Consider the following 57,671-nt stretch of genomic DNA (forward strand, 5'->3'; position numbering starts at 1 on the left):
CTATATGGACATGGAAAATACCATAAACAAGCGCCCTGAAAATGATGCGGCTCGGGCTCTTGAAGAGTTATACAAGCCACCGGTGTTGCCTCAGTTACTGGAGACCAAACAATGGGAGACAGCAGCCGCAAAGTTGAATGCCGTTTTTGATGCGGCGGAGCAGGTTTGTTTGTCCAGAGAGCATGTGTATGAGATGTACCTGTCGGTTACCAATGCTTTTATGTATATTGCGCACAAACAGGGTCACTTGGTTCATGAGATCGATCATGCTGGGTTTGATCTTTTGCTGGCTCATCAGTTGATCCAATCTCCAGAAAAGCTACGTCACTGGGCAATGGACATGCTGGCGAAGCTACAAGAGGAACTGTCGGATCAGGAAGGCGCACAGAGCCGCAGACATGTCATCAAGCAGGTACAGGAATTAGTGACAAGAGACACCGGGCAAGACCTCTCTGTGAAGATGATCGCGGATAAAGTCTATCTACATCCGGTATACCTTTCGAAAATATATAAAGCAGAGACAGGCGAGGGCCTGGGAGATTATATGATTCGCATGCGTATGGAAAGGGCGTTGTATCTGCTCAAAAATACGAATAAAAAGATATATGAGATTACGAGTGAACTCGGATATCAAAATCCGCAATATTTCAGCAAAATGTTCAAAAAACATTATGGGTTGACACCGAATGAATTCCGGGATCAGACATAAATACAACATCATTCGAGCATATAGGTTGGCAAAGGTGCAGAAATCTTGATTTCGTATCATAGGCTGATGTACCTGACCCGTCCTATAATGAAAGGGTAACCAAAACGATTTAAGGGGGAACAACATGAGAGCGCAATCAACGAAAAAGAGATTCTTGTCGCTTCTCGCTACAACGCTGTGTCTGACTGTCGTGCTTGCAGGATGTTCAGGCGGCAATGAAAGCAAAGAGAGTGCAGCGCCAAGCTCCACGGGAGCTCAAAATGAATACAAGGAAAAGTATGATCCGGCAGTAACGATCACGACGGCATGGGGAATTGACCCGGAACTGAAATTTAAAAACGGCGAATCCATGGAAAATAACGTAGCTACCAAATGGGCAAAGGACAAATTTGGTATTGATATCAAATCCCTTTGGTCTGTGACGGATACGAACAGTGCATTCGCAACAAAGTTGCGTTTGGCGATGTCTTCCGGTCAGGAAATGCCTGATATCGTTACGATTGGACAACCGGACAATCTGGTTGCTCAAGATTTGATTGACTCGGGTATGTATCAGGAAGCTGGACCGTTGTTCGATAAATATGCTTCAGACACATGGAAAAAAGCAATGGAGCAAGATCCAAACGTATGGAATCAATACAGCCGTGACGGTAAAAGAATGGGTATTCCTGTACTGGATTACGCGTACAACAACGATTACCTGCTCTGGATTCGTCAAGACTGGCTGGACAAGCTGAATATGAAAGCGCCAAAAACCATTGACGAGCTGGAAGCCGTAATGGAAGCCTTCAAAAATAAAAATCCGGATGGACTGGCTCCCGACAAGGTGACACCGCTCAGCATTGGTTTCAAGAAATCCATGAACACATGGATGGGAGATCCATCTTGGATCTTCGGCGCATATGGTGCCTTACCTCAACAATGGAATGTAGGTGCAGATGGAAAACTGGAGTATGGTTCGGTTAATCCAGGCATGAAACAAGGGTTGACGAAGCTGAATGAATGGCTGACAAAAGGTTATATTCCTCAGGAAGCAGCGCTGTGGGATGAAAACAAAACGGCAGAACCGGCCGTTGCAGGTACAGCCGGCATTATTCCCGGTCCATACTGGATGAGCGGATGGCCACTGAATGATACGGTGAAAAACGTTCCAGGTGCAGTCTGGAAACCAATTGAGATCCCAAGTGGTCCTGATGGCAAAGCGATGCGCCATGGTACATCATTTGTCAATGGTGTTACTTTGATCAAGAAAGACATGGAACATCCAGAAGCATTCTTTACGTATCAAAACTATCTGTTTGATAATTATGCAGATCCGAAACCAGGAAGTGAATATGATAACGGTCTGTTTGAAGGTTATGACTACCAACTAGATGCAAACGGAAAACAAAAACGGTATGAAGACATCGATGGCGGGCATGTCAACGTAGTACGTTATTTGCTCGTGCGTGATGGGGCCCGTATTCCGGATGCACAAATGAAAGCTTTGATGAATTTGGCTGATGGCAAAGAGCCGGAAACCAAATTGGAAAAAGATGTAGCCGCGAACTATGGTAAAGAGACACCTAACGCAGCGAAAGTGTTGCTTGAACAGAAAGATATTTCTTTCAAAAACATGTTCACAGGGCCTACAACCAAAACAATGAAATCGAAGCTTGACTATCTGAACAAAATTGAGAACCAAACGTTTAATGAAATTATTTATGGTAAGAGTCCGGTAGATGCGTTTGATACCTTTGTTCAAACATGGAAATCCGGTGGCGGCGATCAGATCACTCAAGAAGTGAACGAGTGGTATGACGGTGTGAAAAAATAAGCGGTTATACGATATGAAAATGTAAAGCCTAAAATGACGCACAGACGATAGAAGTCTGTGCGTTTTTTCTTTTTTTAACGTTGCAGAATGTGTCAAAAACCCTGTGAATCCGTGGTCAAACTGCGTCAGGAGTCCCTCTTTCCGGTACATGTCCAAAGTAGTTGCTTTTGTGCCATTTATATTGCTTTTATGCGCTGTTTGGGGGTGCTGGAAGGTTGATATAATTTGCCTATAGAGCCACTCAGGAGTACTTGAGTAGGAAGAATTACAGGGGGAGCAATCATGAGAACTTTAAAACGAACTTGGCCATTCCACGTAATGCTGCTGCCAGCCATCATCTTTCTGATTATTTTCAGTTATGTGCCTATGGGCGGAATCGTTATGGCATTCCAAGACTACAAACCATGGATGGGCATCAGCGGCTCGGATTGGGTCGGGCTTGATAACTTTAGATATTTATTTGAACGTGATGATAGTTTGCAGGTTATCTGGAATACCCTGATCATCGCAGTACTCAAGCTGATTTTTAATTTGTTTGTCCCGTTTGTGTTCGCCATTCTGTTGAATGAAGTTCGCAAGATGGCCATTCAGCGTACGATCCAGACGTTGGTATATCTGCCTCACTTCTTGTCCTGGGTTATCCTGGGCGGGATTCTGCTTGATCTGTTGTCAACGGGAGGACTTGTGAACCGAGTGCTTGGCACATTTGGCCTTGGACCATACTTCTTCCTTGGAGATAACAGCTTGTTCCGACCAACGATCATTGTGACGGATGTGTGGAAGGAATTCGGGTATAACATGATTGTTTTCCTGGCTGCCCTCGCCGGCATTAACCCGGCGCTGTATGAAGCGGCAGAGATCGACGGAGCAAACCGCTGGAAGCAAACGCTTCACATTACGATTCCGTCGCTTGTACCGATGTTGATGGTCGTTGGAACGTTGGCTTTGGGTAACGTACTCAATGCTGGATTCGATCAGATTTTCAACTTGTACAATCCGCTTGTATATCAATCAGGAGACATCATCGATACATTCGTATATCGCTCGGCGTTGGAAAATGGAGAGATGGGCTTTGCAACCGCGATCGGATTGTTCAAGTCGGTCATTAGTATGGTTCTGATCCTCGTATCCTACAGCCTAGCTAAGAAATACGCCGGATACCGCATATTCTAATCGAATGAACAGAGAAGGAAGGGACTACGATGTATCATAAATCACCATCATATCGCATTTTCAATGTCATCAATATCAGTTTTCTTATTCTGATTGCTATCATGTGTATTGTGCCAATGATTCACGTACTGGCTGTATCGTTCAGTAACAAGGCTGCAGCAGATGCAAATCTGGTCAGTCTCTGGCCGGTAGGGTTCTCCCTCGAAGCCTATAAAAAAACAATGAATAATCCGATCTTCCTGAACTCACTCTGGATTTCACTACTCCGTACCGTCATTGGTACAGGCATTACACTCCTGATAACCTTCCTGGCGGCATATCCGCTGTCCAAGGAAAATAGTGAGTTCAAAGGCAGAACGGTATACTCCTGGATTTTTGTATTCAGCATGATTTTCAACGGCGGTTTGGTACCGTTCTACATGGTTATTCAAAAGATTGGTCTGATGGATTCCTTCTGGGTGCTGGTACTTCCGGGTGCAGTTAATACGTTCCTGGTCATCCTGATGCTTAACTTCTTCCGCGGCATTCCGAAAGAACTGGAAGAGGCGGCACTGATCGACGGAGCAAATCATTTCAGAACCTTGTTCAGCATCTTCCTGCCGATCTCCATGCCTTCCATTGCAACGATTGCACTGTTCAGCATGGTGTTTCACTGGAATTCCTGGTTTGACGGTCTCTTGTACATGAACAATGCGAAAGATTATCCTTTGGCAACCTTCATGCAGACGGTCATTATCAAACGTGATATGAGTACGATGGCGATGAATCCGCAGGAAATGGCAACGATCTCGCAAACAACGGTACGTGCAGCTCAAATTTTTATCGGAAGTGCGCCGATTCTTATTGTTTACCCGTTCCTTCAACGTTTCTTTGTAAAAGGTATGACACTGGGCTCAGTAAAAGGCTGAGCCCCAATCCCTAATCACTGGAGGCTGATATTTTGAATTCATCAACCAATCAACCATTTGTTCTCGGCATGGATGTGTCATTTATGGACGAGATCGAACAGCATGGGGGAACATATCGTGATGTGGATGGCAAAGAGGAAGATTTGCTGACCATTCTCAAACTGAATGATGTGAGTGCGATTCGTCTTCGCATCTGGAATGATCCTGTCGGCGGATACTGTAATCTGGAGCGCACGGTAGAAGTAGCGAAACGAATCAAGGCACAGGGATTACAATTTCTGCTCGATTTTCATTATTCTGACCGCTGGGCCGATCCCGCGAATCAGTGGAAACCGAAAGCATGGGAGAACTTGTCCTATGAACAGCTTAAACTGGCTGTATGCACATATACGGCGGATGTGCTCCGCACATTGAAAGAACACGACGCCTTGCCGGATATGGTTCAGGTTGGTAATGAAATTACGCCAGGCATGTTATGGGATGATGGACGTGTCGGTGGTGAAGAACATGATACAGACGAACAGTGGCAACGTTTTGCGGGGCTTGTGAAGTATGGCATTGCAGCGGTTAAATCCGTTGATCCTTCCATTCAAATCATGATTCATATTGACCGCGGTGGAGACAATGCCGAGAGCCGTAAATTCTATGATCGTTTTGAGGCGTTAGGTGTAGAATTTGACGTCATCGGTCTGTCTTATTACCCTTGGTGGCATGGAACACTGGACGCCTTGCGTGACAATTTGAATGATCTGGCCACACGCTACGGCAAACCAATCAACGTGGTTGAAACGGCATACCCATGGACGCTGGAACAGCCAGAAGGCATCGAATGGATCATGAATCAGGAAGACATGCTGCTTCCAGGTTATCCTGCAACGGTAGAAGGACAAACGCGATATCTGAAGGATATGTTACAGATTATTCGTGAAGTTCCCGGTGGTCTGGGTCATGGATTCTATTATTGGGAGCCTGCGTGGATTCCGAGCAAAGAGGAATGGTCTGTAGGGCACCCGAACAACTGGGGTAATCTGACGATGTTTGATTTTAAAGGTCGCAAGCTTGAATCATTTAAGGCGTTAACTGCGGCGCAAGAACTCAATGTTACGACATTTGTTTAAGAGGCATGCATAAAGTAAATTATCGTAATTCAACAGCAAGGGAGTTTTCATAAATGACGTACAAATTTCCACCCGTAAGTTCCAAAGCCCCGCACATGCTACATGGTGCTGACTATAATCCGGAGCAATGGCTTCGTTATCCAGAGGTACTTGAAGAGGACATTCGTTTGATGAAACTGGCGAAGTGTAATGTGATGTCCATCGGTATTTTCTCCTGGGTATCCCTAGAGCCGGAAGAAGGCGTTTATACATTTGAATGGCTGGATCAGGTGCTGGATCGTTTTGCTGCAAACGGGATTTATGCGTTCCTGGCAACACCAAGCGGTGCTAGACCCGCATGGATGTCGGCGAAATATCCTGAAGTGTTGCGTGTCTCGGAGAATCGAGTTCGTAACCTGCATGGTTTCCGTCATAATCACTGTTACACCTCTCCAGTGTACCGGGAAAAAGTAACGGCGATGAACAGTAAACTTGCGGAACGCTACTCGGATCACCCGGCTGTCATCGGCTGGCATATTTCGAATGAGTTCGGTGGGGATTGTCACTGTGACTACTGTCAGGAAGCCTTCCGCGCCTGGGTTCAAAACAAGTACAAAACGTTGGATGAGTTAAATCACTCATGGTGGACAACGTTCTGGAGTCATACGGTGACGGATTGGAGTCAAGTCGAATCTCCGGCACCACACGGCGAAACTCAGGTTCATGCGATGAATCTGGACTGGCGCCGCTTCGTGACGGATCAGACAGCGGATTTCATCGTTCATGAAACGAAGCCACTCAAGGCGAAAAATCCAAATCTGCCGGTAACGACGAACCTGATGGAATTTTACGGTGGCCTGAACTATTGGAAGTTCGCGGATATTCTAGATTTTCTCTCTTGGGACAGTTATCCAACATGGCATGATGCAGAGGACGATGCGAAACAGGCGTCGCGAATTGCGATGATGCATGATATTGTACGTTCCATTAAAGGTGGTCAGCCATTCCTGCTCATGGAGAGCACACCTAGTTCTACGAACTGGCAGGATGTAAGCAAGTTGAAACGTCCGGGCATGCATCTGTTGTCCTCCTTGCAGGCGGTAGCTCATGGATCAGATAGCGTTCAGTACTTCCAGTGGAGAAAAAGCCGTGGATCCAGCGAGAAGTTACACGGTGCGGTAGTAGACCATGTAGGTACAGAACATACCCGTGTGTTTCAGGATGTGACCGATGTAGGTATAGCACTGCAAAGCATGGAGGATATTGTAGGAACGACGGTTCCTGCTGAAGTCGCGATAATCTTTGATTGGGAAAACCGTTGGGCCGTGAATGATTCCCAAGGTCCACGCAACATCGGGGTGAAATACGAGCAGACAGTAGAAGCTCACTACGAAGCGTTCTGGAAAAAAGGTGTAGCGGTCGATGTCATCGATATGGAAGCGGATCTATCCAAGTACAAAGTGTTAGTAGCGCCAATGCTTTATCTCGTTCGTGAAGGAGTAGGCGAACGGATTGAAAAGTTTGTAGAACAGGGCGGTACATTTGTCGCAACATACTGGTCTGGCATTGTGAACGAGAATGATCTGTGTTTCCTTGGTGGATTCCCTGGTCCGCTTCGTAAAACGCTTGGCATCTGGTCAGAAGAGATCGATGGATTGCATGATCGTGAACTCAATGGAATTATTCCAGCGCAAGGCAATGAACTTGGCCTTACTACAGAGTATGATGCAATCGAGCTCTGTGACCTCATTCACCTGGAAGGTGCAAAATCTCTTGCGGTGTATCGTTCGGATTTCTACGCAGGACGTCCGGCTTTGACAGTGAACGAGCTTGGTTCAGGGAAAGCTTATTATATGGCGGCACGGATGAAAGCACCGTTCTATGATGATTTTTACGGCAAGCTGATTGCAGATCTGGATCTGGAGCGTGGACTGAAATTGGACTTGCCTGCAGGGACTACTGCACATGTACGTACCGACGGTGATTCCGATTATGTGTTCGTTCAGAACTACACCGAGCACGAGAAACAGGTTCAGTTGGACAGTCCGTCGTATACCGATGTACTTAGTGGAGAAGCGGTTGAAGCAAGTCTGGACTTACAGCCTTACGACATTCGGGTATTGCGCAGAGCGGCGAATCGCAAGTAAGTAAGTTTAACGGGAGATATGAATAGGGCATTGGAGTTTATCGGAAGCATGAGCCTTAGGTATGCATTGGGATAAACGAACGAATGTTACACATAGAGAGACATTAAAATGGATTGTCTTGGGCCTTCAAACAGGTGCCAAGACAATCCATTTTATTTTGTCTCTTGTGGGACTTGAGGGCTTTTTTTGGACAAGATAAAGGATAATCGTGTCCACGTAGCGAAGACAAACACGTAACTTGTCAACTTAAGACTTTCATTGTCTGGGAGGAATTGAAATGAATCAGAGAAATCTGGACGGCAACAGCATTATTATACGGCTGGAAATGACAACGAAAGATATCAAGTTTGGTGAGGTGGCCTCGGCCATCTCGGAAGCTGGAGGAGACATTATTGCCATCGACGTCATTTCGACCAATCAGGATGTCAGTGTGCGCGACTTGACCGTCGCGGTCACCGATTCACAGGATAACAGCAAAATTATAGAAGCAGTACGCCAGCTTAAAGGCGTGTCCATCGTTAACGTATCGGATCGTACATTCCTGCTGCATCTGGGCGGCAAAATTGAAGTTACACCAAAGACACCCATTCACAACCGGGAAGATCTTTCCCGTGTGTACACACCGGACGTGGCTCGGGTATGTTCCGCTATATCAGAGGAGCCAGGGAAAGCTTTTTCATTAACGATTAAACGTAATACTGTTGCAGTTGTTTCAGATGGCAGCGCAGTGCTTGGACTCGGCAATATTGGTCCTCGTGCAGCCATGCCGGTGATGGAAGGTAAGGCGATGCTGTTTAAACAATTTGCAGGTGTGGATGCGTTCCCGATCTGCCTGGATACACAGGATACCGAAGAGATCATTCGCACCGTGAAAGCGATATCACCTGCTTTTGGCGGCATTAATCTGGAGGATATTTCTTCCCCGCGTTGTTTTGAGATCGAACGCCGGTTGAATGAAGAGCTCGATATTCCGGTATTTCATGATGATCAGCATGGTACAGCGGTTGTACTGTATGCAGGTCTGATCAATGCGCTTAAACTGGTTGGCAAGTCGATCGAGAATGTGAAAATTGTCGTGTGCGGCATTGGGGCAGCGGGTGTAGCTTGCAGCAATATCCTATTATCTGCAGGTGCGAAGCGACTAATCGGTGTGGATCGTGATGGTGCAATCGTACGCACGAATTCGTATGAGAATGAGGTATGGACCGAATATGCGGCACGTACTAATCCTGATCTGGAGAAAGGTTCCCTGCGTGAAGTCATTCGAGATGCCGATGTATTCATTGGTTTATCGCGTGGCAATCTGTTAACGCGTGAGGATGTACAGACGATGGCAGACAATCCCATTGTATTTGCGATGGCGAACCCTGTACCTGAGATCATGCCTGCTCTGGTTGAAGATATTGTTGCGGTCATGGCAACTGGACGCTCGGATTATCCGAACCAGATTAATAACGTGCTTTGTTTCCCAGGCATGTTCAGAGCTGTTCTCGATTGCCGGGCAACGGAAATTAACGAAGAGATGAAGCTGGCTGCTGCTCAGGCGATTGCTTCTTCCATCTCGGATGAAGAGCGTACACGTTATTACATTATTCCGAGTGTATTTAACGATAAAGTGGTTAAATCGATGCGCAGTCGTGTCATTGAAGCGGCAATCAAAACGGGAGTGGCAAGACGTGTGCCACGGGAGCAGGCGCGTGAAGGTGGAGAATCCTGATGACTTCCGATTTACCTAATATGACTTCGGATTTACCTAATGCATCTGAGCAATCGCATCATCCGGTGAAGGAATCCATTTTGTGCGAGGCCCGTGCTTTTGTGCAGGAAGATGCTTCCCGGCATGCCGATGGACACGACTGGACTCATATTGAGCGCGTCACCAGACTTGCAGCCAGATTGGCTCATGACGAAGGCGCTGACCCGTTTATCTGTGAACTGGCTGCGCTACTGCATGATGTACCAGACGAGAAGCTTAATGATAGTCTGGAGGCAGGCATGGTGAAGCTGCACGCGTGGCTGGATTCGCAGCCGCTTGCTCCAGCAGCACGTGAAGCGGTGGTGAACATCATCAGCACGATCTCGTTTGCAGGCGGTCAAGGAGCTGCGCTCAGTTCTCTTGAAGCTCAGGTCGTGCAGGATGCAGACCGGCTTGATGCACTGGGTGCAATCGGCATTGCCCGTACCTTTGCATTTGCCGGCGCCCGCGGGCGAGAAATGTACGATCCTTCACTTCTGCCGAGGGAGCAGATGACCCGTGAGCAGTATCGCAATGAGCGCAGCACAACGATTAATCATTTTTACGAAAAGTTGTTCAAACTCAAAAATCTGATGAACACGTCCTATGGCAAGGAACTGGCGCAGCAACGTCATGAGTATATGGTGCAGTTTGTGGAACAGTTCAAGCAGGAATGGGAAGGTACAGATGATTAAAAGTGAGCAACAGCTGGTAGTCGGCTGGTCTGCTAATGTAAGGAATAATGTTATTTTGAAGCATGCCATCTCTAATCAGAGACGGTGTGCTTTTTATATTTTTCAAATTGCAGATGTGGGTTATATTACGTTTCGAGTGGTTTGTTCGTATGGACAATGAATGTAACCCTTTAATGGGAGAACAACAATATGGGCTACTGGAAGCGCACTATGAAAGCGGAAAATATAATGTTATTGTCACACTTCAGGACTTTAGAAAAGGAAACAGGATAAGTATATACGGACTAGTTGCAACTCCTTCAAATCCTGACGTCAGTAAACATTACTTATTAGAGGGTGGTAACCAATATAGAGTAGCTATCGCAACTTTGGCTAGTGGTTGGGGATACCTTTTTAATTACATACCTTAACAATCTTCATCATTATAAACACCAGAATATCGTTCTAGTAACAGCTCTTCTTCTATTTGCAACGAAAATAAGTTTCAGACAGAAACTGTTATGTTTTTTATGCAGAGAAAGAAACAAGCTGACCAATCATCAGGTCAGCTTGTTTGAATTCAGGAAATTTGTTCGTTTAATTGGGAAAAAAAATCTATTTTCTGAAGCAACACCTATGATTTTTTATCTTTCATAGCCTTGTATAAATCAATGCCTAAAATTAGTGCCAATATAAATGTGGAAAATAACAAGGGTTTTATATAGCCAGAACCAAAAATGAAAAAACTAGCGAAGTAGTTAACTATAAAAACCATAACGTATCTCCACACCATATAGTACACCTCTTCTGTTGAAATTAGAACCAAGGAACCAATGAAGTTCCACGTCTCGTGTCTACATCATATGCTCCACCAGTATTGTTCGAATTTTTGGTAATACGTGTTTGTTTCCGAATTTCATAATCACCGTATACTGTACCATTGGAATCAACAAATCCTGGTCCCATTGTACGATAATGGTAAGTAATAAAAGTATACAAGTCTTCCGTATTATTATTAATAAAATAGTAGGCCGCGTAGCCACCTGCAGCAACAGCCACAAGTTCTTTCCATGGTGTAGCTATGTTTTTGGCATAGGCTGTAAAAGCGGCTACAAAAGCTGTCTTTGTAGCTCCTGAAAACTTTTTACTGCCTGCAAAATTATAGTTTTTTAGAGACTGCCATGCACTGGGATAAGTGGCCATTGCACTTTGAAGATTTACATCAGTTCTAAATGATGCAATAAGAAGTTGATTTACTCTATTTCTATTGGTCTCAGATTTATCAGATATAATAATTGTACCATCTGAAACTGCGTAGTCAATGTTATTGGACTCCAATATACCTGTAATTCTCTCATCAATCATAGGGATAATGGGTTCTTTTGTTTCGGATTGTGCAGAAATAACAGGAGCAACGACAGATACTATTAAGATTAAAGACAAAAATATCAAAGTGATTTTTTTCATTCTTTACCTCCAGTAGATCAGTATTCTGTTTTCTTAATGATAAAATAATAATAAACCTCACAAAACTTCTAAGATATTCCTCCTCTCGATTTAATGAATTAACTATATTTGGATATTGCTATGATTACAATATAAGCTCATATTAAATAGAAAATTTGGTTCTTATGATCCATAAAATGATAAAGAATCCTAAATTTCTGTTTTGTTTTGTGGATCTTTTTGTTGAGAAATGTCGTTTGTAATCATCTTTTTAATGTAACTTGTCAGTACTGAACGAAAGTGAAAGAAGTATTCAGATAATAAGTGCTTTTGGGAATTCCCCTGATTCACTGTCCTTATTGGCCCCACGTATAGAGACCTACATATCCGAAGCTTTTTTGTGGAGGCAGGAAATTCAGGGGGAAATGGGTTAAAGCTTTACAATCGCAAATCAGTTAGTAGGTCCAAAAAGGGTAAGATGAAGGAAGAAACACAATGAACGCTAGTAAATCGGTAGAACTAATCGGGGGATCACCAAAGATTGGGACGATGGTGCGTAGCCTATTCGATCGCCTCAGTTCTGGTCCTAATGATGCGGCATCAGCTTCGTATGCTTCACAAGGGGGAACGTGAGATAAACTCGATGGATTGGCTTATCTGAACGAGATTCGAGCGTAGGTCCGTTAGAGCTGGATGAGAGATTGACGCAACCTTCGTAGGCGCAAGCGGTATTCATTAGAGCGACGCTCTAAGCTCGATCCGAATGTGATGGCTGGGATAGACTGGAGGAAGAAAAACAATGGCCGTGAAGCCGGGAACATTCGGGCAAATGCAATTGCGCCGGGCGGTGTTAACACAAATATCCAGACAACAATTACCGCGCTACATCCACTGGAAATTGCAGATATTTTCGATGTAGGACCAGGCAAGCTTGCCGAACCGGAGGAAATTGCACGAGTGGCCTTGTTCCTTGGTTCGAATGATTCCACCTTTGTTAACGGGGATGTTATTAAAGCGGACGGCGGCTGGACGGCTCGTTAAACAAGTGTCTGTTCGTCGGAAGTTAACATTGACTGAATAAACAAGAATAAGCTCCATCCTTTTGCATGTTTTGGGTTAAATTATGCTCAGAACACCTGCACAAGGATAAAGTTTTTTTGTGTTTCGAATACGTTCACTGAACTGGGAATAGCAAAGCCTAAGCTCCCATGGTACAATAAATCGTTCTCCTGAACTCATTCGGGCAAAATAAGAAATATGGGGTAATAATGAACATGATCATCATCAAATGTAAACGAGCAGGTCAAGGAAAAGGAGGGAGATGCCATGTCATTTGGAGCACGTGTACTTAAGACAGGTATAGCGGTCACGCTGGCTTTATATCTGAGCAGTCTGTTTCTGAATCCGCAATCTCCCGTGCCTGCCGCCATCGCAGCGATATTTGCCATGCAGCCTTCCATCTATCGTTCGTGGAAATATTTCCTCGATCAGTTGCAGACGACCACACTGGGTGCAATTGTAGCCTTACTGGGTGGTATGGTGCTGTCCAACGAGCCTATTGCCGTGGGCTTAATTATTGTGCTGGTTATTATGATCTGTCTTAAATTAAATATGGGTGAAACTGTGGGGCTGACACTTGTCACGGTGGTATCGATTATGGAAGCTTCAGGAGATTGGCACTTTGCGCTGAATCGCTTCTTGCTAACCCTTGTGGGCATTATATCAGCTTTCCTGATTAATATCTCGGTGTTTCCTCCTAAACCGAAGGTACAGTTTGTGAAGCAGATTCAGAGTGTGTTTAATGGCATGTCACTGCTGCTTCGTACATCAATCTCTGATGAGATTAAAGAGGTTGTTTTCCGGGAAGAAAAAAGCAATCTGGGCGGTTCGATCAAGTCTTTATCTGACAAGTATCATCTGTTTGAAGAAGAGCAGAAGAAGATGAAACGTGCCAAATTCAGCAAGACCCGTCAGATGGTCGTATATAAACAAATGCTGTTAAGTTTGCAAAAAGGATACGATGTACTGGACTCCGTAGAACGTCACTACTTTCAGGCACAGCGAACACCGGAAATGGATCTGTTTTTTGATACCCATCTTGAACGGGTGATTAAATTTCATGAGCATGCCTTGCTCAAATTTGAAGACAAACTCAAACCAAATGGTGAAGAGGCTGCACAGTTTGTAACCGAGAATGATCATTTTATGGAACAAGCCATTACGCAGTTTGATGTCGATCAAGACGGCATGTTAAGGTTATCGATTGTGGCCGCAGCGATATACGATTACGGATATCAGCTGGAACGGTTGAATCGGTTGGCAGACCATGTGCACACTTCAAGTGAAGATAAAGAGTCACATGACCACATGCTGAACTGGCTGAAATGGCCCTAGATGGCAAAATAAGATACAATATAGGTAATATAAAGCCCGGACAGTAACGTCCGGGTTGTTTGGTCTATCGGTGAATGCAAGTGACGTGAATCGATGAGAATCGATAGGAATGAATGGGAACGATGATAACCATTATGAATGAACTGAGGGGTAGAAATGGAGATCAAGCAGTTGGATGCAGAACTCATGGAATGGTTAAGCGGAAGCGATTTGGAGAACAAGCAGCATGAAGCGATGCAGTTGCTAACCGTAACTGACGGACAGTGGCCTCATCTGGCGATGATCAGCATGGGAGAAGTTATCGCAATAAGTCCTAGTTGCCTTCGGTTGGCGCTCTGGCAAGGGACACAAACGAGTATGAATATGATGGAAACGGGTAAGGCTACGTTAATTGCGGTGCATGGACAGCGGATATTGCATGTTCGGCTTGAAGTCCGTTTACTTCCTGAACTCGTGGACACGATTCACCCGCGAGATCGGTATGAGTGTAACATCCTTCATATACGGATCGATCAGGCGCCATATGCAGAAATCACGTCAGGCATTACGTTTCAATTAAAAGATCAAACGGGTGCATTGGCACGCTGGACTTCAACTATTGAGGACTTGAGAATGTAGAGGGAAATGCGCATGTTGTGGTTAATACTGTGTGACGAGGTATAAGTACCAGATCATTTAACCACACGACAAGAACACACAAGTGAAAATAACAAATAACGTCTCCGCTTGCATCGGGACGTTGTCGCTGGTACAATATAAAATGGTTTTCAGAAAATTAGAATTAATTAACATAAAATTAAAATGTTTACTTTCTAATAATTATACCATTGCCTTTTCGGGCTTGTCAAATGGATATTCGAAGACACAATCCGGGGAAAGAGAGGCGCATAACATATGAGTAATGAGCAACAGTGGAACCAGGAACAGGAGCGGGTGAACACCGTGACTGATCAGATTGAGCGCAAAATCGCTACACTGGAGGAAGAGGTCGGCTCCTTCCGGGACGAAGTGGTCGGGATGCGTAAGGACTTCTGGGATGAGGTGACGATGAACTTTAGTGAAGCCGATGATGTCGGGGAGACGTCAACGAGTATGCGGCAACAATCGCAGGTTTTGTCCGATCGTGAACGAAGTCATCTGAATACAGCTGCGGCTTTGGATAAAATGAAACGACTGCATCATTCACCTTATTTCGGACGAATTGATTTCAAGGAGGATGGATACCCGGACTCGGAACGTATCTATCTGGGCATTGCATCCCTACTGGATGAGAAGGAGGAGTCCTTCCTGATCTACGACTGGCGTGCACCGATCTCCAACCTGTACTACGATGGTGCACCTGGACCGATCTCTTACCGTACCCCAAGCGGTGAGATTAGTGGAGAGATCGAGATGAAACGTCAATTCGTCATTCGGGATGGGCGTATCCGGTTCATGTTTGATACAGGGGTAACGATCGGAGATCAGCTGCTTCAGGCTGTGCTCAGCCGAACATCTGATGCACAGATGAAGAGTATTGTGGCAACGATTCAGAAGGAACAAAACCGAATTATTCGTAATGATCGGACACGCATGTTGATTGTTCAGGGCGCAGCAGGAAGCGGCAAAACCTCTGCCGCTCTCCAGCGAGTCGCGTATCTTCTCTATAAATACCGCGAGCATCTTCAAGCGGATCAGATGGTTCTTTTTTCGCCAAACCCGATGTTTAACAGTTATGTATCTACGGTACTTCCAGAGCTTGGGGAAGAGAATATGTTGCAGACGACGTTTCAGGAGTATCTGGAACGCCGTTTAGGGCGGGAATATCAGCTTGAAGACCCATTTATTCAGCTGGAATATGTGCTCACAGGAACGGAGGAACCTGGTTACGATGCACGAATGTCCGGTATACGGTTCAAGTCCTCTGCATCATTCCTGAAGGTGATCACACGTTATAAGGAGAGCATGTTAACCGGAGGCATGAAATTCAAGCCGGTTCGTTTTCAGGGCAAGGCGATTGTGGATGCGGAAGCGATGTCAGCGAAATTTTACAGCTTCGGTTCATCTGTCAAGCTAGTTAGCCGGCTGGAACTGTTGCGGGATTGGTTGCTTAAGGAGCTCTCGACGTTTGGTAAAGGGGAACTGAACGCACCGTGGGTTGATCAGCAGCTTGATCTGATGGAACCGGAAGATTTGCAGCGAGCTTACCAACGCTTGAAACGCAAACAAAAGGGGAAATCCCATACGTTTGATGATTTTCAGCAGGAAAGAGAAATTCTGGCGAGAATGGTGGTCAGTGACAGGTTGAAGCCTTTGCGCAAATGGATCAAATCACTGCGTTTTGTGGATATCCGTCAGTTGTATGCAAACTTGTTCGAGGATCAGGCACAGATGGTTCGTCTGCTTGACAGAGAGCCTTTGCCTGCCCACTGGGAAGAAATCTCGACCATGACGCTGCGCAGATTAAAGGTACAGGAGCTGGCTTACGAGGACATTACGCCGTACCTGTATTTGCGCGAACTGCTGCTAGGATTCCATATTAATTCGAACATCCGCCATGTCATTATTGATGAAGCGCAGGATTACTCTGCCTTCCAGCTCTCTTTTATGAAGAGACTATTTCCACACGCGAAAATTACGGCTCTTGGTGACTTTAATCAGGCTATTTATGCCCATTCATCCGTACTCAGCGGCACTGGACCATTAAGTGACTTATACGGGCCAGAGAACACGGAGGTTATTGTGCTGACACGCAGTTACCGCTCTACGATGGAGATTGTGGAATTTACGCGGGGCATGGTTCCTGGTGGGGAGGAGATCATTCCGTTTAACCGAAATGGAGAGAAACCTAAAGTCATCGTGACCTCTGATCCAAAGCAGCATGTGGAGCAAATTACGGCAGATCTTCATCATCTGATACAGGAGGGTTATGAATCCGTAGCTGTCATCTGCAAGACGGCGGAAGAAAGCCAGGAAGTTCACGCCCTACTCAGTAAAAAGCTGGATAAGGCTCCCAAGCTGATCAAAAAAACAACACTGGCTTTTGAACAAGGCGTTCATGTAATCCCGGCTTATTTGGCGAAAGGTGTGGAGTTTGACGCGGTCTTAATCTATAATGGCTCCGCTGATGCCTATTCCCGTGAACAGGAACGCAAGCTGTTCTATACCGCCTGTACCCGGGCGATGCATTTGCTACATGTATATTCTTTAGGGAAACCAAGTCCATTTATCACCTCACAATCAGAAGAGTGGTACGAGATGAAAGATATCCCTGCTACTCGTGTAGAGTAAAAAGAGGACGAATCCGAGCAGTATGTTGCTGTGAATTCTTTTGTGTAAGGTGAGGTCAGCCAGACATGTTCTGGTTGACCCTTTTTTGTGTATGCTATGAAGAGAAACTTGCTAACAATAGTGACATGCGCAGACATATCTTAGTTGTTATTGATAAATAAGGTGAATCTCCTTGTGCATGTATTCAATAGATGTAATTTTTCTTTACACATGAAGCGCAGACTCATATAATCGTAACAATCTATTTTTTGGAGCGTTGCATGATGATGGGGGAAAAATTCATTGTATGAGTAATCCATACTCTAATTTTGGGAGCAGGCAACGGAACAGGGAATCTAATGAAGGAGGCAGGTAACATTGAAAAAAACAGGATTTGAGCGGCCGCTGATGGCCGATTGCGTACCGGATCTGGTCGCTACAGCCCGAGGAGATATGAAGGCAAGTTTGGTGATTCGAGGCGGCACTTTGGTGAATGTGATCTCGGGGGAAATTCTGCCGGACATGTCTGTCGCTGTGCAAGGTGCACGAATTGCGTATGTGGGCAGAGATGTAAGCCATACGATCGGAGAGCATACCCGCATTATTGAGGCAAATGGAAAGTATATTGCTCCGGGACTGTTAGACGGTCATTGTCATATTGAGAGCACACAGATGAAAGTATCCGAGTTCGCAAGAGCAGTACTGCCTTCGGGAACGACTGGCGGCTTCTTTGATCCACATGAAATTTCCAATGTGCTTGGGCTTAAAGGATTGCGGCTTATGCTCGATGAAGCACGTACCACACCAATGGCGGCTTATATGCAAGTAGCATCATGTGTACCTTCCACTCACCCAGGGCTGGAGACTACAGGAGCTTATATTGGGCCGGAAGAGGTAGCAGAGGCACTATCATGGGGACCGGACATGATCGGCCTGGGTGAAGTGATGAACTTCCCGGGAGTGGTGTATGGGGATGAAACGATGATCGGGGAGATTCAGGCGACTCTGCGCGCCGGCAAAGTGGCAGATGGACATTTCACTTGGGCCTCGGATGACTGGCGTCTGCCTGCTTATGCGGCGAGCGGTGTGACAGGAGATCATGAGTGTGTTACGAAAGAAGATGTGGTGGAGCGCTTGCGGCTTGGGATGTATGCGAAGATGCGCCAGGGTTCTGCATGGCATGATGTTGCCGAGACGATTAAAGCATGTACGGAGCTTGGACTCGATACCCGGCGAATGATGCTGGTGACCGATGATCGCAGCTCGGAATCATTGCTGAAAGAGGGCCACATGGACTTTGTCGTTCGACTGGCCATTTCCCAAGGGGTGAAGCCTGTAACAGCATTCCAGATGGCTACGATTAATACGGCAGAACGTTTTGGTGTGGCGCGTGATATCGGAGCGGTGATTCCGGGTAACATTGCCGATATTATTTTGTTAGACGGACGCCTTGCGGATGTACGTGTAGGCACAACGATTGCTGCCGGGCAAGTCGTAGCAGAGAACGGTAAAATGACCGCCGTGTGGGACACGTTCACTTATCCAGAGGAAGCGCTAAACACAGTGAAGCTGGAAGCGAATATTCAGCCACAGGATCTGGAACTGTCTGCACCCATTGTGGATGGGACGATAGGCGCACGCATTATCCATGTGACGGAGAATCATGTGGAAACGAAGGAGAAGCATGTACAAGTGAATGTGCAAGCTGGCAAGGTGGTTCTGCCTGCCGCAGGTGAGGTATGCAAAATCGCTGTGCTGGAACGCCATAAACAAACGGGAAATCGCGCAGTGGCACTGGTCGGCGGGATCGGATTCAATTCGCCAGCCGCCATAGCCATGACGGTAGCCCACGATAGTCATAATCTGCTGATCATCGGGAACGATGATACACTTATGGCAGAGGCCGGCAATCGTGTCATCCGTATGCAGGGCGGTGTAGCTGTTGTAACACATGCAGGTGTAACGGAATTTCCTCTTCGGATCGCCGGGCTGATGTCGGTAGAACCCTTCGAAGTGGTAGCGGAACAATCAGCAGCCGTCAGCGAAGCACTGCAATCGGCAGGATGTACGTTGAACAATGCGTTTATGACCTTATCGCTGCTGGCGCTGGTCGTTATTCCTGAACTGCGCTTGTCTGACATCGGGCTGGTGCGCATCTCTGCAGACGGAATTGAACGGGTCTCTCTGTTTGATGAACCAAATGCGGATTAAGCAGGTGAATTACAGAATGAAAGAATATAGATGAATGAATATCAAATGATCATTGCAAGCCACGCCGCCTTCGGGCGGTTTTTTGTTTTGGAAAAGAAAACGCTTCCTAGGTCTACAGAATCGAAGTGTTAAAAGAAAATATAGACTGAAGTCGTAACTTGGATTTTGATTTTTACATATAATATTAAATTTTGTGACTTTTGGACTATATATTCAGAACTATGAATTCCCGAAATAAGTTATATGATTCTTTCGTCGTGAGTCTTAAAGGTGATGTTGCGTATAAAAGCAGTTTGAATTCATCGTACTTCCATAATAGTGCAAAAATTGATTCATAAACGACATCCTTTCACCCGGATTTATACGTAAGAGCTGCCATAACTTCAAGGGAGTGTACAAATATGAAAACCAAAAAAGAACTTCGTTTTATTCTGCTGATGAGTTGTCTAGTACTGTGTTTAAGTACAGCCTGTTCTACACGAGTGGATGCGGTAGGTTCGGTAGAACCGGTGGACAGTTATGCCACAATACATGGGAAGCTGGATCGGCCCGTGCGGGGGACGTGGGTATGGGATACGACTCAAATCCGAAATAATGCGCAGGGTATTTTAAGTTTTGCTAAGGATAACAACATTAATACGATCTATCTGCAGATGAACCGGGATATTAAAATTCCTGAATATAAGAACTTTATCCGGCTTGCACGGGCTCAAAATATCGCTGTGGATATCATGGACGGACGTTCCGCTTGGGGACTATCCGAGAGTCGGGAAAAGATTGCTTCCTTTATGGACTGGATTGAAGCTTATCAAGCACAGGCACTGGCTAATGAGAAATTTGCAGGCATTCATCTGGACATTGAACCTCATGTGCATCCCCAGTGGAAGATCAATCAAGCCAGCGTCATTACGCAGTGGCAGGGGAATGTGAATTATATTGTAGACCGTGCATCACGTATGAAGATGCCTGTGGCCGCTGATCTGCCGTTTTGGCTGGACAATTACAAAATTCCGGGTTCAACGATGGCGGTAAGCAGCTGGATGATCCGCAAATTTGATTCCATTACGATTATGGCTTATCGGGATACAGCTGCCGCCATCTACAATGTGGCAAAAGACGAACTTATCGATGCGGCTTCTGTAGGTAAGAAAATATCGATTGCGGTGGAAACGAAGCAAAGCAAGGAAGGTGACTTTATTACCTTTTATGAAGAGGGAGACGCCTACATGGAGGAACAGTTGAAGCTGGTAGAGAAAATGGCGAGTGCTCACACTTCCTTTAATGGTTTTTCTGTACATGAGTATTCTTCCTGGAAGACGTTAAGAAAGTAGAGCAAGAAATGGCAAGCTTGTCTTGAGAGAATAGAAATTAGAAAGAAAGAATACTTAAAGAGAGCCATCAAAGAATAGGCTTAACGTAATAAAAAGGTGCTTGCAGCGTACTTTCTGTAGGTACCTTTTATTGATCTTTTTATGAAGCATCGGCATCATTCGATCCAAGAGATTTCTTGGTGTTAACGCTATCGTTCCGATTGTGATTTTCCTACATTAAACGATCTGAGTCTCTGTGAACGCAGCAGGCGCAAGTGTCACGTTTTTGGAAAACATTTTACGATACTGGGACGGGGTTGTGTTCTTATGCTTCTTAAAGGTGGTAATGAAATAACTCAGATGTTCGAATCCAACATCCATAGCGATATCCACAATCTTATGATCCGTATTCTCAAGCTGTGCGCAGGCCTGCTGCACCCGATAATAATTGATGTAATCGACAGGGCTCTTCTGCACCAACTGTTTGAAAAAACGACAGAAATGTCCCTCGCTCATATTGGCTTCACCCGCCAGGTCTCTCAGCTTCAGCGGTTCAGGATAACGCTTGTGAATGTAACTGAGCACTGATTTTAGACGCTCCATCTTATCCGCTGTTCCCCCGTTAACTGCACCTTTGGGCGGAAGTACCTTTCGCTGTTCAAACATGCGAGCAAGCATGAGATAAAGATAGGCTTTTGTAGATATCTCACAAGTCTCTGTTCCGCTCGCGTGATCTGAGAAGATGCGCTTGAGGTAGGCCAGAACCTCTGAACCCCAGGCTTCATCAGCCGTGATGTGATAGGGGAGCTGTATACTTTTTCGCAAAATAGGTCCAATAAACTTCTCCTGCACCGCATCAAACGTATGACTACCGAGCAGATCCGAATGAAACACAATGGAAGAAAATATACAAGGCTCATCGCCTATCAGATATCCTGCATGAATCTCACCTCGATGAATAAAAACAGCCTCGCCCGCCTTAACCTCAACTCGGTTCATGTCAATTTGAAACACAGCAGCTCCTTGCGTCACCATCGTAAACTCCATCTCATCGTGCCAATGGCAATCCAGAATGCTGTCCCCATTTAATTGTTGAATGTCTGGGTACACACTAACCGGGTACATAGCGTTGCCGTGAATCCGATCTTCCCGTAAATGTTCCCGTTCCATCATGGAACCTCCCTATGCATATAAATAGATGTAATCGTTTGCAATTTATTTTAGAAACTCACCCTAATCACGTTCAAAATATCAAAATAATGATATAAACGATCAAAATACAAGAAGAAATTCGTCATTGATATCAATATCATTATAGTATAACCGAAGGAGGTAATCCAAGATGAAATTTACCGATGGCTACTGGCAGATCCGTGACGGATATCATGTTCAAAATCCGGCGGATATTCGAGATATTGTACAAAAGGGTGATTCCTTTACTGTATATGCAGCAACCAAACGCATTGAGCGCAAAGGCGATACACTGAACGGAACGCTGCTCAAAGCAACCTACAGCTCCCCAATGCCTGATGTTATTCGTGTGCAATTGAACCACCATAAGGGCAAAGTTAATCCAGGTCCCGAGTTTGCACTGAACACGCTGAATACCGATGTGCAAATTACCCGGGATGAGAACGGTGCAGAGCTGAAAAGCGGAAATCTTCGTGTAACCGTGAACAAAACAAAAGGCTGGGATATCGGCTTCCATTATAATGAAAAACGCCTGACTGGCAGCGGCTGGAGAGGTCCGGCGTACATTGAGTCAGCATCAGAAGGTACGTTCTTCCGGGAACAACTGGAGCTGGGCGTGGGCGAGTATGTCTATGGCCTTGGTGAACGCTTCACTCCGTTTGTGAAAAATGGTCAGGTCGTGGATATCTGGAATGAGGATGGCGGTACAAGCAGTGAGCAGGCCTACAAGAACATACCGTTTTATCTGTCGAACAAAGGGTACGGCGTATTCGTCAACCATCCTGAGAAGGTATCCTACGAAATCGCTTCCGAGAATGTATCGAAAGTGCAGTTCAGTGTGCAGGGTGAGACGCTCGAGTACTTCATTATCGGCGGTGCTAATCCGAAGGAGGTGCTGGATAACTACACCAAGCTCACAGGTAAACCGGCTCTTCCACCAGCATGGACATTTGGTCTGTGGCTGACGACTTCGTTTACTACAGATTATGATGAAGCGACCGTTAATCATTTTGTTGATGGCATGGCTGAGCGTGATCTGCCGCTTTCCGTGTTCCACTTTGACTGCTTCTGGATGAAAGAATATCAATGGTGTGACTTTGAATGGGACAAAGATATGTTCCCTGATCCGGAAGGTATGTTGAGACGGTTGAAGGATAAGGGACTCAAAATCTGTGCCTGGATCAACCCGTATATTGCCGAGAAATCCATTTTGTTCGATGAAGGCATGGAAAAAGGATATCTTGTCAAGACAGCCGATGGAAATGTATGGCAGTGGGATAAATGGCAAGCGGGCATGGGCCTTGTAGATTTCACCAACCCTGAGGCGACTGCATGGTACAAAGGCAAGCTGAAAGGTTTGATCGACCAAGGCGTGGACTGCTTCAAGACGGATTTCGGCGAAAGAATACCGACCGATGTTGTGTATTATGACGGTTCCGATCCGGTGAAAATGCACAACTACTACACCTTCCTGTACAACAAAGCGGTATTTGATGTGCTTGAAGAAAACCTGGGTAAAAACGAAGCGGCTCTTTTTGCTCGTTCGGCAACCGTGGGTGGTCAACAATTCCCTGTACACTGGGGTGGCGATTGCTCGTCCAACTATTCGTCCATGGCAGAATCACTGCGCGGCGGATTGTCGCTCGGTCTTTCCGGGTTTGGCTTCTGGAGCCATGACATCAGCGGATTCGAAGCGACAGCCGAGCCGGATGTATATAAACGCTGGGTACAGTTCGGGTTACTTTCTTCACACAGCCGTCTGCATGGAAACGAATCGTATCGTGTGCCGTGGTTGTTCGATGAAGAGGCAGTCGATGTTGTGCGTGACTTTACGAAGCTGAAGCTCAGTCTGATGCCGTATCTGTTTAATTCTGCGGTAGAGTCCTCTGTACAGGGGTTGCCTATGATGCGGGCGATGGTGCTGGAGTATCCCGACGATCCGACATGTGCGACACTTGACTTACAGTACATGTTTGGGGATTCTATCCTGGTTGCGCCAATCTTCAATAAAGAAGGTGACGTTCGTTATTACCTGCCAGAAGGAACATGGACCAATTATCTGACAGGGGAAAAAGTTCAAGGTGAGCGCTGGATCAGTGAAAATCATGACTTCAAAACACTGCCAATGATGATCAAACCGAACAGTCTGATTGCGGTAGGTGCTGTGAATAACAAGCCGGATTATGATTTTGCGGACAACGTATCTTTGCATTTGTTTGAACTTGCCGACGGACAGACTACACAAGCGGTTGTTGTAAATCAAAGTGCTGAGCGTAAGTTGCAAGTGACCGTCACACGCAGCGGTTCGAAGCTGGAAGTTCGTGCCGAAGGTGCAGGCAAGCCATGGCAAATCGTGCTTCGGGGCATTGATTCCGTATCCAGCGTGGATGGCGGATCACAAGAAGCTGGCGAGCAAGGCATTATCGTAACGGCATCAGCAGGTGCAAGCAAGCTTACAATCGAGCTGTAACATGTTAGAATAGACCATAAAGGGACGGTGCCTGGAGGCGCCGTCTGTTTGTTTATATATAAGGGATTAGAATATTGGATAGTACTTTCGAGGAGAGAACGGAAAGAGGGGAACGATGTGGCACACCAACCAAATCAACACCCAGATAAACAACAGCATCCAAATCAACACCAAGATCAAAAACTAAATTCGGGCTTACATAGCCCAATATCAGCGAAAGTGTTGCATGCTCTGGTGCATCGACATTTTGGAGATCACGTTGTCGTAAAACAGTTTGGACTGCTGCAAGGTGGTCTGTTTAATACGACGTATCGCATCCAACTGGAACATACGGCGATTACGGACGTCATTTTGCGCCTTGCACCGGAGGGTGTACAACCACTGCAACTGACAAACGAAAATGGTGGGGTGACAACCGAGTGTGATCCGTTATTTTCGTTTGAACGCAAAATGATGGCCGCGGAACCAACGATCTATGAGTATTACCGCAAAGCAGGCATTCCCGCACCCGAAGTGTTGGCTTGTGATGACAGCGCTCAGGATGTTAGGCGAACTTATATGTTTATGGCATTTATCCCAAGCGTGCAACTCGATCATGCGTCTATCGAAGAGAAGGACAAAACTCATTTGTATACCCAATTAGGCATGTACACAGCCGCAATGCATCGGATCGAAGGGGCATCATTCGGTTGGCCTCAGGCGGATGGTGCGATTCGCGGATCGGAACACTGGTCTGAGGTGTTGTTGGCAATAGCTGATGAAACAAGTAAAAAGGCGGCTCAAATAGGGTTTATGCCTGGCGTAGGGGAAAAGATTATGGCAATTTTCAAGCAAAATAAAGCTCTTTTTGATCAAATCAAGCAACCTGTGCTTGTCCATAATGATTTATGGGCAGCGAATGTGCTTGTGCACGGTGAACAAGGGGAAATGAGTATTGCTGCAGTTATTGATGGAGACCGCTCTATGTTCGCTGATCGGGAATATGAGGCCATCCTCAACACGGATTCTGTTGCGTTTCACGCAGGTTACGGTCGTCCCCTAGAATCATCACCAGCAGGGCATGCGCGCCGGCTAGCGTATCGTATATTGTCGTCTTATTTTAACGCCTACGTTCATCAGCATCAGGTAGACCAACCGGAAGATGGACGGATATTTGAGGAGCGTACGCTGGATTTGTTGGAAAAGTGGAAGATCGGACAATCCTGCTAACGAAACCTATCCATTTTGACATATGCTGAATAATCACCCCCAGATAAACCAACAATAATGCCGTTGTGTGTAGAATCTGCGAAGGTGGTTAGGGTATGTCTGATAAAAAGTGGGACCTCGTCGCACTTGCTTCTATCCCTGTCATTATGACGTTGGGAAACTCCATGCTTATACCGATTTTGCCACAGATTGAACGGGAATTGAAGGTATCTTCATTCAAGGTCAGTATGCTGATTACGGTATATGCTGTAGTGGCCATTCTGCTGATTCCACTCGCAGGATATTTATCGGATCGATTCGGCAGGAAAGCCGTGATTATTCCCAGTCTTGTCATTGCAGCGGTTGGAGGGGCTGTTGCAGGGGTTGCTGCATGGTTCATGAGCGGAAATATAGCCTATTGGACGATTCTTGGGGGAAGGTTTTTGCAGGGAGTGGGTGCAGCAGGCGCATTTCCGATTGTCATACCTCTGGTGGGGGACATGTTCAAGAATGAAGATGAGGTAAGCAAAAGTCTGGGCATCATCGAAACCTCGAACACGTTTGGCAAAGTGCTTAGTCCGATTCTGGGTGCGGCGCTGGCAGTATGGTTATGGTATTCGCCGTTTCTGGCGATTCCGGTGCTTTGTCTAATTTCGCTAATCCTCGTTATATTCCTGGTTAAAACACCGAAGAGGAAGGAAAAACCGCCTACATTTTCGGAATTTGTTGCTTCCATTCGTGACGTTCTCAAAGAAAAGGGACGCTGGTTGTACGCTTTGTTCGCAATCGGTGGAATTTGTATGTTTCTTATTTTTGGCGTCTTATATTATCTTTCTGAAACGCTGGAGAGTGAGTTTGCGCTCAAAGGTGTAGTCAAAGGGCTCGTGTTGGCCATCCCTTTGGCATCGTTATGTCTAGCTTCGTTTTTGGCAGGCAAGTGGATTGGTAAAAATAAATCACGCATGAAATGGCTCGGTTTTGCCGGACTAGCCTTGGTAACGGTATCGCTGGGGATTATCGGCATATTCGATAATATTTACGTTGTGGTGGGATTGTTCACCCTAGGGAGTGCGGGTATCGGTGCTGCACTGCCATGTCTCGACACGTTGATTACAGAAGGTGTAGACAAAAAGCAACGTGGTACAATTACAGCTCTGTTCAGCAGCATGCGTTTTATCGGCGTATCGCTCGGCCCGCCCGTTGTTTCTTTGTTGATTGGTTCCCATCATTTTTTGCTTTTTGGCATTCTGGCTGCGTCAGGTGCTGTCGGAGGCTTGCTCACGTTGCTGGCGGTTAAACCTGAGAAGAGAGGGGGGCCAACTTCTGGCAGTGATTCAAAGCAGGATGATCAGGAGAAGCAGGATGAAGAAGACAAAAAGCATAGTAATAAAGACAAGCAGGACGGGCATGACAAGTTGCGCAAAAGGCGTGTGCAAGAAAGTGAAACCGATCAAGGATACAGACCCTCACCTCTGCGCCGTAAAAAAAGTCTCTACTGACGGGTGCATGGAATGATTCCTTACGCTAAGGGAAACCTAAAAACGCGTTTACGTCTCACAGAGCAGAGTAGCTGCTTGCCAGATGTAAACGCGTTTTTGTACTGACATCCCGACAGAAGATGATATCAATTTGGCTCTTTTGATGAACACCTGTGTTTCAGGTGAACTTCAGGAAATACATATTCTGAAATTCAACGTAATTATCTGTTAGTTTCTTTTATCAAGCTCTGCTTGTACATGATTTGTATCATGTGAAGCAAAGCTGTCCGTTGCCGTAATATGTGTATGGGATAACAGCGGATGTGTTTCAATCTGGAAGCTGCCACTTCGTTTTCCCTGAATCAGATAGATCAGGAGAAACAATGCCATAAATATGACGGAGTAACGATACATTTCCGTATAACTTGTTAAGGAAGCGATAGCGCCGAGCAGAAGTGCACCCGTAGCAATGCCAAAATCAAGTGTGTTCAAAAACATCCCGTTTGCCATCCCTCTCTGAGCAGGGGAGACCACCTGAATCATCCAGGTTTGTAATGACGATTGCATAGAGCCATAACCAATACCGTAGATAAAAGCAGCTACAAACAGGACAGGCATCGTCGTTGCCCAGGAAAGGGTAAGGAGTCCAAGGGCGATACATATTGCCCCAGGAATCAATAAAGCTTTAGGACCTTTACTGTCGTAAATTCGACCGGCAAACGGTCTAACGAGTAGAACAGCCAGTGCATTAAACAGGAAAAACAGCGCTGGGTTAGCAAGATGCGCTTCTTTACCAAACAAAACGATAAACCCGACTAATCCGCCGTAGGTAATAGACAGCAAACCGTTCAGTATACTTGGCAGGATCAGTTTCCGGTTAAAAGGCGCCTTTGCTTTAGAACCCGGTTTAGCTTCTGAAACAGTTGCAACATCGCGAGCTAATTGCTCTTGTTGTGAGGGTTGCGCCTTAGTAACCTGGGAAGCCTCTGTCTTGGCTGCTTTTTTACGTGTCAGGCTATAACTGAGTGGATAGATCACAGCAATCACTCCCGCAGTACTCAGCATAAGGGTGACAAACCCAGCTCCTTGTAGCAGGGTAACGCCGATAATCGGCCCCATGGACATCGCCAGGCTGGTGGACAATCCAAAGTAACCCATGCCTTCGCCCATTCGCTTGACAGGTACAATGTCAGATGCCATGGTTGGAAATGCAGTACTGCTTAGTCCGAATCCAACACCGAACACCATACGGAGCAAAAGCAGAACAGCGATACCCGCAGCAAAATAATAGCCAAGCGTGGCAAGCAGGGCTATAGACAAGCCAATATAGATCATCGCATTACGGAAACCCTTTTCCAGTGCTTTCGCAGAGTAGAGTCGTGCCGCAATGGCGCTTAATGCAAACAGGCAGGTGAATAGGCTGACTTGAAATGCATTGGCATGGAATCGATCCTGCACATAAGAGGGTAGTGGTGAAACGATCATGTGCAGTTGTAGGAATAATAGAAAATTACATAACATGAGTAAAATAAAATCGGTCGTCCATAATCGGACAGGTGCAGATTGTTCTTTCATGGTGAAACATTCCCCCTGAGTTGTGATAGTTACAGATTGCGATTAATGAGGGAAAGAGTATGTTTAAATGCTTCCATCTGGTCTTCGGGTATACCTTCAGCAAGTTTTTTATTCATTTCTCTTTCGATCGGAACAAGCACATCAATTAATGCTTTGCCATCTTTGGTAGGATACAGCAGGTACGCTCTACGGTCCTGATCACTCGTGCGGCGCTCGACCCAGCCTTTTTTCTCCAATAAATCGATGATCCGTGCGGTGGTAGGCTGGTCTTTGAACACATAACCTGCCATTTCTTTCTGGTTAACGCCTTCCTTACGCACCACATTAAAAAGCACAGAAAATTGCTCTGTGGTAATATCGTAGGGTTTAAATTGTGCCGCTAGAAGGGCAGCTGTTTTGCGGTGGGTGAGTCCGAGCATGAATCCAACAGATTGCTCCAAAGAATACTCCATGAATGGATGAACCTCGCTTCCGTAGAAAATATCTCTAAAATTCATATAGTTGTTATAACAACTATATGTGGAACAAGTAATTTTGTCAAAGACAATTGTTGTGCCACAGGGGCAGAGCATATCGATGCAAAGCGTAAAAATTCCTGCTAGAATAGGGATGAAACGGCTTCCAAAGTAATAAAAAATTTGTTATGTAAGGAGCGTTTAATGATGCTGAAAAATATTCCTGCGATCCTTCCGCCTGAACTCCTCAAACTTATGTCCGAAATGGGACATGGTGATGAACTTGTGCTAACGGATGCAAACTTCCCTGCGGCCAGCCATGCTGAACGTTTAGTACGCTGTGATGGCATTGGCACTGTGCAACTATTGGAAGCTGTATTACAGCTATTTCCGCTAGACACCTATGTAGAGCGACCAGCCGCCGTCATGCAGGTGGTTAAAGGTGATCCAGTCATTCCGATTATCTGGGAAGATTACCGGCGGTTAATTGAGCAATACGAGGATATGAGAGATGCACTCGAATACGAGGATCGTTTTGATTTTTATGAACGTGCCACCAAAGCGTATGTCATTGTTGCAACGGGTGAACGTGCTCAATACGCGAACCTCATTTTGAAAAAGGGAGTTGTTTTCCCTGAATCAGGACCCGCTCAAGAGCGGATGAATTCAGAAACCTACTAAAATCATATTCGTTTAGGGCGACGGAGCTGGTGAGGCTTTCGCCGCCTTTTTGCGTTTGCCTGATCGTTCCGCTTACGATCTGGCTGCCAAGTCTGATCCGATCTCGGTTCGTGCAGCCTCTTCAAGCAATGGCTACCGTATCTGTGAGTGAACAATGATCACTATAGTGTGCAACACTTGAGTAGAAATATACTTTAGGTATGGCATGATTCGGCAAAGGATACATAAATGCAAACTTTACTCCTGATGATGAATGGGGCAAAGGCATGATTTCTTTTACAATGGACTTCAGGAAGATCTAATTCGAGGGATGTATTGTAAGGAAAAGAATGAAGAGAAAGTAGGGGAAAAGGGACGTGAAAAACACGAAGGAAATGAAAATCAAAATTAGACAAGCGAATCCAAATGATATTTCGGAAGTATCGAGGCTTTTTAATGAGTATCGCATGTTTTATGGTCAGCATTCAGATCTGGAGGCAGCGACATCTTTTATTAAAGAACGGATGAGTAAGCAAGAATCAATGATTTTTATTGCTGCGTGTAACGAAGGATCAAAGATGCCTGACACCGCTATGGGTTTGGTACAAATTTATCCCAGTTATAGTTCCGTTTCGATGGGACCGATCTGGATTCTGAACGACCTGTTCGTGGATTCAAAATATCGGAAGCAGGGGATAGCCCGAAAGCTGATGCAGGCGGTGATGAAGCAAGCCAAGAAACAGCAGATTCTTCGAATTGTACTTTCTACAGCGATTAGCAATCAGCAGGCTCAAGCATTATATGAATCCGAAGGATATACACAGGATCAAAGCTTCATGTATTATGAATGTAACGTTGAGCGTGAAAATGGGTCCTGATTAAGTTGTTACAATACATCATCTGGTGTTGACGAGATAAGGAGGGATAACCAGATATGATGCAGTGGATTGCCATGATTACGATGTTGATTGATCATATAGGAGCTGTGTTTTTTCCGCATGTGGTTGAACTGAGAATCATCGGCCGTATCGCTTTTCCTATCTATGCCTTTGCTGTATATATCGGCTACAAGCATACACGTAATGTACAGAAATACATATGGCGATTGTTTTGGATCGCAGTGATTTCCCAAGTGCCGTTTATGGCTGCGTTTAATCATTTTTCGCTAAATGTAGTCTGGACCCTGTGGTCGGCACTGCTGGTGCTGCTGGCTCTGGATCGGCTGTCTTCTAAGCTGATCAGTATCCCGATTGCGATCGGGGCGGGATGGGTAATGGAATGGTCACATATGGATTATGGTATGTATGGTCTGCTGCTCGTGCTGTTATTCCGTTACTTCAAAGGGCCAGTGTTGGTCATGGCACATGTTGTATTGAATGCACTTTATTTGTTGCTCCATCACAGCTCTCTCCAGATGTACAGCATGCTAGCAACGATGGGGATTGCAATTGCACAGTACTACCAGGCAGGTTTCCGTTTGAAAGGGCCTCGGTGGATCTGGCGTTATTTCTATCCGGCTCATCTTGCTATCATTGCTGTAATCCGTTGGATATAGTTTTATGTGGTGAAAAGACAGCGTATTAAAGAGGTTACGTCGTTATTACGATCACTCCCCATTTTTCACTCATCTTTATGCAAAAAAAGCCACTTATCGCCGTAACGCGATAAAGTGGCTTTTGCTTTATTTATTTCTATTGATATCGTTATCCGACATATCGTTTAATCTGCAACTGTTGTTGTACCATAATTCGGACGAATTGCTGCAGGAAAATAACCGATCTGAACTGCATAGTCCAGCATGGTATGAATGAAACGCTCATCGGTTTTGGCGCAGAAGATTCCTGCTGGTTCGACATAAGCCGTTGTTACCGGCGATGCATAGGCATATGCTGAATCCTTCGCTCCGTCACCTTCCAACTGAGCAATCGCAAGTTGCAGAGCTTCCGGTTCTTTGGCAATTGTTGTATCAAACAGCCAGTGGTTATAGTCTTCAAACGGCATTGTTTCGACATTATAACCTGCATGCTTCACCGCTTCTACCAAGGCATCATACCGGATCGGCTCTGGATTACAGATATGGAATACACGGCCAGCTGTATCCTGACGTAAGGCCAGATGTACGATTGCTTCGCTGGCATAATTGATCGGGGTAAAGTCCATCAGCCAGTCCGCGGCAGGGGCTTTGCCCAGCAATAACATGGCCTTGATCATGCGGTAGATCGCATTGCTATCAATATTTGTCTGAAAACGACCTGTACGAGAATCACATGTCAGGTTGCCTGCACGGTAAATGCTGACTGGCACTCCTTCTGCTGCGGCATTCATGAGTACTTTCTCGGCTTCGAGCTTACTGTCGGAGTAGACATTGTCCACATGTAACTCTTCCGGGAAACGGTCATATTGCAATGTAGATTCCCATTGTCCGCTGAGGGCCAGATCTTCGGGTATGCCCATCGTGGATATGTGATGGAACGAAGCTCCTTTTTTGTTACGTATCAGGTCTAACAAAGCAACTGTGCCTTCGACATTGGTTTTAGCGAACTGTGCCGCTTCCCCGAAATGACGAACATCAGCGGCGCAGTGAATGATACGGTCAATCCTTGACTCAAGCAACGTTTGTTGCTCTGCGGCAAGACCCAGATTCTTTTCCTCCAAATTCCCTTCAACAATCACAACACGACCTTCGAGCTGGTCAGCAAGTTGTTTGCCGAAATAACCCAACATTACTTTGCTTAAACGTGCCATTGCTGTCGTGCCATCGCTTGGACGACGAACAAGAGCGTAGATCCGTGCCGAAGACTTCACAATTAACTGCTGCAGTACATGTGAGCCCAGATAACCGGTTGCACCCGTCAGCAGCACATGTTCAGGCTGTAGAATGTTCGGATATCCAAGCTGGGGAGACAGTTCCACCGGATGTTCGGAAAGTTGCGTGATGATGCCAGTTGCAGTGGATGTCTGTTTCGCCGGTTCACGTTGCTCTGATAAAAGTGCGACTCGGCGAGCAAGTGCGCGAATTGTTTTCTCCGCAAAGAAATCGGCGATTTTCAGCTGCGGATAATGTGGCTTCAGAAGAACCAGAACATGGATGACACGCAGGGAGTCGCCACCAATACTGAAGAAACTGTCTTCGACACCAAACTCCTCATGTTGCAAAATCTCTTTCCAAGCATGGAAGAGTATAGATTCCGTTTCTGTCTCCGGCATCACGCGGTCTGGCTGATCGGTATGACGTTCAGCATGTGGCATGGATACCATGGCCTTGCGGTTGATTTTCCCTGTTGGGGCAATAGGCATCTCATCCAGCTGGCAGATCCATTTTGGTACAAAGTAGGATGGAAGTTTCTCTGAAAGTGTTGCTTTGATATCCGTTACGGAAAGGGTGCTTCCATCTTTGGATGTAAAGTAACCCACGAGCATGTTTTGCCCATCCGCTTCCTTTTTTGCAATAACGGCAACATCCTGGATCTGCTCCAGTCTGGCCAGATGATCTTCGATTTCACCGATCTCGATTCGGTGACCCCGAATTTTAAGCTGAGAGTCACTGCGTCCCACATATTCCAGTAATCCGGTATCCAGCATTTTGGCAATATCCCCGGACTTGTATATTTTCTCGCCAATCGCAAACGGGTTATCAATAAAGGATTGCTCTGTGCGCTCGGGCTGGTTCAAGTAGCCTTTGGCAAGCGCAGGAGTTGCGATATACACTTCGCCAGGTACGCCTACAGGACAGAGCTGATGTTCTTCGTTGACAATATAAACTTTGTAATTATGAATAGGTCTGCCAATCGGAATATTAACGACGTGTCCCGGGACCTGTTCACTAATCCGGTGTGTCGTGGTAGCCACGGTGCATTCTGTTGGTCCGTATACATTAACGATGTCAATCTGATTGCCAAATTTGCGTTGGAAAGCCCGAACCTGTTCTCCATAGAGGGCCTCCCCGGCTACGGTGATGATGCGTACTTTTGCCAGTTTATGAAAGCCTTCATCAGACAGATAAGAAGCCAGTTGATTGAAGAAAATGGTGGGCAATATCGTAATAATGGTCGTTCCTGTTCTTTCGATTGCACTTGCAAACTCTTCAATAGATACTCGTTCTTCTGCAGATAACAGATAAAGCTCGGCTCCATAGAACAGAGCACCAATCGTATCCCATACTGATGCATCGAAGCTATATGTGGCAAACTGCGTTAATACATCGCCGGGTTGAATGTCACAGTCACGCTGTACAACACTGCCCAGATTGGTGACACCCCGGTGAGCGATCAGTGCGCCCTTTGGTTTGCCAGTAGAGCCTGAAGTATAAATGACGTAAGCGAGATCATCTGGTTTGATATCCAGGTTCGGATTGCTGGCAGCAAATCCTGCAAGTCGTCCGTCTACGGAAAGAATGTGACGTACCGTAGAAATACCGGAAAACAATGCTTTGGCTTGATCAAACGAGGCTTCTGTTGTCAGTACAAACGGAGAAGCTGTATCTTCGACAATGTAACTGTTCCGTTCTTGCGGATGTTCAGGATCAATCGGTACGTAGGCACCGCCTGCTTTAAGAACACCGAGCAACGAGATGATTGTATCCAGGCTGCGATCCATAAAAATACTGACAAATTCACCTTGCTTTAATCCGTTGGATATTAATACGCGAGCAACCTGATTCGCGCGTTCATTTAATTCCCGGTACGTATAACTCGCTGAAAGTGAGGTGATCGCCGGAGAATTCGGGTATGCCGCAGCGACGGCTTCAAACCAGCTATGGATGGTCGGATATGCTGGCTCAAGTACCGCCGTGTCATTCATTTCCCGATAGAGCAAACGGTCTGAAGTAGACAGAATGTCTACTGCACCGATTGCTTTGTGACCATCACGCAAGAGAGCGAGAAGCAATGTTTGAAAATACTCCGCATATCGCAATATCGTTGATTCTTGTAGCAGCGAACGGTCATAAAACAGATCGAGAATCATCTCGTTCTGATCATAACGAACGTTCCAGTTCATCACCTGAGGAGCCTGAGGCAATTGAACACTGTTTAACATAAACATTGTCTCAGGATATCCTCCGGTTTGTTGTGTATAAGGAATCTGAAGTTGCTTCGTAATCTGTTCGAATAATTCAGTGAAAGTTGTCTTGCCCTGAAGCTCTAATGAAAGATAAGAAGCTGCCTGATCCGGAGCGAGTACTCCAATCGCAAGCTCCTCTTCAGCAGACAATCGGAATAACAAGGCTGCATAAGCTGAAAGGAATGCAGGGTACACCATCTGTTCCCCAAACTTCTGTTTAAGTTCACGACTCAATGAAGCTTTCAATGTAATATGAGTAGACTCATAAGAGAATGTTTGCTGGCGACGTCCATAATCCAATGGAATCTGAAGAACAGGTAAGCCAGATTCCACGGAGTGGGAGAAAGATTGGTTTTCAATCACTTCAGGTATCCTCCTTGGTTGAAACCGAGTGTTAGTTATTTTTTTATTGTTGCTTGCTTACATTGAAATGAGAAATCAATTCCTGCAGCTCTTCAGACATATCATTGAGTCGAGTGGAGGAGTCTACCAGCGTAATCAGAGAAGCCTTTTGCTCGTCTACAGATACAGAGATCTTTTCACTGCTATCAGCTGTCTTGCTTACGCTTGCAGACAAATCATCCGCTGTTGCAGTCATCTCTTCTGTGCCTGCTGAAATTTCCTGGGTTGCACTCGAAACTTCCTGAATCTGATGGGATACCTTTTTCGCTGCTTCCAAGATTTCATCAAACAATTGACCGGTTTGATCGGCTACGGAGAGACCTGTATCTACTTCAGATGTACCTTGTTCCATGGCTTGAACAGCTTGTTTAATACCAGCCTGGATCTCTTGAATCAATACGCCAACCTGACTGGTTGCCTGTTCAGACTGTTCGGCAAGCTTACGGACTTCGCCAGCTACGACCGCAAAACCTCTTCCTTCTTCACCTACACGAGCTGCTTCAATGGATGCATTAAGAGCAAGCAGATTAGTTTGGCTTGATATCCCTGAGATTATGTTCAGAATGTCACCGATTTCCTGTGAACGGCTCTCAAGGACTTCGATTGCAGAAGCCGTATTTTTCACAGACTGCGTAATCAGGTTCATTTGCTCGGATACCTGACGAACTACAGTATTACCTTGTTGTGAACGGCGCTCCATCTCATAGGCTTCGTCCGCAACACTTGCGGAACTACTTGCAATGGTCTGGATTACGGTAGCCATCTCGGACATTGCGCGTGCGCTGTCACGGGTAGCCTGTTCTTGTGAACGGATGTTTGTACTAATATGCACAACGTTACTGTTAATAGAGTCTGCATTTTCACTGTTACGCTCAGAGACTTCATAAAGTTCCTTCGCAGACTGGTTTACTTCCTGAGAGGTCATTTGTACTTTAACGATCGTGTCATTGATACGGCGTACCATGACGTTGAATTTTTCGTTTACAAGTCCCAGATCGTCTTTTCCTGTCGGGATGTTGACATCCAAATTACCTCTGCTGACTTCATCAATGCCTTTGATCAGATGACGAATCGGAGAGAGGGTGTTTTTAACGACAAGATATTGAATAATGAGGAACAGGAGCAAGAACGCTACAAGAATAATAACTCCATTTAATAACAAGGAATTCAGACCTTTTGGAACTGCACTGGCGTCCGCATCCACAGCGAAATAAGCAAAAATTTTGCCGTTGCTGTCTTTGATCGGATAAGCAATGGTTGTCCAGGTTCCGAAGTCATCGGAATAAAAGGTGGTGAACGTTGGACGATCGGTATTTAGCATCTCTTTCAGAGCATTGGCTACAACGACCGGTTGTTCGTACATATCGCCAATATTTACGTTGTCGCTCTGAAAAGCCTCTCTCAGGTTCGTTGGCATTGCAACAAGGGAAGTTAACCGTTTGTTGTCGCCGCCAAGCTCCACACCGAAGATATAGGCTTGTGCAATGTTAGGATAATATTTTTGCATTTCGTCAAAATAAGCTCTTAGTTTCGTCTGAGCAGTACCGTCGTAGCTGCGCTCTGTGATTGCAGTTTGTACATCTGCGGCATTAATATCTTGAGCCCACTTTTTCGTAATCTGTGATACTTGTCCATGCAGTTGATCGACCAGAATCGTTCTTTGGAAGTAATAACTGCTTGCAATCAGAGCCACGCCAATAATGATGATGTTGGTAAATGAGAGCAATAGGTTTTTGGAGAAAAACGACATGTTTTTCCAACTCAATGATTTCACTAAACTCCACTCCTGATCTTCTGTAAATTAAGAATCTGTAAGATGCGCTTTTGGAGCAAAAATTATTTCATTCTGTCATCTCCTTCTAAAAGGGAAAGTGCGACAATGGTCTCGGTTTCTTGGTCACTATGCAAGACTTATGTACCCTTTCGAAACAACTGTGTCTAATTATTAAAACACATCTATATCTATTATGTCGTGCAAAATGTCGTTAAATTGAATAGCTTTGTTAAAACTTTTTTAATATTTTACGTACTTATGGACATATCTTTCTTTTTATAGGTAATTAGTACTGTTTATTTTTAAAAATTGCCATTTTTTAGTTTCATTCTGTATTCTATAACATAGCAAGGAAAATTACACCATTTATCATCAAAAAATCGGTCTTAATCTGTCCAGGAAGCTTGGATATACATCGGATGAGGTTTTATCTATAATAACTACATATGGTTTTATACAAATTAAAGAGCAGGCGGGGGTTAAATAATGAATCTGAAGCAGATTGCGGCAGAACATGCGGCATCGTTCGTTGAAGATGGAATGAAAGTTGGTTTGGGCACAGGCTCAACCGCATATTATGCAATATGTCGAATTGGGGAGCGGGTTCGGGCAGGTCTGAACATTCAGGCAGTAGCTACCTCAGAGGCTTCAGACAAGCTGGCACGGGAATGGGGCATTCCAATTATTCCTTTTGACCAGATTGGACGATTGGATCTGACGATTGATGGAGCGGATGAAGTAGATCCGGATTTCAACCTGATCAAAGGCGGTGGCGGAGCTCTTTTGCGTGAAAAAATAGTGGCAGCAAATAGCGATAAGCTGATTATTGTTGCTGACGGTAGCAAGGCTGTACAAAAACTGGGGAAATTCCCTTTACCGGTTGAGGTCGTACCTTTTGCATCGGAATGGACTTTTAAGGCGCTCGAAAACATGGGATGTCAGCCGAAGTGGCGGATGGATGGGCCAAAACAATACCTTACGGATAACGGGAATCTGATTGCAGACTGTCATCTGGGGGCCATTGCCGATGCTTCCGAACTTAACGTACAACTGAATATGTTACCAGGTGTCGTGGATAATGGACTATTTGTGAAGATGGCAGACGTTGTGATCATTGCCAAAGAAGACGGCAGTATAGACGAACTTCACCGTCCGTAACGAATTTAAAGGAAAGCAGGTGTCATGATCCAGAATGAGAGAACTGCCCCTTAGAGATGATGAGCTTGTTCTTCGAATCGTGGAGCAAGATGACCTTACTGAACTATATGAGCTGATCTATAAGGATGACCACCCCGAATGGAAAAAGTGGGATGCACCTTATTATCCGCTGGAGCGTGAACCATACGAGCGTTTTGTGCATCATACGCTTGCACGGCTGGAAGCAGATCAAAAAGCAGCACGGCCAGCATCCAGTCGGGTCATTGAGGCAGACGGAGAAATCGTGGGACTGATTAGTTATTATATTGAAGATCCGTTATCGATGTGGCTTGAGATGGGAATTATCATCTACAAACCATCTCGATGGGGGAGAGGGATCGGTACACGTTCACTTCATATGTGGTCAGGTCATTTATTTGAAAATCTGCCTATCGTTAGGGTTGGACTGACTACGTGGTCTGGTAATGAGCGAATGATGAAGGCTGCAACAAAGATCGGGCTGCAAATCGAGGGGCGAATGCGGAAGTGCCGGTTCGTTCTCGGGGACTATTATGATTCAATTCGGATGGGCATGCTCCGCGAGGAATGGGAGCAGAAGTTATCCAGTGAAACGGACGGAAATGCATACAACTGATGGAGGATTATAGAAATGCTGAAAACGGAGGATAACCGGGAGTTGTCATTGCAATTGTTTGTGGTTCTTATTCGCGCTTACAATTCAGTGACATCACGTTCCAATCGGGACATCCAGAGCCATGGACTCAATTCCACAGAATTTGGAGTACTTGACTTGTTATATCATAAAGGACCACAGGCTTTGCAAAAGATCGGTGAAAAAGTATTGATGTCTAGTGGCAATATAACGTATGTTGTTGACAAGTTACAAAACAAGAATTTACTGTTTCGCCGTCCCTCCAAGGAGGATCGCCGAGTTATATATGCGGAATTGACGGAAGAAGGAAAACAGTTATTCACGCAAATATTTCCACAGCATCACCAAGTCATTATCGACATTTTGGAGGGACTTGAACCATCCGAAAAAGTTGAGGCGATCCGCCTGCTGAAGAAACTAGGACTTGCTGCAGAAGGCAAAACGGACCTGCGTATATAACGTGGATCCGTTTTTTTTTTGTCTTTAACATAACTCGGATACTGGCTATATGGCTTGCGTATAGCTTCATAATATAGGAAGATTGTTTTATAGCATCGAAATGATATAGAACGCTCCATGTATACTAGATTAATAGAATTGTCTCAAACGAAATATATACATGAAAAAGATTTGTTTGGCACAGGATGCAGACAAAGGAGGAATGCGCCGATGAGTCATTGGGAGGCCGGAGAACGTTTGCTTCAAGATGCAGGGATCTTGGCTGAGAAAATAACCGAAATGCAGTATCGGTTGCAGCCCGACTTAATGGAGCGTTTCGGTCCGATTGGAAAAATAAGAACCAAGCAGGACTCACAGTACAGTCTGAGCTATCTGGCGGAAAGTGTGCTTGTGAAAAGTCCCAGTTTGTTCACTCACTATATATCGTGGTTAAAAGTGCTGCTTGCCGGTTATCGGGTATCGGCAGAGGATCTGGGAATGAACCTCAAGCTAATCAAACAGGCATTGAATGAAGAATTCGAACAACCTCATCGTGAGCTTCTATTGGAATATTTGGAGTTGGGGATCGATGTCACGAAGCAAATGGAGACCCAGTCCAGCTTTATTCATGAATCTATGCCCTACGGGTTCGAAGCAAAGGCTTATTTACAATATCTTCTGGATAACCGACGGAGAGAAGCTTTTGCTATGATCGATTCGGAATTGGATGCTGGAGCATCGATCCGTGATATGTATCGGTATATTTTTCAGCCTGTTCAATATGAGATTGGTCGGTTATGGCAACTGGGGCAGATTAGTGTAGGTCAGGAGCATTTTTGCACAGCAGCAACACAATCATTTATTTCTCGTTTGTACTCCAGATGGCTGATTGAGCCGAATAAGGGAAAAAGACTGGTCGCGGCCTGTGTGGGGAGTGAACAGCACGAGATTGGGTTGCGCATGCTTACAGATGTATTCGAAATGGAAGGCTGGGATACGTATTATCTTGGAGCTAATGTTCCAAACGGAAGCATTGTGGAAGCAATCAAGCGGCATGAGAGTGATGTAGTAGCGATTTCGGTGACGATGACTTATCATCTTCATCTGGCTAAAGAGTTGATTGAACGTATTCGTAACCATGCAGAAACGGCTCATATCAAAGTGATGGTTGGCGGTTATCCGTTTAATATAGACAAGGAATTATGGCGAGCAGTCGGTGCTGATGGTTATGCACCTGGAGCAGAAGAGGCTGTTGCTATTGCTGAACGTCTGCTTAATCATCCAGTGTCGCTTGACAATGTAAGTACGGCAAGTGAATAGGGAAGGGATGAAGGGATGCCGAATGACAATGAAGAGATACAGAGGCTGCGTAAAACGATTGAGCAGTTATCGGACCAACTGATTCGAAGCAAAGAGCAAGAGGAACGCACACTGTCAGCATTTTCCGATATGAATAATGAGCTTGTGACGCTTCAGCGGCAACTTTCCAAGAACAATGCAGGCCTGGAGTCAGCACGTCAGAAGGCTGTAGCATCTGACGAATCAAAAAGTGCTTTTATGGCGGTCATTAGCCACGACTTTCGGACACCGCTAAACGGAATATTGGGGATGGCTGAGTTGTTAATGTTATCGCCGTTATCGGAGGAGCAGAAAGATTCAGTAAATGTTATCCAAGAGGCAGCCAAGCTTTTGCTCAAATTAATTCAGGATCTTCTCGATTTTTCCAAACTTGAAGCAGGTCAATTGCGTCTTGAACAAGGAGAGGTGAAGCTCCAAGAGATTCTGGATCACATCTTGCGTTTGCTTAAGCCACAGATTGATAAGAAAAGAAATTGTATTACCATGGATTGTGACCCAGAAGTCGCCGCCGTACTTGAAGGAGATTCCACTCGAATTACACAAATACTGATTAACCTGATTCAGAACGCAAACAAATTCACTACCGATGGATCTGTTAAGGCGGAAGTTAAGCTTGTGAGGCATCAGGCACGCACTCAGCTTGTACGCTTCGAGGTGCATGATACGGGGATCGGTATTTCAAAAGCAGACCAGGCTCGTCTTTTTCAGCCATATATGCAGACAGAACAGGGACGTTCGAAAGAGCATGAAGGTACAGGCCTTGGTTTATCGATCTGCAAGTCACTCGTTCAATTAATGAACGGAGAGATTGGAATCCAGAGTATGGAAGGGCAAGGGTCCACTTTCTGGTTTGAGCTTGAACTTGGGCTACAAAGGGTGGAAAGCGGAGAAAGTGCCCAGCTAACGGTAGCAGACGAAACTTCGAATCCTACAGATGGTGCGAAAAACGATGTTGGTGATACAACGAAGAACAGTTCTCGGGATGCACCTGAGCAGGAGGCCCACACTGTACCGATTCTACTGGCTGATGACAATGTTATTAACCGCCAGCTTGTTCAACTGCAACTCAAAAAGCTGGGTTTTACTGAACTCGAATGTGTCTCCAGTGGGGAAGAAGCTGTGAATGCATTTCGCGATAAAACATACAGTCTGATTTTGATGGATAGTATGATGCCCGTTATGGACGGGATTGAAGCCGCACGTCAGATTCGTGCAATGGAGCGGGATGAGATGCGTCCAGCGACGCCGATTATCGCAATGACCGGCAATGTAATGCAAAGTGAGAAGGACAGGTGTTATGAGGCTGGAATGAATGACTTTATCGGTAAGCCAGTTACCTTAGAGGTGCTCGGCACGACCATTCGGAAGTGGCACTCGGCATCGAAACCTGCACAGATTCTGAATATGGACGTTGTCCGTGAAATTGCTGAATTAAACACGGATGGCAGTCAAACGTTGCTCAGCATGTTGCTGGAGATGTACCGTGCGGAAACGCCGGGTAAAATTGAGGACCTGCGCAGGCATGTTGTTTCAGCCGATCATGAAGCGGCAGCCGAGACAGCCCATGATTTGAAATCAGGAAGTCTGAGCCTCGGTATTAGTTATCTCTCAACGTTGTTCAGCCAGATTGAGGAATACGCGAAACAGGAACGAACCCATCAAGCAGAACCATTGCTGGACAAGCTTCTTCCCGCGTACCAGTTTGCTTGCGGAGCGCTTCAGCAGGTTAACAAAAGTTGAAGCATGCTAGGTTGTGAAGCATTATAACCTAATTAAACATGGAGTCGCTATAACTCATTGACTGAAATGGAGGATCTTTTACATGATATTTTATGGGCTGGCGGCTCTCATAATAACAATAATGGCTCTGCTATGGGGCGGAGGACTTTATTTCTTCAAGACAGCCATTCGTCGTACACCGAAAACATTTTTGGCGGATAACCCCAATCTTAAGATGGAAGTGGAAGATGAACTGATCAGCACTGTTGCTGATTTACACTGGCTTGATGCTCAGGATAGCAAGACCGTTACCATTCAGTCTCAAGATGGATTGAGACTTTCCGGCATCTGGCTTTCATCAAAGAACGAGTCTGCAAGAACAGTTATTCTGGCTCACGGCTACTCGGGGAAAGGCAGAGAAATGGCGGGGTTCGCCCGATTTTACGCTGAAACTCTGGGTTATCACGTATTAATGCCGGATGATCGCGGACATGGTCAGAGTGAAGGAGAGATCATCGGATTTGGCTGGTTAGACCGGAAAGACTATATTCAGTGGATCGGTTGGGTTCTGGATCATGTGGACAAAAATGCAGATATTGTTCTGCATGGCATATCGATGGGAGGTGCCACTGTGCTGATGACAGGCGGGGAAGAACTGCCGGATCAGGTCAGAGCCATCGTATCGGACTGTGCGTATACCTCGGTGGAGGAGGAATTGACGTTTCAGTTGAAGCAGTTGTACAAGCTACCGGCCTTTCCGTTCATTCCGGTGACCAGTTTGATTACCAAATGGAAAGCAGGGTACTCGTTTAAAGAAGCATCCGCACTGAAACAACTAGCCAAGGTTAACGTTCCTGTGCTGTTCATCCATGGTGAGGCGGACATGTTTGTGCCAACGGAAATGGTGTATCGTTTGTACGAAGTTTGTAAGGCAGAGAAGGAACTGCTGACGATTCCCCGTGCAGGTCACGGAACGGCGTTTCAGGTTGATCGCGAGAAATATAAAGCGGTGCTAGAAGCTTTTTTGCAGAAACACATGCCGCGTTGAGAGAGGGTTCACTGATTACCTAAATGTTGTTAAACTTTCAGTTATATATTGACCATCCAACATAGATTTCACTTGGAGGGAGATAGATATGCCACGTTTTTCAAGAGAATGCTCGTATTGTCATCAACCTATGGGAGCAGATGAATTCAAATGTAAGTCGTGCGGCAATATGGTAACAACCAAAACGGCAAAGCCAGATCAGCCATATATGGTGGAGTATGAAGAATCGACATTGGATCGTTACTCTATGGTACTGCTCGTCATCATGACGATATTTTTTGCGCCTATTGCGATGACTGTCGGTGGAATACTGTTATTTAATGACTATGCCAGTAAACGAGATGCGGGGAAAATACTTGTCACGGCCAGTTTAGTCATGATGGTGATCTATATGATTCTTTTCTTCGCTTTTGGGTGAACGTTACTGTAAGGTCTAAATCCATTACAGGAGGTACCGGAATGCGAGAAGAACAGTTTGAGGCTGCTCGTCAAGCTGAAGCGGGATATCATTCTAACTTTTATAAAAACAATGAACTGTTTGAAGAAGGAACATGGATGTCCAGACCCATGCCTATGGTGATGGAGATGTTGGAACGTTTGCTTGTTCATAAACAACAATTACGTGTACTAGACCTGGGATGCGGTGCGGGCAGACACACCATACCGATTGCACAACGTTTGTCAGACACAAACAGCGAGGTTATTGGCGTGGATCTGCTGGATGAAGCGGTAGACGGACTTCGTAAGTATGCGAAGCAGTATGAGGTGGATCACATCGTTCAGGCCGAAAAAGCAGATGTTGAGCATTACCGGATTCAACCGAATGCCTTTGATTTTATTGCGGCTTGTTCATGTTTGGAGCACACATCCAGCAAAGAGGCCTTTCTTGAAACAGTGGAGCGCTTAAAAGAGGGAACCCGGCTCGGAGGTATCCATTGTATTACGATGAGTACCAGTGTGGAAGAAAAAGAAATCCAGACAGGCCGTCAGATCGAGCCATTGATTGAATTGAACTTGCCCACATCCGAAGTCATCGCATTACTGGAACATGCCTACGAGGACTGGAACATTCTGTTTCAGGAGCATGTAACCCAGACGATCCAAGAAGAGAAGTATGATGAACCTACAGAGTTTCGTTGCGAGTTGCTTCGGTTTGCTGTGCAGAAAGACTAAGTACTTTTCTTGAACTTTGCAGCGATACCGTCTACAATACGATAGCGGGTTGAGTTAGACCTAGATCGATAGTAGGCTGAACAGGTTTAAACATTCTCGGCACGAGAAGTACGTATATTGGAGGAATTGTTTTGTTGAAAAATTTGAAGCCACGACTGCAGGAGCCGGAAGTACAAGAGTTGCTCTCATACGCTATCTTTCCTGACCCGGATCAGGTCACTCAGACGGTACAGCAGTATGTTACACAAAGTAACCTGTTTTTGACCGGATATGAGGATGAAGGGCAGCTGGTCGGTCTAATTGGCTATGAACATACGGGAACGAGCGAAATTACGATTCGCCATATTGCAGTTCTGCCTGAGAACCGCTTCAAAAATTATGGGCGGGGCATGATTTCACAGCTTCTAGCAGAGTACAATCCGGATACTTTGATCGCAGAGACAGATCAGGAAGCGGTGGAGTTTTACCGAAACACAGGATTTGTTGTCTATAGTCTTGGCGAATTGGTTCCAGGTGTGGAGAGATTCCGCTGTGTGCTTGAGAAAGAAGACGATGAGCACGATGTTTAGCGAGGGATGTGCGTAAAGCATTCTGTGTATAATCTTATACGAAAATTCAGATAGGATATTTGGCTTGGCAAAGGTGCTGAGCCGGATGTCCTGTTTTTTTGTTTAAAAAGTAGGAGAAAAGTATTGCTTTGCGCTATAGTTTCATTATAGAATAGTTTTGCTGACGAATAGTTCGATAAGTGAACTAATTTTGGGAGGGAAAAAATATATGAACATTCCAGATGCCAAAAGTTTGGTAAACCGTTATCTGGATGCGTCTTTTCTGGTTAACAAACGGTTTGATACCCAGATACGAGAAAAGGTAGGGCAGACAGTCACAACGGATCAGTTTTGTGCACTGCGTCTCATACATGAGAAGCCTGCCTGCACCCCCTCTGATCTTGCAGAGCTGCTATGTGTGGGCAAGAGCAGCATTACGGCTCTGGTCAACAAGCTGGCTGATCGGAATCTGGTGCATCGTACAGGGGATGAGCGTGATCGTCGTGTCATCTATCTGACTCTGACCGAGGAAGGTCTTCAGATTTACAAGGAAACCGAGCTGGAAATTCAGAAGGTTCTTGAACCTTACTTGAAACATTTTACACCAGAAGCGGTTCAGAACTTTATTGAATCTTTTGAGAAGCTGGCAGCGCTGCTAACACAAGAAGAAGGGCTGGAGAAGCAATGAGAGCGATATTAAAAGGACGCTGGTGGATCATGGGGCTGTGGATTGTCGCGGCCGCTGTATTGATGTTTACCGCGCCAAACATGAGTGAGTTAATTCGGGAGAAAGGGCAATTCTCGGTTCCCGAGGGGTACTCTTCCACAAAAGCAGCTGCAATTCTGGATGAAGCTGCAGCTCAAAATGGAGAACAGAAAGGTACCTCGATCGCACTGGTATTTTATAATCCGGATGGTCTTGGCACAACAGGCAAACAAGAGGCGGAAAAGGCAGTTAAATTACTCGAGGCCGATAAAGAAAAACTCGGCATTTTGTCTGTTCTGGACCCATTCTCACAGCCAGAACTGTCAGACAAAATGATCTCGAAGGATGGTAAAACCATTCTGACTTCACTCTCGATTGAAATGGGTGACCGCACCGTAAAGGAAATGCGGAATGATCTGAATGGTGCGCTGAAATCAGTGAATGTTGAGCATTATATTACAGGTAAAGGTTTGATTGATGAAGATACGATTGAGAGTTCTCAAGAAGGACTCAAGAAATCGGAATACATTACGGTTGTCTTTATTTTGCTTATTCTTTTCCTCGTATTCCGCTCGTTCGTAGCTCCATTTGTACCGCTATTGACGGTGGGGATCAGTTACATCGTATCCCAGCAGATTGTTGCGTTCCTGGTCGATGGGGTTAACTTCCCACTTTCGACGTTTACACAGATCTTTATGGTTGCGGTCATGTTCGGGATCGGTACAGACTACTGCATTCTATTGATCAGTCGGTTCAAGGAAGAGCTTGCACACCATGAGAACACATGGGATGCCATTATCGCTACATACCGCACCGCAGGTAAAACGGTGTTTTTCTCAGCTCTAGCAGTGCTGGTTGGATTCGTGGCCATCGGTTTTGCACAGTTTATGTTGTACCGTTCTGCGGTCGCTGTTGCTGTAGGAATTGCCGTGATGATGCTGGCACTCGTGACGATTGTGCCGTTTTTTATGGCTGTACTGGGCAGAAAGTTATTCTGGCCGTCTAAAGGGTCGCTCGAACATGCCGAGAGCAAGATCTATGGTGCAGCAGGTAAATTCTCACTTAAACGTCCGTGGGCGGCTTTGTTGATTGTTGCCGCAGTTACTGTGCCTCTTTTGGCGACATACGACGGGAAGTTATCATTTAACAGTCTGGATGAGATTGGTGATAAGTACGATTCGGTCAAAGCCTTTAACATTATTTCAGATAGCTTTGGACCAGGTGAATCCCTCCCAGGTCAGATCGTCATTCAGAATGACGAAACGATGGATAACGCCAAATATATGGCTGTGGCAGAGAAGATTAGCCGCGAAGTAGAGAAAGTTCCCGGGGTTGCGGGTGTTCGCAGTATGACCCGTCCAACGGGGGATGAGATCAAAGATTTTGAAGTAACAAAACAGGTAGGCACACTATCGGATGGTCTGGGCGAGGGCAAGACAGGCCTGGATAAAATCAGCGATGGTCTTAGCAAAGCGAGTAATGAATTGAGCAAAAATGAACCCCAGCTTAAAGAGGCCGCAAACGGAGCAGGTCAGCTAACCAAGGGAACAAGCCAGCTGCAATCTGGTATTACGCAGCTCAGCGATGGACTGAAGCGCATTGAAAAAGGTATTCGGGATGGATCATCTGGTGCAGGGGATCTGAAAGCCGGTCTTCAACAAGCTAAAACCAGTGCAGAGCAACTCGCCAAAGCGAATGATCAGTTGTTGCAGGCTTATCGTCAAGCTGGAGCAGGTGTTGCTGCGCTGGGCGATGGAACGAAGGAACTGGAGCAGCAACTGACAGGTGTTTCAACAGCTTTGACGAGTCTTACAGCATCCTTCTCGGCTCTGGAGGAGCGTTTCCCCGAGTTGCAGCAAGATGCTGACTATCAACGCATCAAAGGTACAATAGGTCAAACCGGTTCAGGCACAGCGCAGCTTGCGCAGGGACTGTCCCAAATTCAAACGAATCTGAGTGCAGCGGCGGCTGGAATCAATCAAGCGAATGAAGGTTTTGCTTCCGCAGCATCCGGACAGAAAGCTTTGGCCGATGGTCTGGGTCAGATTGTAACAGGTATTGGTCAACTGGAGACAGGATTGAAACAGGCTGCCGATGGTCAAGGTAAAGTGATCAAGGAGATTCCTTCGATCCAGAACGGTCTGGGTCAACTACAGGGAGGACAGGAGAAGATCCAGAAGGGCTTCTCGGATCTCAGTGGTCAATTAACACAACTGACAGACGGCTTGAATCAAAGTGTTGATGGAATCAAGAAGGTATCAGGTGGCTTGGATTCTGCTCAGGATTATTTGACACAACTGCAAAATTCACCAGATTCGGATCTCGCAGGCTGGTACGTACCTGAAGAAGCCTTGAATAACAAGGACTTCAAAAAGGTGTTTGATACGTACCTGTCCAAGGATCGCAAAACGATGACGCTGGATGTTATTTTTGCAGAAAATCCGTATGGTACAGAAGCGATTGACCGTGTGCCAGATATCGAAGCAGCAGTACATCGTGCAGTTCAGGGCAGTGCGCTTGAAAAAGCTGACGTTGCTGTGGGCGGTGTAACGAGTACATTTGCCGATTTGCAGTCGATCTCGAACAAAGACTACACACGTACGGTTATGCTTATGCTGGCAGGAACTTTTATCATTCTGGTGATCTTGCTTCGTTCTGTTATCATGCCGATTTACCTCATTATTTCGCTGCTGCTTGCGTACTTCACATCGATGGCACTTACGGAAGTAGTCTTTGTGAATATCATGGGTTATGCCGGAATCAGCTGGGTTACGCCATTCTTTGGATTCGTTATGCTGATTGCGCTTGGCGTAGATTACAGCATCTTCCTTATGGATCGATTTAATGAAAACAAAGGGTTGAGAGTACAGGATGCGATATTGTACGCGATGAAAAACATGGGAACCGTCATCTTGTCCGCGGCGGTCATTCTAAGTGGAACTTTCGCTGCGATGTACCCATCCGGGGTACTCTCGATGATGCAAATTGCTACCGTTGTTCTTAGTGGTCTGGTTCTGTATTCCCTGTTATTCCTGCCATTCTTCGTACCCGTGATGGTGAAGATGTTCGGGCGGGCGAACTGGTGGCCGTTCCGTAATAAGGAACAGTCGGAATCTTCCGAATCGAATCATACCATTGGCATGTAAACATCTGGCATGTATCATCATTGATATGTTGATATTTCATATGGAAGGGAGGCTCTGCCGCATCATGCGGCGGGGCTTTCTTTTTTTATAATATTCATCATGGACACAAAGATGGGTACGTGCCTAAGGACACTATCCCGCGCTTTGCCGAATCGATCTTCATAGGATATAGGGAGTTCATGAATGATCAGGGAGATCAGCAGAGAGAGGGGCGGCGGGATGGTATATCGTTATGTAGCTATAGGGGATTCCTTGACGGTAGGTACAGGAGCATTGCTCGGAACCGGATTTGTTCCAATCTATCGCCGTATGGCGGAAATGAACCTTCGTACATTTGTATCTATGGACAATTTGGGTGTAAACGGACTAACATCGGCAGAACTGCAGCAGATGATTAACGGGCATCCTCGAGTGCGTCAAGCGCTGCGTGAAGCAGATATGATTACGGTATCCATTGGTGGTAACGATCTGATCCGTACATTTAAAGCTAGCGGGGGTATTCCCAATGCCGGGAAAATGACACAGGTGCTCGGTGAAACACGTCATCATGTATCTCAGGTCATGAGACAAATTCGGCAGTTAAAAGGGGATCAGAAGTACTTTGTTCGTTCCATTGGATTGTACAACCCGTATCCACAGTCAACCGAAGCTGCATATTGGGTGCGACAGTACAATTCTTATCTGAATGGTGCAGGTTCAGGCAACTATGCATGTGCTCAGGTGTACGACAAGTTTGAAGGGCGTGAGCGAGAGTTGCTGTTCTGGGACAGAGTCCATCCAAACGCAAGGGGATATCGGATTATCGCGGAGCAGTTGAATCGAACGGGTTATGTTCCTTTTGCTTGAAGCCTGAAGAAGACTAGACCCGCCTTACAACTTCCGATATGATGAAAGAGTTCGTACAAATTATCATAACAGAGGAGTTCGAATCGGTGTCTAACAAACAGCAAAATTCTCTTCTTCCAACGGAAAAGCAACTCATCTCTGAAGTGTTAGCCTTATACGGCTTCAGATCGGAGTGGCAAGGTAAGCGCAGCAATGGAGGTATGAATAACTCTACTTTTGTGCTTCACACCAGTGATGAAGATTATGTTATGAGACAATACGAAACACATAATGATCAAGCGAAAATAGCTTTTGAACATGGCGTGCTTACGGCACTGTCCAATACAGATTTTGAACTTCATTCCCCAACACCAGTCATTTCATTATCTAGTAGCAGCCGCGAGGACGCAGATCAAGAATTTAAGGAAAGTAATCATTCTAATGAGGAAAATAGGCAGACTTACCAAATTGTACGAGATCATATCACGGGAACATTTAAAATCGTGACTCTGTTTCGTTATCTGAAAGGTGTTAATCCGGTATGGGATTCCCCCGATCAATTGCTTCCTTTGGGACGGGCAGCAGGACATCTCTCAACAGCGCTTGCCAAGCTTAAATTGGAACTTGAGCCAGTATACCCGCCATATTACCGGATCGACGAGGCTTATCCGCTGTGTACACCAGAACGTTTACTAAGAATGTGCGCTTCGCCGCCGGAAACGCTGGAGGCTTGTACTGATGAGTTAAGGCAGTTGCAGGATGAACTGCCAGGTTTGTTCAAAGCACTGCGTGGAATGGAGCAGCTTCCGCATCAAATCGTGCATGGTGATGTGAACGCATCCAATGTGCTTGTGGATCCAGAAGGCAACATGAGTGCGATTCTTGATTTTGAGTTTGCGACCTGGGATCTTCGGGTCATGGAACTGGCGGTTCCGATGTCTGACATGCTGACCATGGACAAGAGCGAAGAATGGATGTGGCAGGCGCAGGCTAATCTGGTGCAGGGGTTTCGAGAAGAGGTTGAGCTCACCGCTGACGAACTGGAAGCCATTCCGCAGCTGATCTTGCTGCGAAGTTTGGACGTGGTGATGCATTTTATCAGCAGGATGCTGGAAGGGACGGATAAACCAGAAGTGGCCGCAGGACAAATTGTGAAACTGAAACAGAGAATGGACTGGATGCAGCGGAATGAAGAACAATTACGTCAATTGTTAATGAAATAACATACGTGGAAATAAATAAAATGCACTGGTTTTGCATGGATAAAAAGCAGAACCAGTACATTTTTCTTTTTTTGTATGATGCTTGCTGACATACGGAGGCAGTTCAATCTACAAAGCACGTTTTCGGAACCAACTGCGGACAGCCCAGCGCCGTTCCTGACGTTTTTTGTATTTGGGCAAGGAACGATACACATTCAGGGATTGATCATATGCCTGTTTGGCATCATCATTACGTCCTAGCGAACGGTATACCGAGCCAAGCAGATAAAAGGCTTCACTGGAGGAAGAATGAATTTCCTGAAATTGCTGTACATAATGAAGGGCTTTGTCACGATCCGTATCCTTGAAGGCTGTAGCCAGATTCAGATAAGGCTGTCCGTACTTCACTCTAGGGTTAATCTCAAGTGCGTGCAGAATATGACGTTCGCCCTCCGAGATTTTGCCCAGATACAGTTCAGTTGTTCCCAATGCTTCCCAGTATTCAGCAGACTGCTCGTAAGGGCGTTCCAGTTCAAGCAAAAAGGTATGTGCCTCACTGTAACGTTTGCGTTCAATGAGCAATCGGGCTAATTCAAGCTTGGAAGACACTTCGTTAGGATTCAGAGCTAGCTGCTGTCTCAACCGGGAAATGTTACGCATGCGTTTGATGGGTTTAGTGAAGCTTGGAAATACGCCGACAAAGCGACGGTCGAGGAAGTACAGGATAACGAGCAAAATCAGAATGGCAAGGAACGGATTTCCAATGATCTGCCAAAGCAGGCCAAAAATAAGAAATTTAATAATCACAGGTTCAACTCCAGTAACAATGTAATCGTGTTGCACAGACCTTGAGTATCATACCATATCCTATCTTGGAATAATATGTTTGTGTGTGTATGTGCCCGTCTCACTTCCTAGCGATGACGTACCATCGTTCTGCGATATGCAGCTGGTGTCGTGCCCGTCAGTTTCTTGAACTGTCTGTAAAAATGAGGCAAACTATCAAATCCACAAGCGTCTGCGACAGCTGCCATCGTTTCATCCCCATTCAGGAGATGCTCTTTTGCCATAATGACTCTACGAGCGAGGACATAATCTGTTAATGTCATTCCTGTGTAGCGCTTGAATGCCCGGCTAAGATGGGCAGGAGACACGGCAGCTTGTTGTGCAAGCTCAGGTAAGGTCAATCGATTGCGCAGTTTAAGATCAATGTCAGACAGAATCGAGGACAGCCATGACGGAGCAGGCAGTGATGTTGTAGCATGACCAGGACCAGTGGCTGATTCCAGACGTTCAAGGAAAATAAGCAAGAGTTGCAATCGGAGCAGTGCGGCGTGAGAGCTCAGATGATGATCGGAACGAAACTCGGCATGAATATCATCAATGAAGGCAGACACTTGTGCCTGCTCGGCATGGTTCAGCTGCCTTTTGTATATTCGCCGTTTGCGGCAACGTTCAAATGGGTGTAGCAGGGAGGAGGACATGCCTCCGGCAGTTGAAGCCAGTAACCCCGGACTGAAGAACAGTGCTGAAGAGGTAACTGGATTACCCGCATCAGGCAGCGCACGGTGCACGGTACTGCCTGGAATAAGAAATAAATCTCCTTCCTGCATATCTTCGAGACCCGTATCAATAAAAATACTTCCCTGTCCCCGATAGACATAGATAATTTCATGCCAGTCGTGCAGATGATCCGGTAATTCATTTTGCGGAGATTTCGTATCACTATAGACAAGGCGAAACGGTATGCCCGATTCGGTCTCAATGGTGGTGCGAACTGGTGAATGTTCCATAAGGGCTCCTTTGGAGACAATGGTCTCAGATAAGATGTCAATTCTGATCAAAAAACAGTATATTTAACGCAATATAAGCAATTTAATTTCCTTTTATTGATGATACAATGAATTTAAAGCGTTTACAATAAAAGGATGCCAGCTTTTGCTGTTCGCATTCTGAGTTCGCAAATAATCGGTGAGGTGAGTGTCCATGTCTGCAAGCACAAAGCGGCCAAGATTGAAGCTGCATCTGCTCGGCAATGATAGTCAGCGCAAATGCAAAGAAATGATTGAACGTCCCGTCAAAGTTTTGCAGATCGGGGAAGGTAATTTTTTACGGGGATTCGCAGACTGGATGCTTCATGAAAGTGCTCGGCAAGGCAAGTTTCACGGCTCTGTAGCCGTGACACAGCCTCGGCCTGGTGGCAAGGCCAAGCTGGAGCAGATTCGTGATCAGGATGGACTATATACAATGATTACGCGTGGTCTCTCTGAAGGAAAACGTGTGGAACGTACGGAAATGGTCTCTGTCTTCTCCCAATTTTTTAATCCGTACGAGGAGTGGCAGACGTTTCTGGAACTTGCGGAATTGCCATCGCTTGAATTTGTAATCTCGAATACGACAGAATCCGGCTTGAAATATATCCAATCAGACTACATCCCAGGAGAACCCGTTCAATCCTTTCCTGGTAAATTGTCGGTTTTCTTGCATCAAAGATATGTACGTTTTGCTGGAGATCCATCGAGAGGACTCATCCATCTGCCATGTGAATTGCTGGAGGGCAATGGTGATGTTCTGCGAGAATGTGTGCTTCGTCATAGTGAAGATTTCGGATTCTCAGACAGCTTCCGCTCCTGGATCGAACATCATAATCTGTTCTTGAACAATTTAGTAGATCGTATCGTAACGGGTGCACCTACCCAAGAAGAGGCAGAAGCCCTCACTGAACGCTGGGGTTATGAGGATCAACTGATTAATACGGCAGAACCTTATCATTTCTGGGCAATCCAAGGCGAGGAGTCGCTGGACAAGCGCCTTCCATTGAAACAAGCAGGACTCAATGTGCACTGGGTTAAAGATTTGAAACCATATCAGCTTCGGAAAGTGCGCATCCTGAACGGCTCACACACACTGATGTCTTCTCTGGGCTTGCTTCGCGGTAAACAACATGTAAGAGAAACAATGGAAGACCCGCAGTTTAGTTCTTGGATTAGGCAAGCGGTGCTTGAAGAGATTGTGCCTGCTATGGATATGCCTGAGCTGGGATTGGAGCAATATGCGGAAGAAGTCTTCGAACGTTTCTTAAATCCATACATTGATCACAAGTTGCAGGATATTGCACTGAATACGGCCGGTAAATTCAAAGTACGTGTACTGCCAACCCTGCTCGCCTATGAACAGAGTCAGGGAAGCTGGCCTGAGCGGTTAATACAAGGTTTTGCCGGATTCCTCTATTTATATCGCCCATTGCAGACGCAGGAGGGCTACAAAGCTCAGCTTTTGAGCGGAGAAACGATTCCACTCAGAGATGATCCTGATGTACTGGCAGCTTTGGCGGCTCATTGGGAAGGCTACGGTCACTCGACCAGTGGAACGGATGAACTGGAGCAAAGAGTTGCTGCGGTTCTCTCCAATGAAGTGATCTGGGGAGAGAATCTGGATGCAAAACAAGGATTGCGAGCAGCACTCGTACATGAAATCAGTAAACTGGAAGGTGAAGGGAAATGAGTACAACAAGCACAATCAACGACTGGATTGCGATCCAGCCTCAGGACGATGTCATCATAGCACTTCGCGATTATGTGAAGGGAGAGCGTATTGATCTGCCGGATGGTCACTCGTTCACACTGCTGGATGATGTACCTAAAGGTCACAAAATCGCTGTGCATGATCTTGCACAGGGAGCAGACGTGATGAAATATGGCTTTTCCATCGGCATCGCCCAGGAAGCAATAGCGCAGGGGAACTGGATACACAGCCATAACTTGAAGACAGGTCTGCATGGATTGCTTGAATATGAATATCAGCCAGGACAACCGATGACGATAGACATGCCTCCTGAACATTTGCGAACTTTCGATGGTTATTTGCGTCCGAATGGTGAAGCGGGAATTCGCAATGAAATCTGGATCGTCAATACCGTTGGATGCATTAACAAGGTGTGTGAAGCTCTCGCACGGATGGGGCAGTCCCAGTTCGGTAGTCGGGTTGACGGCGTGTATCATTTTCCGCATCCTTTCGGCTGTTCCCAGCTGGGGGATGACCTGAAATATACTCAGCAGTTGCTGGCTTCGCTGGTCGAGCATCCAAACGCTGGGGGTGTACTGGTCATTGGTTTAGGTTGTGAGAATAACCAGGTGGATCAGTTCCGTGAGTGCATCGCACCGGAATATCGGGGGAAGGTACGTTTTCTCAAAGCGCAGGAGACCGAGGATGAGTTAGAGGAAGGACTGCGTTTAATGGAAGAGCTGGTTGAGCTTGTGGAACAAGAGAAACGTCAGCCGCTGCCACTGAGCAAACTGAAAATTGGTTTAAAATGCGGAGGCTCGGATGGTTTATCCGGCATCACGGCGAATCCACTCGTAGGTGCTGTTGCGGATCTGCTCGTTGCTGCGGGCGGGACAGCGATTCTGACAGAGGTTCCGGAGATGTTCGGTGCGGAAACGATTCTGATGAACCGGGCCGCAGATGAGCATGTTTTCAACGATCTGGTAGACCTTGTGAATGGTTTCAAGCAATATTTCGTGAATCATGGTCAAAATATCTATGAAAATCCTTCGCCGGGTAACAAAGCAGGCGGAATTACGACACTTGAAGAAAAATCACTCGGATGCACGCAAAAGGGAGGACGCTCTTCGGTTGTCGATGTGCTCCGGTACGGTAAACGGGTGACCAAAACGGGTCTGAACATTGTAGAAGCACCAGGCAATGACCTGGTTTCCGTGACCGCTTTGTCTGCGGCAGGAGCGCATATCGTACTGTTTACGACAGGGCGCGGCACACCTTTTGGCGGTCCGGTACCTACGGTTAAAATTGCAACGCAATCGGATCTGGCGAACCGTAAAAAGCACTGGATTGACTTTAATGCAGGTCAGCTGCTTGAAGGGCAGACGATGGAACAGGTCAAAGAGCAATTATTCAGTCAGATTATTGATATTGCTTCAGGACGTGCACAGACCCTTAGCGAACAGCATGGTTTCCGGGAGATCGCGATCTTCAAAGACGGAGTTATTCTCTAAACCTAATCTACGTGTTGCAAAATAAAACAAGACAACAATCCGGCGATTGGTAATAACCTGCCGGATTGTTGTTTTATTTAGGTCGGAGTTTTATGCGCGCTTAGCGAGCGGTGCAACATGAAATATACCGCTTACGATGTGCGTTCGAAAATGTGTACTCCGCGGGCTTCAATACTAATCTGTCCGGTGTAATCCGTGCCTGTTAACAACTCACGAACGCTCGAATTACCGAGATCATATGACTGCGGGGAAGCATTGTGATTCATGACAAAAAGATAAGTTAACCCGTCTTTCGTACGTGCACTTACTTCGACACCTTGCGGGGTTTCGAGCAAAGGCTTAATATTTTTTTCGGCTGCGAGCTCTGCAAGTAAACCTTCGAGGAAAATGTTATCCGGATCAGAGGCGACGTACCAGGCTTGCCCTTGACCAAAGGTGTTGCGTGTAAGTGCAGGCATGCCTTGATAGAAGTCTTCACCGTACTCGGCAATCACTTCTGCACCTTCACTGTGCAGGAGATCGCATAACATACCGCATTCGTATACGCCTTCAAGTGCGCCCAATGTTTCCTTCAGAACGATGCTATTCTTCTGTTCAGGCAACAAGGCATCAATCTCTTCGACCCAGATGCCAAGCAGGTTTCGAAGCTCACCGGGGTAACCGCCAGTGGTCACGAGATCATGCTCGTTGACAATTCCGCTAAAGAAGGTGGTCAGGAAGGTGCCGCCGGCCGCAACGAACTGCTCCAATTTTGCAGCAAAGCCTGGTTTGACCATATAAAGTACAGGCGCAAGAAGCAGATCGTATGAGCTGATATCGCTGTCTACACTTACAATGTCCACTTGAATGTTGCGGTGGAAGAAAGCTGAATAATATTTGTGAATTTGCTCGACGTATTTCAGAGCCACTGTTGGCCCGCTTGATTTTTCAATCGCCCACCAGTTATCCCAATCGAAGACAATCGCTACCCTGGACTGAACTCTAGCATCAAGTGTGGTGTCGCCAAGGTTCTGCAATTCCTTGCCAAGCTCTGCAACCTCTCTAAACACCCGTGTGTTTTCATGTCCCGCATGTTCAATGACGGCACCATGATACTTCTCGCATGCACCGACGGAACGGCGAAGCTGGAAGAACATCACGGTATCTGCGCCGTGTGCGACGGACTGATAACTCCATAGACGCATGACACCAGGGCGTTTCAGTGAGTTATAAGGTTGCCAGTTTTGCTGGCTGGGTGTCTGCTCCATCAGCATAAATGGCAGACCGTCTTTGAGGCCACGCATGAGATCATGAGCCATGGCGGTATAGCTGATGGGTGTCGCGAGACCGGGATAACTGTCCCAGGACACGATATCCATATATTTAGCCCATTTGAAATAGTCCAGTTGTTTGAAAAAGCCCATTAAATTTGTAGTAACGACGGAGTCGGGGATATGCTTTTTAATGGCATGATACTCAAGCAGGTAACATTCCAACATACTGTCTGAATTAAAGCGGGAGTAATCTAGCGAGATGCCTTGAAAAGATGAACTGTTGTGACCCCAATGTTCACTCAGATT

Annotated in this window: 46 protein-coding genes (2 of these 46 only partly in view); 37 read left to right on the forward strand and 9 right to left on the reverse strand. The window is 45.9% G+C overall.

Going from position 1 to position 57,671, the window contains the following annotated elements; all coding sequences use genetic code 11:
* From EC604_RS11815 to EC604_RS11855, 9 genes are all read left to right on the forward strand, one after another.
* A protein-coding gene (locus EC604_RS11815; RefSeq protein WP_123064363.1) for a response regulator crosses the window boundary here: on the forward strand, positions 1 to 709 show its final stretch. Its footprint begins 920 nt before the window's first position; only the last 709 of its 1,629 coding nucleotides appear in the window; its start codon lies off the left edge, out of view; it ends in the stop codon at positions 707 to 709.
* Positions 710 to 833: 124 nt separating this feature from the next.
* A complete protein-coding gene (locus EC604_RS11820; protein ID WP_123064364.1) occupies positions 834 to 2,525 on the forward strand; it encodes an extracellular solute-binding protein in 1,692 nt (563 codons plus the stop codon).
* Between the two features lie 282 nt (positions 2,526 to 2,807).
* The gene (locus tag EC604_RS11825; protein WP_123064365.1) at positions 2,808 to 3,698 is read left to right on the forward strand and encodes an ABC transporter permease; all 891 of its coding nucleotides are present in this window, start codon (positions 2,808 to 2,810) and stop codon (positions 3,696 to 3,698) included.
* Between the two features lie 29 nt (positions 3,699 to 3,727).
* Positions 3,728 to 4,606 (forward strand): carbohydrate ABC transporter permease, encoded by an 879-nt coding sequence (locus EC604_RS11830; RefSeq protein WP_090924410.1) that lies wholly within the window; start codon positions 3,728 to 3,730, stop codon positions 4,604 to 4,606.
* 32 nt (positions 4,607 to 4,638) lie between these two features.
* Positions 4,639 to 5,724 (forward strand): glycoside hydrolase family 53 protein, encoded by a 1,086-nt coding sequence (locus tag EC604_RS11835; RefSeq protein ID WP_123064366.1) that lies wholly within the window; start codon positions 4,639 to 4,641, stop codon positions 5,722 to 5,724.
* Positions 5,725 to 5,777: 53 nt separating this feature from the next.
* Positions 5,778 to 7,850: a beta-galactosidase gene (locus tag EC604_RS11840; RefSeq protein ID WP_123064367.1), complete on the forward strand. Its 2,073-nt coding sequence runs from the start codon at positions 5,778 to 5,780 to the stop codon at positions 7,848 to 7,850.
* Positions 7,851 to 8,127: 277 nt separating this feature from the next.
* A complete protein-coding gene (locus EC604_RS11845) occupies positions 8,128 to 9,567 on the forward strand; it encodes an NAD-dependent malic enzyme (protein WP_123064368.1) in 1,440 nt (479 codons plus the stop codon).
* Complete coding sequence (locus EC604_RS11850; RefSeq protein WP_123064369.1) at positions 9,567 to 10,280, forward strand: HD domain-containing protein; 714 nt, start codon at positions 9,567 to 9,569, stop codon at positions 10,278 to 10,280. The genes EC604_RS11845 and EC604_RS11850 overlap by 1 nt, the downstream gene beginning before the upstream one ends.
* Before the next feature lie 113 nt (positions 10,281 to 10,393).
* Entirely contained in the window at positions 10,394 to 10,690 is a 297-nt protein-coding gene (locus EC604_RS11855) for a hypothetical protein (RefSeq protein WP_151458071.1), read from the forward strand.
* Positions 10,691 to 11,075: 385 nt separating this feature from the next.
* On the opposite strand, the gene EC604_RS11860 is transcribed toward EC604_RS11855, so the two are convergent.
* Positions 11,076 to 11,726, reverse strand: a complete 651-nt coding sequence (locus EC604_RS11860; RefSeq protein ID WP_123064371.1) for a hypothetical protein — start codon at positions 11,724 to 11,726, stop codon at positions 11,076 to 11,078.
* 474 nt (positions 11,727 to 12,200) lie between these two features.
* On the opposite strand from EC604_RS11860, the gene EC604_RS29900 reads away from it, so the two are divergent.
* The 7 genes from EC604_RS29900 to EC604_RS11890 all read left to right on the forward strand — a co-directional run bounded on the left by EC604_RS29900 (position 12,201) and on the right by EC604_RS11890 (position 20,890).
* The gene (locus EC604_RS29900; RefSeq protein WP_161556918.1) at positions 12,201 to 12,338 is read left to right on the forward strand and encodes a hypothetical protein; all 138 of its coding nucleotides are present in this window, start codon (positions 12,201 to 12,203) and stop codon (positions 12,336 to 12,338) included.
* A gap of 135 nt (positions 12,339 to 12,473) precedes the next feature.
* Positions 12,474 to 12,746 (forward strand): SDR family oxidoreductase, encoded by a 273-nt coding sequence (locus EC604_RS11865; protein ID WP_123064372.1) that lies wholly within the window; start codon positions 12,474 to 12,476, stop codon positions 12,744 to 12,746.
* 285 nt (positions 12,747 to 13,031) lie between these two features.
* On the forward strand, positions 13,032 to 14,099 hold the full coding sequence (locus EC604_RS11870; RefSeq protein ID WP_123064373.1) for an FUSC family protein: 1,068 nt from the start codon (positions 13,032 to 13,034) through the stop codon (positions 14,097 to 14,099).
* A gap of 186 nt (positions 14,100 to 14,285) precedes the next feature.
* Positions 14,286 to 14,717 (forward strand): pyridoxamine 5'-phosphate oxidase family protein, encoded by a 432-nt coding sequence (locus EC604_RS11875; RefSeq protein ID WP_240036825.1) that lies wholly within the window; start codon positions 14,286 to 14,288, stop codon positions 14,715 to 14,717.
* A gap of 276 nt (positions 14,718 to 14,993) precedes the next feature.
* The gene (gene helD / locus EC604_RS11880) at positions 14,994 to 17,369 is read left to right on the forward strand and encodes an RNA polymerase recycling motor HelD (RefSeq protein WP_123064375.1); all 2,376 of its coding nucleotides are present in this window, start codon (positions 14,994 to 14,996) and stop codon (positions 17,367 to 17,369) included.
* A 387-nt stretch (positions 17,370 to 17,756) separates the two neighbouring features.
* Positions 17,757 to 19,559, forward strand: coding sequence for an adenine deaminase (locus EC604_RS11885; RefSeq protein WP_123064520.1), 1,803 nt, complete (start codon positions 17,757 to 17,759; stop codon positions 19,557 to 19,559).
* A 401-nt stretch (positions 19,560 to 19,960) separates the two neighbouring features.
* Positions 19,961 to 20,890 (forward strand): hypothetical protein, encoded by a 930-nt coding sequence (locus EC604_RS11890; protein ID WP_123064376.1) that lies wholly within the window; start codon positions 19,961 to 19,963, stop codon positions 20,888 to 20,890.
* 216 nt (positions 20,891 to 21,106) lie between these two features.
* Here EC604_RS11890 and EC604_RS11895 read toward each other — a convergent pair whose 3' ends face one another.
* Positions 21,107 to 22,039 carry a helix-turn-helix domain-containing protein gene (locus EC604_RS11895; protein ID WP_123064377.1) on the reverse strand — a complete coding sequence of 311 codons (933 nt, stop codon included), beginning with the start codon at positions 22,037 to 22,039 and terminating at the stop codon, positions 21,107 to 21,109.
* 172 nt (positions 22,040 to 22,211) lie between these two features.
* Between EC604_RS11895 and yicI the strand changes: the two genes are divergently transcribed.
* The 3 genes from yicI to EC604_RS11910 all read left to right on the forward strand — a co-directional run bounded on the left by yicI (position 22,212) and on the right by EC604_RS11910 (position 27,217).
* The gene (gene yicI, locus EC604_RS11900) at positions 22,212 to 24,530 is read left to right on the forward strand and encodes an alpha-xylosidase (protein WP_123064378.1); all 2,319 of its coding nucleotides are present in this window, start codon (positions 22,212 to 22,214) and stop codon (positions 24,528 to 24,530) included.
* A gap of 117 nt (positions 24,531 to 24,647) precedes the next feature.
* Entirely contained in the window at positions 24,648 to 25,739 is a 1,092-nt protein-coding gene (locus EC604_RS11905; RefSeq protein ID WP_161556919.1) for a phosphotransferase family protein, read from the forward strand.
* Between the two features lie 95 nt (positions 25,740 to 25,834).
* The gene (locus tag EC604_RS11910) at positions 25,835 to 27,217 is read left to right on the forward strand and encodes an MFS transporter (RefSeq protein WP_123064380.1); all 1,383 of its coding nucleotides are present in this window, start codon (positions 25,835 to 25,837) and stop codon (positions 27,215 to 27,217) included.
* Positions 27,218 to 27,424: 207 nt separating this feature from the next.
* On the opposite strand, the gene EC604_RS11915 is transcribed toward EC604_RS11910, so the two are convergent.
* Complete coding sequence (locus tag EC604_RS11915; protein WP_123064381.1) at positions 27,425 to 28,771, reverse strand: MFS transporter; 1,347 nt, start codon at positions 28,769 to 28,771, stop codon at positions 27,425 to 27,427.
* A gap of 29 nt (positions 28,772 to 28,800) precedes the next feature.
* Positions 28,801 to 29,223 carry a MarR family winged helix-turn-helix transcriptional regulator gene (locus tag EC604_RS11920; protein ID WP_123064382.1) on the reverse strand — a complete coding sequence of 141 codons (423 nt, stop codon included), beginning with the start codon at positions 29,221 to 29,223 and terminating at the stop codon, positions 28,801 to 28,803.
* Between the two features lie 210 nt (positions 29,224 to 29,433).
* Between EC604_RS11920 and EC604_RS11925 the strand changes: the two genes are divergently transcribed.
* The 3 genes from EC604_RS11925 to EC604_RS11935 all read left to right on the forward strand — a co-directional run bounded on the left by EC604_RS11925 (position 29,434) and on the right by EC604_RS11935 (position 31,441).
* A complete protein-coding gene (locus EC604_RS11925) occupies positions 29,434 to 29,907 on the forward strand; it encodes an RbsD/FucU family protein (RefSeq protein WP_123064383.1) in 474 nt (157 codons plus the stop codon).
* A 356-nt stretch (positions 29,908 to 30,263) separates the two neighbouring features.
* Positions 30,264 to 30,764, forward strand: a complete 501-nt coding sequence (locus EC604_RS11930) for a GNAT family N-acetyltransferase (RefSeq protein WP_240036827.1) — start codon at positions 30,264 to 30,266, stop codon at positions 30,762 to 30,764.
* Between the two features lie 56 nt (positions 30,765 to 30,820).
* Entirely contained in the window at positions 30,821 to 31,441 is a 621-nt protein-coding gene (locus EC604_RS11935) for a TraX family protein (RefSeq protein WP_240036829.1), read from the forward strand.
* 164 nt (positions 31,442 to 31,605) lie between these two features.
* Here the strand turns inward: EC604_RS11935 and EC604_RS11940 are convergent, their stop codons facing one another.
* Positions 31,606 to 35,310: an amino acid adenylation domain-containing protein gene (locus EC604_RS11940; RefSeq protein WP_123064384.1), complete on the reverse strand. Its 3,705-nt coding sequence runs from the start codon at positions 35,308 to 35,310 to the stop codon at positions 31,606 to 31,608.
* A 43-nt stretch (positions 35,311 to 35,353) separates the two neighbouring features.
* Positions 35,354 to 37,099 carry a methyl-accepting chemotaxis protein gene (locus EC604_RS11945; protein WP_123064523.1) on the reverse strand — a complete coding sequence of 582 codons (1,746 nt, stop codon included), beginning with the start codon at positions 37,097 to 37,099 and terminating at the stop codon, positions 35,354 to 35,356.
* 510 nt (positions 37,100 to 37,609) lie between these two features.
* On the opposite strand from EC604_RS11945, the gene rpiA reads away from it, so the two are divergent.
* From rpiA to EC604_RS12010, 13 genes are all read left to right on the forward strand, one after another.
* Entirely contained in the window at positions 37,610 to 38,281 is a 672-nt protein-coding gene (gene rpiA, locus EC604_RS11950) for a ribose-5-phosphate isomerase RpiA (RefSeq protein ID WP_123064385.1), read from the forward strand.
* 34 nt (positions 38,282 to 38,315) lie between these two features.
* The gene (locus EC604_RS11955; RefSeq protein ID WP_123064386.1) at positions 38,316 to 38,915 is read left to right on the forward strand and encodes a GNAT family N-acetyltransferase; all 600 of its coding nucleotides are present in this window, start codon (positions 38,316 to 38,318) and stop codon (positions 38,913 to 38,915) included.
* 15 nt (positions 38,916 to 38,930) lie between these two features.
* The gene (locus tag EC604_RS11960) at positions 38,931 to 39,392 is read left to right on the forward strand and encodes a MarR family winged helix-turn-helix transcriptional regulator (protein WP_123064387.1); all 462 of its coding nucleotides are present in this window, start codon (positions 38,931 to 38,933) and stop codon (positions 39,390 to 39,392) included.
* Between the two features lie 210 nt (positions 39,393 to 39,602).
* Positions 39,603 to 40,691: a cobalamin B12-binding domain-containing protein gene (locus EC604_RS11965; protein WP_123064388.1), complete on the forward strand. Its 1,089-nt coding sequence runs from the start codon at positions 39,603 to 39,605 to the stop codon at positions 40,689 to 40,691.
* A 15-nt stretch (positions 40,692 to 40,706) separates the two neighbouring features.
* The gene (locus EC604_RS11970; protein ID WP_123064389.1) at positions 40,707 to 42,470 is read left to right on the forward strand and encodes an ATP-binding protein; all 1,764 of its coding nucleotides are present in this window, start codon (positions 40,707 to 40,709) and stop codon (positions 42,468 to 42,470) included.
* An 82-nt stretch (positions 42,471 to 42,552) separates the two neighbouring features.
* Entirely contained in the window at positions 42,553 to 43,497 is a 945-nt protein-coding gene (locus EC604_RS11975; protein WP_123064390.1) for an alpha/beta hydrolase, read from the forward strand.
* A gap of 169 nt (positions 43,498 to 43,666) precedes the next feature.
* Entirely contained in the window at positions 43,667 to 43,915 is a 249-nt protein-coding gene (locus tag EC604_RS11980; protein ID WP_161556920.1) for a hypothetical protein, read from the forward strand.
* Positions 43,916 to 43,956: 41 nt separating this feature from the next.
* Positions 43,957 to 44,670 (forward strand): class I SAM-dependent methyltransferase, encoded by a 714-nt coding sequence (locus EC604_RS11985; RefSeq protein ID WP_123064392.1) that lies wholly within the window; start codon positions 43,957 to 43,959, stop codon positions 44,668 to 44,670.
* A 134-nt stretch (positions 44,671 to 44,804) separates the two neighbouring features.
* On the forward strand, positions 44,805 to 45,239 hold the full coding sequence (locus tag EC604_RS11990; protein ID WP_240036831.1) for a GNAT family N-acetyltransferase: 435 nt from the start codon (positions 44,805 to 44,807) through the stop codon (positions 45,237 to 45,239).
* A gap of 208 nt (positions 45,240 to 45,447) precedes the next feature.
* Positions 45,448 to 45,906, forward strand: a complete 459-nt coding sequence (locus tag EC604_RS11995; RefSeq protein ID WP_123064394.1) for a MarR family winged helix-turn-helix transcriptional regulator — start codon at positions 45,448 to 45,450, stop codon at positions 45,904 to 45,906.
* A complete protein-coding gene (locus tag EC604_RS12000) occupies positions 45,903 to 49,070 on the forward strand; it encodes an MMPL family transporter (protein WP_123064395.1) in 3,168 nt (1,055 codons plus the stop codon). The genes EC604_RS11995 and EC604_RS12000 overlap by 4 nt, the downstream gene beginning before the upstream one ends.
* Before the next feature lie 183 nt (positions 49,071 to 49,253).
* On the forward strand, positions 49,254 to 49,916 hold the full coding sequence (locus EC604_RS12005; RefSeq protein ID WP_240036833.1) for a GDSL-type esterase/lipase family protein: 663 nt from the start codon (positions 49,254 to 49,256) through the stop codon (positions 49,914 to 49,916).
* A gap of 86 nt (positions 49,917 to 50,002) precedes the next feature.
* On the forward strand, positions 50,003 to 51,118 hold the full coding sequence (locus EC604_RS12010) for a phosphotransferase enzyme family protein (protein ID WP_161556921.1): 1,116 nt from the start codon (positions 50,003 to 50,005) through the stop codon (positions 51,116 to 51,118).
* A 108-nt stretch (positions 51,119 to 51,226) separates the two neighbouring features.
* On the opposite strand, the gene EC604_RS12015 is transcribed toward EC604_RS12010, so the two are convergent.
* Entirely contained in the window at positions 51,227 to 51,904 is a 678-nt protein-coding gene (locus EC604_RS12015; protein WP_192895094.1) for a tetratricopeptide repeat protein, read from the reverse strand.
* Positions 51,905 to 52,011: 107 nt separating this feature from the next.
* The gene (locus tag EC604_RS12020; RefSeq protein WP_123064397.1) at positions 52,012 to 52,890 is read right to left on the reverse strand and encodes an AraC family transcriptional regulator; all 879 of its coding nucleotides are present in this window, start codon (positions 52,888 to 52,890) and stop codon (positions 52,012 to 52,014) included.
* Between the two features lie 193 nt (positions 52,891 to 53,083).
* Here EC604_RS12020 and EC604_RS12025 point away from each other — a divergent pair, with 193 nt between their 5' ends.
* Both EC604_RS12025 and EC604_RS12030 read left to right on the forward strand, forming a co-directional pair.
* On the forward strand, positions 53,084 to 54,601 hold the full coding sequence (locus EC604_RS12025) for a tagaturonate reductase (RefSeq protein ID WP_123064398.1): 1,518 nt from the start codon (positions 53,084 to 53,086) through the stop codon (positions 54,599 to 54,601).
* Positions 54,598 to 56,112: a UxaA family hydrolase gene (locus EC604_RS12030; RefSeq protein ID WP_192895095.1), complete on the forward strand. Its 1,515-nt coding sequence runs from the start codon at positions 54,598 to 54,600 to the stop codon at positions 56,110 to 56,112. The genes EC604_RS12025 and EC604_RS12030 overlap by 4 nt, the downstream gene beginning before the upstream one ends.
* Before the next feature lie 131 nt (positions 56,113 to 56,243).
* Here the strand turns inward: EC604_RS12030 and EC604_RS12035 are convergent, their stop codons facing one another.
* On the reverse strand, positions 56,244 to 57,671 hold the 3' portion of the coding sequence (locus EC604_RS12035) for a beta-galactosidase (RefSeq protein ID WP_123064399.1). 603 nt of this gene lie beyond the right edge of the window; 1,428 of the gene's 2,031 nt are visible here — the last part of the coding sequence; its start codon lies beyond the right edge, outside the window — the gene reads right to left on this strand; the stop codon is at positions 56,244 to 56,246.

This window comes from Paenibacillus amylolyticus (assembly GCF_003719335.1).
Classification (GTDB): domain Bacteria; phylum Bacillota; class Bacilli; order Paenibacillales; family Paenibacillaceae; genus Paenibacillus; species Paenibacillus amylolyticus_D.

Excerpts from the sequence above, each read along its gene's own strand:
- EC604_RS11820 (WP_123064364.1), top strand. The coding sequence starts at position 834 with ATGAGAGCGCAATCAACGAAAAAGAGATTCTTGTCGCTTCTCGCTACA.
- EC604_RS11825 (WP_123064365.1), top strand. The coding sequence starts at position 2,808 with ATGAGAACTTTAAAACGAACTTGGCCATTCCACGTAATGCTGCTGCCA.
- EC604_RS11830 (WP_090924410.1), top strand. The coding sequence starts at position 3,728 with ATGTATCATAAATCACCATCATATCGCATTTTCAATGTCATCAATATC.
- EC604_RS11840 (WP_123064367.1), top strand. The coding sequence starts at position 5,778 with ATGACGTACAAATTTCCACCCGTAAGTTCCAAAGCCCCGCACATGCTA.
- EC604_RS11845 (WP_123064368.1), top strand. The coding sequence starts at position 8,128 with ATGAATCAGAGAAATCTGGACGGCAACAGCATTATTATACGGCTGGAA.
- EC604_RS11850 (WP_123064369.1), top strand. The coding sequence starts at position 9,567 with ATGACTTCCGATTTACCTAATATGACTTCGGATTTACCTAATGCATCT.
- EC604_RS11855 (WP_151458071.1), top strand. The coding sequence starts at position 10,394 with ATGTGGGTTATATTACGTTTCGAGTGGTTTGTTCGTATGGACAATGAA.
- EC604_RS11860 (WP_123064371.1), bottom strand. The coding sequence starts at position 11,726 with ATGAAAAAAATCACTTTGATATTTTTGTCTTTAATCTTAATAGTATCT.
- EC604_RS29900 (WP_161556918.1), top strand. The coding sequence starts at position 12,201 with ATGAACGCTAGTAAATCGGTAGAACTAATCGGGGGATCACCAAAGATT.
- EC604_RS11865 (WP_123064372.1), top strand. The coding sequence starts at position 12,474 with ATGGCTGGGATAGACTGGAGGAAGAAAAACAATGGCCGTGAAGCCGGG.
- EC604_RS11870 (WP_123064373.1), top strand. The coding sequence starts at position 13,032 with ATGTCATTTGGAGCACGTGTACTTAAGACAGGTATAGCGGTCACGCTG.
- EC604_RS11875 (WP_240036825.1), top strand. The coding sequence starts at position 14,286 with ATGGAATGGTTAAGCGGAAGCGATTTGGAGAACAAGCAGCATGAAGCG.
- helD (WP_123064375.1), top strand. The coding sequence starts at position 14,994 with ATGAGTAATGAGCAACAGTGGAACCAGGAACAGGAGCGGGTGAACACC.
- EC604_RS11885 (WP_123064520.1), top strand. The coding sequence starts at position 17,757 with ATGGCCGATTGCGTACCGGATCTGGTCGCTACAGCCCGAGGAGATATG.
- EC604_RS11890 (WP_123064376.1), top strand. The coding sequence starts at position 19,961 with ATGAAAACCAAAAAAGAACTTCGTTTTATTCTGCTGATGAGTTGTCTA.
- EC604_RS11895 (WP_123064377.1), bottom strand. The coding sequence starts at position 22,039 with ATGGAACGGGAACATTTACGGGAAGATCGGATTCACGGCAACGCTATG.
- yicI (WP_123064378.1), top strand. The coding sequence starts at position 22,212 with ATGAAATTTACCGATGGCTACTGGCAGATCCGTGACGGATATCATGTT.
- EC604_RS11910 (WP_123064380.1), top strand. The coding sequence starts at position 25,835 with ATGTCTGATAAAAAGTGGGACCTCGTCGCACTTGCTTCTATCCCTGTC.
- EC604_RS11915 (WP_123064381.1), bottom strand. The coding sequence starts at position 28,771 with ATGAAAGAACAATCTGCACCTGTCCGATTATGGACGACCGATTTTATT.
- EC604_RS11920 (WP_123064382.1), bottom strand. The coding sequence starts at position 29,223 with ATGGAGTATTCTTTGGAGCAATCTGTTGGATTCATGCTCGGACTCACC.
- EC604_RS11925 (WP_123064383.1), top strand. The coding sequence starts at position 29,434 with ATGCTGAAAAATATTCCTGCGATCCTTCCGCCTGAACTCCTCAAACTT.
- EC604_RS11935 (WP_240036829.1), top strand. The coding sequence starts at position 30,821 with ATGATGCAGTGGATTGCCATGATTACGATGTTGATTGATCATATAGGA.
- EC604_RS11945 (WP_123064523.1), bottom strand. The coding sequence starts at position 37,099 with ATGTCGTTTTTCTCCAAAAACCTATTGCTCTCATTTACCAACATCATC.
- rpiA (WP_123064385.1), top strand. The coding sequence starts at position 37,610 with ATGAATCTGAAGCAGATTGCGGCAGAACATGCGGCATCGTTCGTTGAA.
- EC604_RS11955 (WP_123064386.1), top strand. The coding sequence starts at position 38,316 with ATGAGAGAACTGCCCCTTAGAGATGATGAGCTTGTTCTTCGAATCGTG.
- EC604_RS11960 (WP_123064387.1), top strand. The coding sequence starts at position 38,931 with ATGCTGAAAACGGAGGATAACCGGGAGTTGTCATTGCAATTGTTTGTG.
- EC604_RS11965 (WP_123064388.1), top strand. The coding sequence starts at position 39,603 with ATGAGTCATTGGGAGGCCGGAGAACGTTTGCTTCAAGATGCAGGGATC.
- EC604_RS11970 (WP_123064389.1), top strand. The coding sequence starts at position 40,707 with ATGCCGAATGACAATGAAGAGATACAGAGGCTGCGTAAAACGATTGAG.
- EC604_RS11975 (WP_123064390.1), top strand. The coding sequence starts at position 42,553 with ATGATATTTTATGGGCTGGCGGCTCTCATAATAACAATAATGGCTCTG.
- EC604_RS11980 (WP_161556920.1), top strand. The coding sequence starts at position 43,667 with ATGGTAACAACCAAAACGGCAAAGCCAGATCAGCCATATATGGTGGAG.
- EC604_RS11985 (WP_123064392.1), top strand. The coding sequence starts at position 43,957 with ATGCGAGAAGAACAGTTTGAGGCTGCTCGTCAAGCTGAAGCGGGATAT.
- EC604_RS11995 (WP_123064394.1), top strand. The coding sequence starts at position 45,448 with ATGAACATTCCAGATGCCAAAAGTTTGGTAAACCGTTATCTGGATGCG.
- EC604_RS12000 (WP_123064395.1), top strand. The coding sequence starts at position 45,903 with ATGAGAGCGATATTAAAAGGACGCTGGTGGATCATGGGGCTGTGGATT.
- EC604_RS12005 (WP_240036833.1), top strand. The coding sequence starts at position 49,254 with ATGATCAGGGAGATCAGCAGAGAGAGGGGCGGCGGGATGGTATATCGT.
- EC604_RS12020 (WP_123064397.1), bottom strand. The coding sequence starts at position 52,890 with ATGGAACATTCACCAGTTCGCACCACCATTGAGACCGAATCGGGCATA.
- EC604_RS12025 (WP_123064398.1), top strand. The coding sequence starts at position 53,084 with ATGTCTGCAAGCACAAAGCGGCCAAGATTGAAGCTGCATCTGCTCGGC.
- EC604_RS12030 (WP_192895095.1), top strand. The coding sequence starts at position 54,598 with ATGAGTACAACAAGCACAATCAACGACTGGATTGCGATCCAGCCTCAG.